This window comes from Ornithinibacillus scapharcae TW25, assembly GCF_000190475.1.
Lineage (GTDB): Bacteria > Bacillota > Bacilli > Bacillales > Amphibacillaceae > Ornithinibacillus > Ornithinibacillus scapharcae.
In genome coordinates, this window is record NZ_AEWH01000063.1 from 1 (window position 1) to 57,671 (window position 57,671).

Annotated in this window: 55 protein-coding genes and 2 pseudogenes (1 of these 57 running past the window's edge); 9 read left to right on the forward strand and 48 right to left on the reverse strand. The window is 36.7% G+C overall.

Features of this window, described 5'->3' with window-relative positions:
• Positions 1-621 precede the first annotated feature (621 nt).
• From G5W_RS0117475 to G5W_RS0117490, 4 genes are all read right to left on the reverse strand, one after another.
• On the reverse strand, positions 622-975 hold the full coding sequence (locus G5W_RS0117475; RefSeq protein ID WP_010098667.1) for a DUF1360 domain-containing protein: 354 nt from the start codon (positions 973-975) through the stop codon (positions 622-624).
• 235 nt (positions 976-1,210) lie between these two features.
• A complete protein-coding gene (locus G5W_RS0117480; protein WP_010098668.1) occupies positions 1,211-1,846 on the reverse strand; it encodes a DUF3889 domain-containing protein in 636 nt (211 codons plus the stop codon).
• A 449-nt stretch (positions 1,847-2,295) separates the two neighbouring features.
• A complete protein-coding gene (locus G5W_RS0117485) occupies positions 2,296-2,568 on the reverse strand; it encodes a GNAT family N-acetyltransferase (RefSeq protein WP_010098669.1) in 273 nt (90 codons plus the stop codon).
• 48 nt (positions 2,569-2,616) lie between these two features.
• On the reverse strand, positions 2,617-3,795 hold the full coding sequence (locus G5W_RS0117490; RefSeq protein ID WP_010098670.1) for a DHH family phosphoesterase: 1,179 nt from the start codon (positions 3,793-3,795) through the stop codon (positions 2,617-2,619).
• 124 nt (positions 3,796-3,919) lie between these two features.
• Between G5W_RS0117490 and G5W_RS21550 the strand changes: the two genes are divergently transcribed.
• Complete coding sequence (locus tag G5W_RS21550) at positions 3,920-4,351, forward strand: YndM family protein (RefSeq protein WP_010098673.1); 432 nt, start codon at positions 3,920-3,922, stop codon at positions 4,349-4,351.
• A gap of 119 nt (positions 4,352-4,470) precedes the next feature.
• Positions 4,471-4,572 carry a YjcZ family sporulation protein gene (locus tag G5W_RS23440; RefSeq protein WP_010098675.1) on the forward strand — a complete coding sequence of 34 codons (102 nt, stop codon included), beginning with the start codon at positions 4,471-4,473 and terminating at the stop codon, positions 4,570-4,572.
• A 107-nt stretch (positions 4,573-4,679) separates the two neighbouring features.
• Here the strand turns inward: G5W_RS23440 and G5W_RS0117510 are convergent, their stop codons facing one another.
• Positions 4,680-7,415 (reverse strand): UPF0182 family membrane protein, encoded by a 2,736-nt coding sequence (locus G5W_RS0117510; protein WP_010098676.1) that lies wholly within the window; start codon positions 7,413-7,415, stop codon positions 4,680-4,682.
• A gap of 157 nt (positions 7,416-7,572) precedes the next feature.
• On the opposite strand from G5W_RS0117510, the gene G5W_RS0117515 reads away from it, so the two are divergent.
• Together G5W_RS0117515 and moaC are read left to right on the forward strand one after the other, a co-directional pair.
• Complete coding sequence (locus tag G5W_RS0117515) at positions 7,573-8,163, forward strand: DNA-3-methyladenine glycosylase (RefSeq protein ID WP_029191180.1); 591 nt, start codon at positions 7,573-7,575, stop codon at positions 8,161-8,163.
• A 73-nt stretch (positions 8,164-8,236) separates the two neighbouring features.
• A complete protein-coding gene (gene moaC / locus G5W_RS0117520; protein WP_010098678.1) occupies positions 8,237-8,731 on the forward strand; it encodes a cyclic pyranopterin monophosphate synthase MoaC in 495 nt (164 codons plus the stop codon).
• Positions 8,732-8,794: 63 nt separating this feature from the next.
• Here moaC and G5W_RS0117525 read toward each other — a convergent pair whose 3' ends face one another.
• From G5W_RS0117525 to G5W_RS0117605, 17 genes are all read right to left on the reverse strand, one after another.
• Positions 8,795-9,307 (reverse strand): MogA/MoaB family molybdenum cofactor biosynthesis protein, encoded by a 513-nt coding sequence (locus G5W_RS0117525; RefSeq protein ID WP_010098679.1) that lies wholly within the window; start codon positions 9,305-9,307, stop codon positions 8,795-8,797.
• 11 nt (positions 9,308-9,318) lie between these two features.
• Positions 9,319-9,918, reverse strand: a complete 600-nt coding sequence (mobA, locus tag G5W_RS0117530) for a molybdenum cofactor guanylyltransferase (RefSeq protein ID WP_010098680.1) — start codon at positions 9,916-9,918, stop codon at positions 9,319-9,321.
• Positions 9,918-10,421, reverse strand: coding sequence for a molybdopterin-guanine dinucleotide biosynthesis protein B (gene mobB, locus G5W_RS0117535; protein WP_010098682.1), 504 nt, complete (start codon positions 10,419-10,421; stop codon positions 9,918-9,920). The genes mobA and mobB overlap by 1 nt, the downstream gene beginning before the upstream one ends.
• A 2-nt stretch (positions 10,422-10,423) precedes the next feature.
• Positions 10,424-10,657: a molybdopterin converting factor subunit 1 gene (gene moaD, locus G5W_RS0117540; protein ID WP_010098683.1), complete on the reverse strand. Its 234-nt coding sequence runs from the start codon at positions 10,655-10,657 to the stop codon at positions 10,424-10,426.
• Between the two features lie 2 nt (positions 10,658-10,659).
• Complete coding sequence (locus G5W_RS0117545; protein WP_010098684.1) at positions 10,660-11,133, reverse strand: molybdenum cofactor biosynthesis protein MoaE; 474 nt, start codon at positions 11,131-11,133, stop codon at positions 10,660-10,662.
• Complete coding sequence (locus tag G5W_RS0117550; protein ID WP_010098685.1) at positions 11,126-12,439, reverse strand: molybdopterin molybdotransferase MoeA; 1,314 nt, start codon at positions 12,437-12,439, stop codon at positions 11,126-11,128. The genes G5W_RS0117545 and G5W_RS0117550 overlap by 8 nt, the downstream gene beginning before the upstream one ends.
• A gap of 11 nt (positions 12,440-12,450) precedes the next feature.
• Positions 12,451-13,461, reverse strand: coding sequence for a MoeB/ThiF family adenylyltransferase (locus G5W_RS0117555; RefSeq protein WP_010098687.1), 1,011 nt, complete (start codon positions 13,459-13,461; stop codon positions 12,451-12,453).
• Positions 13,462-13,490: 29 nt separating this feature from the next.
• Positions 13,491-14,504: a GTP 3',8-cyclase MoaA gene (moaA, locus tag G5W_RS0117560; RefSeq protein WP_010098688.1), complete on the reverse strand. Its 1,014-nt coding sequence runs from the start codon at positions 14,502-14,504 to the stop codon at positions 13,491-13,493.
• Positions 14,505-14,592: 88 nt separating this feature from the next.
• Complete coding sequence (fdhD, locus tag G5W_RS0117565) at positions 14,593-15,405, reverse strand: formate dehydrogenase accessory sulfurtransferase FdhD (RefSeq protein WP_010098689.1); 813 nt, start codon at positions 15,403-15,405, stop codon at positions 14,593-14,595.
• A 13-nt stretch (positions 15,406-15,418) separates the two neighbouring features.
• Positions 15,419-17,770, reverse strand: a complete 2,352-nt coding sequence (locus G5W_RS0117570; protein WP_010098690.1) for an FdhF/YdeP family oxidoreductase — start codon at positions 17,768-17,770, stop codon at positions 15,419-15,421.
• An 81-nt stretch (positions 17,771-17,851) separates the two neighbouring features.
• Positions 17,852-19,144, reverse strand: coding sequence for an L-lactate MFS transporter (locus G5W_RS0117575; RefSeq protein ID WP_010098691.1), 1,293 nt, complete (start codon positions 19,142-19,144; stop codon positions 17,852-17,854).
• Between the two features lie 417 nt (positions 19,145-19,561).
• Positions 19,562-20,095, reverse strand: a complete 534-nt coding sequence (locus G5W_RS22515; protein WP_337445692.1) for a helix-turn-helix domain-containing protein — start codon at positions 20,093-20,095, stop codon at positions 19,562-19,564.
• Between the two features lie 89 nt (positions 20,096-20,184).
• Positions 20,185-20,700 carry a hypothetical protein gene (locus tag G5W_RS0117585; RefSeq protein WP_010098693.1) on the reverse strand — a complete coding sequence of 172 codons (516 nt, stop codon included), beginning with the start codon at positions 20,698-20,700 and terminating at the stop codon, positions 20,185-20,187.
• Between the two features lie 132 nt (positions 20,701-20,832).
• Positions 20,833-21,738 (reverse strand): hydroxymethylglutaryl-CoA lyase, encoded by a 906-nt coding sequence (locus G5W_RS0117590; RefSeq protein WP_010098694.1) that lies wholly within the window; start codon positions 21,736-21,738, stop codon positions 20,833-20,835.
• A gap of 232 nt (positions 21,739-21,970) precedes the next feature.
• Positions 21,971-22,390: an arsenate reductase (thioredoxin) gene (gene arsC, locus G5W_RS0117595; protein WP_010098696.1), complete on the reverse strand. Its 420-nt coding sequence runs from the start codon at positions 22,388-22,390 to the stop codon at positions 21,971-21,973.
• Positions 22,391-22,402: 12 nt separating this feature from the next.
• The gene (locus G5W_RS0117600; protein WP_033445757.1) at positions 22,403-23,695 is read right to left on the reverse strand and encodes an arsenic transporter; all 1,293 of its coding nucleotides are present in this window, start codon (positions 23,693-23,695) and stop codon (positions 22,403-22,405) included.
• A 24-nt stretch (positions 23,696-23,719) separates the two neighbouring features.
• Positions 23,720-24,064 (reverse strand): ArsR/SmtB family transcription factor, encoded by a 345-nt coding sequence (locus G5W_RS0117605; RefSeq protein ID WP_010098698.1) that lies wholly within the window; start codon positions 24,062-24,064, stop codon positions 23,720-23,722.
• A gap of 138 nt (positions 24,065-24,202) precedes the next feature.
• On the opposite strand from G5W_RS0117605, the gene G5W_RS0117610 reads away from it, so the two are divergent.
• The gene (locus G5W_RS0117610; protein WP_010098699.1) at positions 24,203-25,789 is read left to right on the forward strand and encodes a peptide chain release factor 3; all 1,587 of its coding nucleotides are present in this window, start codon (positions 24,203-24,205) and stop codon (positions 25,787-25,789) included.
• A 310-nt stretch (positions 25,790-26,099) separates the two neighbouring features.
• The gene (locus G5W_RS0117615) at positions 26,100-27,572 is read left to right on the forward strand and encodes an aldehyde dehydrogenase family protein (RefSeq protein ID WP_010098700.1); all 1,473 of its coding nucleotides are present in this window, start codon (positions 26,100-26,102) and stop codon (positions 27,570-27,572) included.
• Positions 27,573-27,643: 71 nt separating this feature from the next.
• Here the strand turns inward: G5W_RS0117615 and G5W_RS0117620 are convergent, their stop codons facing one another.
• Positions 27,644-29,377: a C40 family peptidase gene (locus G5W_RS0117620; RefSeq protein WP_010098702.1), complete on the reverse strand. Its 1,734-nt coding sequence runs from the start codon at positions 29,375-29,377 to the stop codon at positions 27,644-27,646.
• Between the two features lie 160 nt (positions 29,378-29,537).
• Between G5W_RS0117620 and G5W_RS23995 the strand changes: the two genes are divergently transcribed.
• On the forward strand, positions 29,538-29,708 hold the full coding sequence (locus G5W_RS23995) for a hypothetical protein (protein WP_010098705.1): 171 nt from the start codon (positions 29,538-29,540) through the stop codon (positions 29,706-29,708).
• 102 nt (positions 29,709-29,810) lie between these two features.
• Here the strand turns inward: G5W_RS23995 and G5W_RS0117630 are convergent, their stop codons facing one another.
• The 3 genes from G5W_RS0117630 to G5W_RS0117640 form a co-directional block, all read right to left on the reverse strand.
• A complete protein-coding gene (locus tag G5W_RS0117630; RefSeq protein ID WP_010098707.1) occupies positions 29,811-31,058 on the reverse strand; it encodes an EAL and HDOD domain-containing protein in 1,248 nt (415 codons plus the stop codon).
• A 152-nt stretch (positions 31,059-31,210) separates the two neighbouring features.
• A complete protein-coding gene (locus tag G5W_RS0117635) occupies positions 31,211-31,627 on the reverse strand; it encodes a hypothetical protein (protein ID WP_138919086.1) in 417 nt (138 codons plus the stop codon).
• 63 nt (positions 31,628-31,690) lie between these two features.
• On the reverse strand, positions 31,691-32,551 hold the full coding sequence (locus G5W_RS0117640) for a DUF421 domain-containing protein (RefSeq protein WP_010098712.1): 861 nt from the start codon (positions 32,549-32,551) through the stop codon (positions 31,691-31,693).
• 109 nt (positions 32,552-32,660) lie between these two features.
• Between G5W_RS0117640 and G5W_RS0117645 the strand changes: the two genes are divergently transcribed.
• Positions 32,661-33,002, forward strand: a complete 342-nt coding sequence (locus G5W_RS0117645) for a DUF4363 family protein (RefSeq protein ID WP_010098713.1) — start codon at positions 32,661-32,663, stop codon at positions 33,000-33,002.
• Between the two features lie 70 nt (positions 33,003-33,072).
• On the opposite strand, the gene G5W_RS0117650 is transcribed toward G5W_RS0117645, so the two are convergent.
• From G5W_RS0117650 to G5W_RS0117670, 5 genes and pseudogenes are all read right to left on the reverse strand, one after another.
• Positions 33,073-34,125 (reverse strand): FUSC family protein, encoded by a 1,053-nt coding sequence (locus tag G5W_RS0117650; RefSeq protein ID WP_010098715.1) that lies wholly within the window; start codon positions 34,123-34,125, stop codon positions 33,073-33,075.
• 208 nt (positions 34,126-34,333) lie between these two features.
• Entirely contained in the window at positions 34,334-38,701 is a 4,368-nt protein-coding gene (locus G5W_RS0117655) for a S8 family serine peptidase (RefSeq protein WP_050801695.1), read from the reverse strand.
• Positions 38,702-39,263: 562 nt separating this feature from the next.
• Positions 39,264-40,161: pseudogene (gene cyoE, locus G5W_RS22520) on the reverse strand (heme o synthase).
• A 239-nt stretch (positions 40,162-40,400) separates the two neighbouring features.
• Positions 40,401-41,018: an NUDIX hydrolase gene (locus G5W_RS0117665; protein WP_010098719.1), complete on the reverse strand. Its 618-nt coding sequence runs from the start codon at positions 41,016-41,018 to the stop codon at positions 40,401-40,403.
• A 38-nt stretch (positions 41,019-41,056) separates the two neighbouring features.
• A complete protein-coding gene (locus G5W_RS0117670; RefSeq protein WP_010098720.1) occupies positions 41,057-41,938 on the reverse strand; it encodes an aminoglycoside 6-adenylyltransferase in 882 nt (293 codons plus the stop codon).
• Positions 41,939-42,106: 168 nt separating this feature from the next.
• Between G5W_RS0117670 and G5W_RS0117675 the strand changes: the two genes are divergently transcribed.
• On the forward strand, positions 42,107-42,637 hold the full coding sequence (locus G5W_RS0117675) for a cysteine hydrolase family protein (protein ID WP_010098721.1): 531 nt from the start codon (positions 42,107-42,109) through the stop codon (positions 42,635-42,637).
• A gap of 48 nt (positions 42,638-42,685) precedes the next feature.
• On the opposite strand, the gene cspD is transcribed toward G5W_RS0117675, so the two are convergent.
• The 17 genes and pseudogenes from cspD to G5W_RS0117770 form a co-directional block, all read right to left on the reverse strand.
• Positions 42,686-42,886, reverse strand: a complete 201-nt coding sequence (gene cspD, locus G5W_RS0117680; RefSeq protein ID WP_010098722.1) for a cold-shock protein CspD — start codon at positions 42,884-42,886, stop codon at positions 42,686-42,688.
• Between the two features lie 190 nt (positions 42,887-43,076).
• Positions 43,077-44,135 (reverse strand): hypothetical protein, encoded by a 1,059-nt coding sequence (locus tag G5W_RS0117685; RefSeq protein ID WP_010098723.1) that lies wholly within the window; start codon positions 44,133-44,135, stop codon positions 43,077-43,079.
• Positions 44,136-44,254: 119 nt separating this feature from the next.
• Positions 44,255-45,226: an alpha/beta fold hydrolase gene (locus G5W_RS0117690; RefSeq protein ID WP_010098724.1), complete on the reverse strand. Its 972-nt coding sequence runs from the start codon at positions 45,224-45,226 to the stop codon at positions 44,255-44,257.
• Positions 45,227-45,254: 28 nt separating this feature from the next.
• Positions 45,255-45,986 carry an ABC transporter permease gene (locus G5W_RS0117695; RefSeq protein WP_010098726.1) on the reverse strand — a complete coding sequence of 244 codons (732 nt, stop codon included), beginning with the start codon at positions 45,984-45,986 and terminating at the stop codon, positions 45,255-45,257.
• Entirely contained in the window at positions 45,987-46,697 is a 711-nt protein-coding gene (locus G5W_RS0117700; RefSeq protein WP_010098728.1) for an ABC transporter permease, read from the reverse strand. It abuts the gene before it with no gap.
• Positions 46,694-47,605, reverse strand: coding sequence for an ABC transporter ATP-binding protein (locus G5W_RS0117705; RefSeq protein WP_010098730.1), 912 nt, complete (start codon positions 47,603-47,605; stop codon positions 46,694-46,696). The genes G5W_RS0117700 and G5W_RS0117705 overlap by 4 nt, the downstream gene beginning before the upstream one ends.
• Positions 47,606-47,727: 122 nt before the next feature.
• A complete protein-coding gene (locus G5W_RS0117710) occupies positions 47,728-49,062 on the reverse strand; it encodes a HAMP domain-containing sensor histidine kinase (RefSeq protein WP_237706234.1) in 1,335 nt (444 codons plus the stop codon).
• A gap of 8 nt (positions 49,063-49,070) precedes the next feature.
• On the reverse strand, positions 49,071-49,739 hold the full coding sequence (locus G5W_RS0117715) for a response regulator transcription factor (protein ID WP_010098734.1): 669 nt from the start codon (positions 49,737-49,739) through the stop codon (positions 49,071-49,073).
• Between the two features lie 344 nt (positions 49,740-50,083).
• Positions 50,084-50,539 carry a DinB family protein gene (locus G5W_RS0117725; protein WP_010098738.1) on the reverse strand — a complete coding sequence of 152 codons (456 nt, stop codon included), beginning with the start codon at positions 50,537-50,539 and terminating at the stop codon, positions 50,084-50,086.
• A 97-nt stretch (positions 50,540-50,636) separates the two neighbouring features.
• The gene (locus G5W_RS23445; protein ID WP_010098741.1) at positions 50,637-51,173 is read right to left on the reverse strand and encodes a 3D domain-containing protein; all 537 of its coding nucleotides are present in this window, start codon (positions 51,171-51,173) and stop codon (positions 50,637-50,639) included.
• 14 nt (positions 51,174-51,187) lie between these two features.
• Complete coding sequence (locus G5W_RS22525; protein WP_138919087.1) at positions 51,188-51,739, reverse strand: coiled-coil domain-containing protein; 552 nt, start codon at positions 51,737-51,739, stop codon at positions 51,188-51,190.
• 206 nt (positions 51,740-51,945) lie between these two features.
• On the reverse strand, positions 51,946-54,138 hold the full coding sequence (locus G5W_RS0117740) for an S-layer homology domain-containing protein (RefSeq protein WP_010098744.1): 2,193 nt from the start codon (positions 54,136-54,138) through the stop codon (positions 51,946-51,948).
• Positions 54,139-54,319: 181 nt separating this feature from the next.
• Positions 54,320-55,125, reverse strand: a pseudogene (locus G5W_RS0117750) (DUF6612 family protein).
• 220 nt (positions 55,126-55,345) lie between these two features.
• The gene (locus G5W_RS0117755; RefSeq protein WP_010098749.1) at positions 55,346-55,621 is read right to left on the reverse strand and encodes a hypothetical protein; all 276 of its coding nucleotides are present in this window, start codon (positions 55,619-55,621) and stop codon (positions 55,346-55,348) included.
• A 154-nt stretch (positions 55,622-55,775) separates the two neighbouring features.
• Complete coding sequence (locus tag G5W_RS0117760; RefSeq protein WP_010098750.1) at positions 55,776-56,498, reverse strand: DsbA family oxidoreductase; 723 nt, start codon at positions 56,496-56,498, stop codon at positions 55,776-55,778.
• 58 nt (positions 56,499-56,556) lie between these two features.
• On the reverse strand, positions 56,557-57,117 hold the full coding sequence (locus G5W_RS0117765) for a GNAT family N-acetyltransferase (protein WP_010098751.1): 561 nt from the start codon (positions 57,115-57,117) through the stop codon (positions 56,557-56,559).
• Positions 57,118-57,170: 53 nt separating this feature from the next.
• Positions 57,171-57,671, reverse strand: partial view of a GTP-binding protein gene (locus G5W_RS0117770; protein ID WP_010098752.1) — the 3' portion only. The gene runs 1,455 nt beyond the window's last position; only the last 501 of its 1,956 coding nucleotides appear in the window; the start codon falls outside the window, past its right edge; the stop codon is at positions 57,171-57,173.

Sequence of the window (57,671 nt, forward strand, 5' to 3'; positions counted from 1 at the left end):
GCAAATACTTTCGCTTTCGTTTCAAGCGACAACTTCTATATCATATCACAACTATCTGGATTATGTCAACTAACTTTTTTCTTTAATTCGTAACTTGTTGAAATAACAAGTAGCAGCGACATAAATAAATTTACCATATTAATCAGATTATGTCAACAAGAGTTTTTTAACCCATCCATAAATCTGAGTAGTCTATTTTAAGACAGCAAAATATATATTACGCTCGTTTGATTCATAAGTCAACGATATTTTACTTATTTCTTCTTTCCATTCTTTCAAAGGTCGGTATCGCAAGAATAATATATTCCGCAGATATGAGAAGTGTTACTGTCTTTCTTCGCTCACTTAAATAGAAATAATAATTAAATGAAATATAAAAAACATAGGCTTGTCCATAAGTCACTTTTCCATAAATATATAGGAACAGTGAGGGATAGTATCCCTCACTGAATAAAGTTTATTTCCTTTTCAACCATAAGGTGTATTTCTAATTAATAGTCTTCTTTCTTCTTTTCCCACAACCACAACCAGAACGTTTTACCCTTTTTCTTTGTGGTTTAAGGGAGGACTCATTTCCTTCTTTCACCTGTTTATTCATTTTTCCGTCCTCCTTTAAAAAGTTTAATCAATTACTCGTTGCGTGATAGCCTCTATTATTCCTGCTGCCCCCGCAATAGCTAAAAGTGTGATAATTACCTCTCCACCTGCTGGCCAAACATATTGTAAAGCTAATAATATCGCTACACACCATATACCTGTACACCAATAACAGCTTAATAGTTCACCAATCCAATACTGCAAACCACTTCCCTTAATTTCTATATAAGTAAACATCTCTCCATTAGAATCTGTTTCTACTACCTCATGATGAAATGGTTTACGTATAAAGCTAGTAATCTTATCAAATACAACCAATCTAGTTAATCTAAAAGAAGCTAGTATCAATACGATTAATTCAAACCATCCATTAATCATCATTCGCCATCTCCAGTGGTTAAGTAATTTCAGGCATTATTAGTTCTTTTCTTCGGAAAATTGAGTATTAACCAAGTTTCGACATATTACATATAGGTATAATCACATACTTATATTCAATCTCGCTCAATAAACCTCAAACGAAAACTGTAGATAGCCTGCGATTATAGAAATAGTATATTTCTCATTTTAGAAAAACGACACGGTTAACACCCAATTCCGTTATTTCAACGGTTCAAACTTGGTTAAAATCAAATGATATAACTCTATCATTTTGTGGATTGTAAATTACATTTGCTCGAACTTTTATCTCTTCGTTTTGTATCCTCAACACATACTCAAAAGTTTCTTTTGTTTGTGTTGGTGACATTTCCACTTTACTAACCGTGTTATATTCTGTAACACTAGCATTTGGATATGCAGTTTGGACTAATTCGAGTAAATATTTCCCCCACTTTTCTTCCTCCAGTTGTGGTGATGGAGTAATCTCAACTCGAATAACGCCTTGATTTAAATTAGCCCCCAAAGCTTCAAAAGCTTTCTGGTGCAAGTTAATCCGATTTGGTGGAAAGCCCCTAACTTCATCCACTACCGTTGCTATAATTTCACGTGCATTTTCAGGGTTATGAACTTTAATTGCATCCCCACATTTATACGGAGAGTTTTCCCCAACAGCAACTGTCATATATTGATTGGTTGACCATGGAGTACCACACTGTGTAATTGGTCCACCCATTGTCCAAGTCGCTTCACCCTGTACCACATTCTGCCGTATACTCTGATCCACTCGTTGCGATTCTGTGATGAAAGCAGGGTATACTGGATATGGATAGTACCTAAATTGATTATAATACGGATAATAATAATACAACTCGATTCCCCCTGTAATAGGCTGACGTTATGTTTTGTAATAAACACCCATTATCATCGTATGAACTACAATGGTTGACCTGTTCCTTTTTTAGCGAGGAATTACGGTCATCACGTAAATTCGTATCATATCAAAGTGAATGAATTGTTATAAATATGGGAATCCTAACAGAGTAATATCTTTATTAAAGGGGCGAGTTTATCATCGGTGAACAAACATTATTTGTAAAAGAAGCTACATCCGAACCGAATATTCTAAAAGCAGAAGAAATCCTAACTAAACTGGATGGCGTAGAAAGGGTATTAATAGATACCAATGATGGTGAAATAAAGATTGAATTTGACGAAAAGCTAGTTTCTAAGGAACGAATTGTTATGACACTTATTGAAAATAATTTCACCATAATACAATAATAGCAGTGTAGCAATCGTTGGCTACACTGCTTCTTATTATGCTAATATTTCTTGTAAATTATTTTTTTCAATGTACATCTTTGCAAAGGAACATTCAGGTATAATCTTGATTCCATTCTGATTGGCAAACTGGACTAATTCTTCAACAAGCTTACCAGCCACTCCTTGACCCCTAAGTTCTTCTGATACAAAAGTATGTTCAACTATCAGATTTCCATTCGCATCCTTTTGATAGGTAATCTCTGCCGATGGATTATCTTCCTTGTCTCCAATATAAAACTTACCATTCCCATTTTGTATGTTACGCATCTTATTACCTCCCATTTTTTCAACACATTTTAACGTATGAAGAGTAAATTATCGTCTTGACTTTATTATTTCGATTAAATAGTTCACATATTCATCATCTTTCGATAACCAAACAGCATGATTTCTTTTCAGATACTTTTCTGCTTCTTGGAACGTTAAAAAACTGTTATCAGTCTTATCATGGTCTTTTTCAAATTTCCATTTCCCTTCGTCTTCGAATACCATATAGCGGGAATCATGGGGATCTAGAAATAATACTCCAACAGAATTCCCCTTCAAATTATAACGATTTCTTCTAGCATCCTCCCGAATAGGGTCCAAATGAAATACTTCTTCTACAAAATGTTTATATGCAGTGTCTGTAATTGTACATCCGGAAGCCTTAGCATGCCCTCCCCCACCATATTCACTTGCAATTTGAGATACATCGACATCATCGTGAATTGTGCGAAACCCCATTCTCCTACTACCCATATTTACGATTGCTATGTAATCTAAATGCCAACAGTCCTTCCCTAGTTCATTTCCCAGCTCTGAATGATAAGACTCGGCAAAAACAATCCCCACATAGTATTTACCTATCTTATTCTGAATCAGTTCTCTTCGTTTCCTTCGTATATAGCGGTCTATTTTATCATCTTCCATGTCCAATATTCTTTTTTCAAAGTCATCAAAATAGAAGTGTTCGTTCTCCTTTAACCGCTCTAACATCTTCTCCTCGAACTCATCAATCGAGATGAGAAAGAATAAGGCGTTCAATCGTTGAGCTGCAAGGTTTCCGCTTTTTTCCCATTCCCAAGTATCATAAAGTCTCACTAGTTCTACAAATTCATCTATTGCTGGTTTTGCGACTAGCATTTCATTTCGCACTAAATATTCATAGTATAAAGAAGTAGCTGACTGTAATTTACCCGCTTCATCTTCAACTTCTATATGTCCCCAATCATATTGATTAATATGTAGGGCAGTTTTATGATGATCGATTAATTTTACTTTCCCTCCATTTTGATAGAATTCGTCAAGTTTCTTTTCATTTTCTTCATTAACAGATAAGTCCGTTACAAATAAAAAAGTATCCGTTTCTTTCTTCTCCAGGAACCATGAAACCTCTCTATCTATTCCCCCTACTGAGTTGTACCGTACATTGACTTGTTTTCCAAATGCAAGTTTGGCTAGTATTCCACAACCTACACCATCTAAATCATTATGAGACAATAGTTTATACACAATATTTCACCTCTTAAGGTAGTATGCTTTTTTCTCATGAAAATATTGAGGCGAATACTAAGAGAATGAAAAAAATTGGAATGGGGAAATTAAAATGTATCGCTGATAGAAAGGATTGGTATAGATGAAGCATGTCATCCCTTTATTAATCAAATTTGTTCTTATTACAGCTGTTTTATGGGTTGTACTTGGTATATTCTATAATGTATCAATAGGGGATATCTTTTTGACTAGTATAATCCTAAGTGTAGTCTCCTATTTAGCCGATGTATTTGTACTTCCAAATGTCAGTAATTTTTGGGCTACTATCGGGGACTTTGGTTTAACGTTCTTAGGTGTCTGGTTATTGGGGCAACTATTTATTGGAGAAAATACTAATTTAGCAGATGCTTCCTTAATATCTGCATTTTTCATTGCCCTTGGAGAAATACTCTATCACCGGTATATGAAGAGAAAATTTGCTGAGAATGAATTTATTACTTTACCAAAAGATTATTCCATAACTAGAATGCAAACAGAATTTAGTTCCGAACTAGATGAAAAAGATAAGTATTAGAATTCCAACCACCTAATCATGGTAAAAGTCTAATTATTATTTTCCTAATATATCCGTCCACGATTATTTCTTGTTACCTCCATAATATAACAATGAATAAGAATAAAGGAGGGAACAGTATGGGATATAACGGAGGCGGATATAACGGTAGTAATAGCTTCGCATTAATTGTAGTTCTCTTCATCCTACTAATAATTGTAGGAGCTGCTTATGTGTACTAAGGTGACTCTAGGGAAAAGCCATTCACATAAGTAGAAATGGTAAATTTATCACACTTTCCATCTCGTAAGAAAAGAAAGTGCCAGGCACAATCTCCTGGCACTTTCTTTTATTGAATTTCTGCTAAAATAGCCTCTATCCCAGTCATAAGCTCTGCCGCTTCCTGCCAATCTCCACGTGAAAGTGCCGCTTGGTAAGAATCAAACAGTTCCGATAGTTCTACTAGAGTATCCTCTGCGTTTACAATAGGATCCTTTTCTTGAGCATTTTCATTTTCTTTATCTTCGTCATTGGAATCTTGTTTTTGTGTATTGTTTGGATCAACAAGTTCTAGAATCCTTGTCAGTGCTTTTTCAAAATTCTCTTCCATTACAATATAGTCACTGTATGCTACGACGACTTGTTTTACTTCTGGTAGTGAAGTTTCATTCGATGACTCGATATAAATAGGCTCTACGTATAGCATCGTGTCTTCGATAGGTATTGCGAGAAGATTACCTCTAATAACTTCCGAACCACCTTGTGACCATAGATTTAATTGTTGTGAAATCACACTGTCCTGATTAATTCGATTTTCTATTTGCTGAGGACCATATACATTCTTTTGCTTCGGAAAACGATAAACAAAGATTTCACCATAATGTTCTCCATCATTTCTTACACCCATCCATGCAATCATGTTTTGCCTATTTCTAGGTGTAAATGGCTGCATTAAGATAAATTCTTCTTCCTTATTATCATCAAGCTTCATGGTAACAAAATATGGTTCCATTGTTACATCTTTATTGTAATATTTTTCCGTCGGGAATTGCCATACATCTTCACGATTATAAAACACTTCTAGATTAGACATATGGTAGGTTCCATATATAGAGGCCTGAATTGTGAATAACTTTTCTGGATAACGAAAATGTGACTGAACATCTTCCGGAATATCTTCTGTAAATAATTCGGGGAAGATATTTTGATAAGTTTGTAGTAATGGGTCATTAGGATCTACTACATAGAAATCAACCTTACCAGAATAAGCATCAACAACCACTTTTACTGAATTACGAATATAGTTTTCATCATTTTCATATGGTTCTGCATATGGATAAGATTCTTCCGTAAGATAGGCATCCATCATCCAAGCCAAGCTCCCATCTTTTCGAACAAAAATATATGGGTCTTCATCATAGGTGAAAAATGGAGCAATACGATTCACGCGGTCCATAATATTTCGTGTATGAAGTAACAAGCTATCCTGATTAATTTGATCCGATATTAACATTCGGAAGTTACCGGTATCCATAGCAAATAACAAGCGATTCAATCCTGTCATTGGTATTCCAGTTTCAGCTTCATAACGTGATGTAGCGTTATCCCCACCTTGCGGATAATCAAACTCTTCCTTTTGACTCTTAACAATTACTTCATCATAGGATTCTTCACCGAAATAAATTTGAGGTTTTTTAATTTCCATTACTCCTTGAGGTGGTAAATTATTAAGCATATATTTCGGTTGCCCCTGCGGTGTCACTTCATTAACATGACTCATAACAACACCATAACCATGAGTATATCGTAAATTAAGATTTTCCCATGTTTTTGCTTGCTCAGATAAATCTTCTGTTCTTAATTCCCTTGCACTAATAAACACTTGCTCATAATTACCATCAACCATGTATCGATCAATATCAACATCATTAAATGTATAATAAGGGCGAATGGTCTGTGTCTGGTCATAAACATCCTGTAATGGTCTTACATCATTAATGCGCACATTCTCAATAGTCTTAACATTACGTTCTACCATCGCTTGATCAAGCGTATCATTCACTGGATGTTCCTCTTCCTCAATTTCAGATAGCTGATAGGCAGCGCGAGTGTATTCTAAGTTGTTAGCTAAGTATGGTTCTTCCTTAGAAAATTCATTTGGTGATACAACGAAACTCTGAACCACTACACTTGCAAGTTGTCCAACTACAACAAGTAACAGATAAGCAATAATTGGAATCACCATGGAAAGTATTTTGCCTCGATTCATGGCAATAATCATCCATACAACACCAATAATAGCTACAGCAGCTAACACATAGGATTTAGGAATATTAATCAATTGATCGGTATAACTTAAACCATAAACTGCACTCTCTTGAAAAATATTAACCTTATTTGTCAATAATGTTTCATAAGGTTGTAAATAATGTAACCCCGCTAGTAATAAACCTACAAATCCCAAGGTAACCCCTAAATGGATTTGAGCCTTTTTACTCTTTCGATACATACCGAATACTGAATAAGAACCAGCTTCAATTAGGAAATAAAATATCGCCAACCCTAACAATAGATTCAGGGCAATTTTCAAAACAGGTAATGTATACATATAAAAAGCGATATCCATATCAAAATATGGATCTGTAATTCCAAAGGATGCTTGATTCAGGAATTTTAATAAAGGCTCCCAACCTACTCCCTGTACAAGAGCACTACCAAATAGTCCGATAATAGTAGATATAACAAGAATGAGAAAACTACTCTTTTTTTTGTCCATGATAATCGGTGGAAGTTGCTCTTGTTTCAGATGACTAACATAAGCACTTCGGATCCAGAAAAATGTTATGATTGACAAAGTTAGAAAAACGACAAAACCAATACTTCCCAGTAGCACCTTGCTGCCTAGAATAGTAGTAAAAACACTCTCAAAGCCTATACTATCCATCCAGATAAAATCGGTTATTAATCCAATTGACAAGAAACCACCTATAAGTAATATAACGGCAATTAATAAAATAATGGCCTTAACCCTAGAAATTTTCGGACGTTTCTTAGACGTCTTATTTTCAAACACAGTAAAATCCAAAGCTGATCCTCCTATAAATCAATTTTCATCTCATCTAATGATATCAGATTAGCAGACTATTCCACTATTAATACGATACTATTAGTAAATGGGTTTCATTATTTTAAAAACTGTAATGAATGTATTCTATATAACTAAAGAAAGAAAGGGATCAAAAATGCCTATCGAATTCACCCCTCTTCCTCAACATTTCTATACACAACCAACGTTAGCATTAGCGAAAAATCTACTTGGCTGTATCCTGGTAAACCATACAAATGAAGGAACAACTTCCGGATATATTGTGGAAACCGAAGCTTACTTAGGTGTAAACGATCGTGCGGCACATAGCTTTGGTAACCGACGAACAAAACGAACAGAAATTATGTTTCACGAACCAGGACTAGCCTATATTTATCAAATGCATACTCATCGTTTAGTGAATGTCGTCTCAGGTCCGATTGGAACACCAGAAGCGGTATTAATTCGAGCTGTAGAGCCTTATACGGGAATAAACATCATGTTAAATAGTAGACCTGTTAGCAGATTAAATCATTTAACGAATGGCCCGGGTAAACTAACGAAAGCACTTGGAATTACGATGGAAGACTATGGGAAAGCATTCCATCAATCTTCCTTACTAATTGCAAAAGGAAAGAAACCTACTTCTATTTCACAAGGAAAAAGAATAGGAATAGACAACGCAGGAGAGGCAAAGGAATATCCATACCGGTTCTGGGTTTCCAATAACCCATTTGTCTCTCGTTGAGGCAAGATATACTTGTATAATTCCGATTCCTCCCATAAGATATAGTAAGATCAAGCTTTAAGGGGGATCATGAATGCTTACTCATTTTAACGAAGATGGTCGTGCGAAAATGGTAGATATCTCTGAAAAACAAGCAACCGCAAGAATTGCGACAGCAAGATCTAGTATTTTCATGAATGATCATGTTTACCAAGCAATCCGTAGCCAAAAAATTAAAAAAGGCGATGTTCTTGCCGTTGCTCAAGTTGCAGGAATTATGGCAGCTAAACAAACTTCATTCCTTATTCCGATGTGCCATCCAATCCCATTAAGCGGGGTGGACATTTCATTTGAATGGAAGGAAATAGAAAATAATACGGTTGAACTTATCATTCAGACCGAAGTGAAAACAGTCGGTAGTACCGGTGTAGAAATGGAAGCATTAACAGCCGCTTCGATTACAGCACTGACCATATATGATATGTGTAAAGCAGTTGATAAAGGCATGACTATCGGTTCAACTTATTTAGTAGAAAAAAGTGGCGGTAAAAGCGGAGATTATAAACGGCAATCTAATCATCAAAAATAGTTAAATTACATACATAGAAACAATAATAGTACTGAACAAGTAAAAGATATGTTCAGTACTTTTTTACACCCTATCTTTAGCAAGTTCACCAACCGCATGACCTAACTCTGGTAAAATCAATTTTTCCATTGCTAACTTAACCGCTTTAACCGAACCTGGTATGGAAAAGACGATACAATTATTGATAACGCCTGCAATAGCTCGGGACATGATACTTGCTGACCCGATGTCCAATTGATAGCTTAGCATCCGAAACAATTCCCCAAATCCTGGTAGTTCCTTCGAAAATAATGGTTGAATAGCTTCGATTGTTACATCTCGATTCGAGATTCCTGTACCACCATTCATGATAATCGCTTCGATTTCTTTATTCACTGTCATTTCCTTAACCTTCTGTTGAATGAATAGGGTCTCATCTTGAACAATTTCATATTGCATGACGTTATGTCCTGCAGTTTGGAGTAATTCTTTGATGAATGCCCCACTTTTATCCGTATCTATTGTTCTCGTATCACTTATTGTTATGACACCACACTTCACCATCTGTTTTGCATCTTGGCGGTGAGCTGATAACATACTCTCGCCTCCTAACTATCTGTTATATCCTTTACAGAATCTATTTGTAAGTCCTCTCGATAATTAATATTTTGAAAGGCTTTCTCGTTGTTCATTTCTATGTAATCTACTTTACATTTGGACAATAATTGCTTTAAGGATAATTCCTTTCGGTTTAGTTGTGCGGCTATTTTATCCATAATGGACCTATGAAAAATTGAAACTAATGGTTGTATTCTACCATTTACAATTGGAATTATTGCCTCCGTGTTATAACTAATATGTTGGAGTAGTGTTTGATAAACAGACACTTCTATATAAGGTATATCAATTGGTGAAATAAGGTACCAATCAAAAGCTAGATAATCCATTCCTGAATATATCCCTGCCAACGGTCCATACCCTGAGATTGTAGGGTTGTCTGTAATAATTTCGATAGTTGGGGCATTGACTTGAAAACGTTCTATTAATTTATCATTCGTTACAATGACAATCGAATCAGTGACCGGCTTCATCGCATTGATAATATATTCATAGAAAGGTATTCCATCTAACTTGGCAAATGCCTTCGGTGATCCAAATCTCCTGGACATGCCACCAGCTAGTATAATTCCGCCAATCCTATTATCCATCATATTATCCCCTCTTGAAAACTATTATAGATCCATTCGATGGCTTTTTTCCTATCCTCATCATGAAAAATGGCACCACTAAAACTGTTAACATTTACCTCTTTTGGTTTCATTACTCCCTTAATATTTTCTAGCTGTACTAATAATGGTGACTCCTCTTCTTTTCTCAGTAACACTATTTTTGGAAAAGGGAGACGCTTAAACCCTTCTACTATTAAAATATCCGTCCCCAGCTTCTCATAAACTAGAAAAATATCATCTACCTTCCAATGGGTCGCATGAGATAATTGCAGCATACCATCACCAATAACGCCAGCTATAGCAGAACCCGCAGCACGATGCTGTTCACTATCCGAATCCTCGATACCAATTGGTAAGCCTCCATGTCCATGATTCTTCAGTGAACCAACCACTATCCCTCTAGCGGAAAGATATGTGATCAGTTCTTTCGTAAACGTTGTCTTCCCACTATTTTTGTAGCCAACGATTTGAAACACCTTCATCCTTATCCCCCACTAACAGGAGGGATAAACGCGACTATATCTCCATCTGATACAACATCCTCCGCTAGCGCATACTCCTCATTGATAGCTGTCATAACATTTTCTAGTTGAGATAGCTGAAATGATCTCATTAGCTTCTCCTTTAACTCACCTACGGTAATATTAGATGCTTCAAATTCTATACGTTCCTTTCCGATAACCTCTTGAAGTTGAGCAAAAAATAACACGGTAATCAATCCTATTCCTCCTTTCCAACAGATAACGGTTGTCCACTTGGGTAGGATACTTTTCCAAGTTGGTCACCTATCCATGTTTCTCCACTCTCCCAGTGTTCTTTCTTCCATATAGGCACAATTTGCTTAATTCGTTCAATCGCATATTCATTCGCTTCATATGCAGCTTTTCGATGTGGAGAGGACACAGCAATAACAACAGCTATTTCAGCTATATCTAATCGACCTATCCTATGTGTGATGGCAACTTCTGTATTCTCCCATTTCATTTTAATTTCTTCTCCTATCTGGGTTAACATTTTGACAGCCATCGGTTTATACGCTTGATATTCTAAATAAATTGTTCGCTTTTGATTGGTCCATTCTCGAACAGTTCCTATGAAGGTCGTAATCGCTCCTGCTTCTCTACGGGTTACCTTCTCCACAACTCTTTCAACTTGAATCGGGTTCTCAACTATCTCATACATCTTCTTACTCATGTATCCTTTCCCTCCTTGTATGTATCCCACCTAGCACAAAGCCTTCAAAGGTTGTACCTTCTTGGTCTTCTAGAAGAATAACGGAAACCTCCATCCCAGCTTGATAACCCCTACTTCCACCAGGAAGCTGTATCAATACATTAGCATGTCCAAGTGAGGATACTACATTGGATTTATCTAAGCCAACTGGATTAGCAATTAAACAACCATCTCGGAAATCTAAATGACCTCGAACAAAACGGTCAAAAGGGTTGGGTTTTTTGAAATCCGCACCTAAAAATGCCTTTTCTTTTTTGAGAAAAGAATGATTAGCCTGTAGATATTCGCGGATAATTGGTCTTGTAAAAAGTTCAAATCCTACATAGCATGCGGATGGATTTCCCGATAAGCCGAATAATAATTTCCCATTTAATTCAGCCACTGTCGTTACACTTCCTGGTCTCATCGCTATTTTATTAAATAGAACATTTGCATTTAATTTTTTATAAATTTCAGGTAGATAATCATAATCTCCAACCGAAACACCACCAGTTGTAATCAGTATATCAACATCTTCCAAAGCCTTCGAAATTTGGCTAAAACACGTATTAAAATCATCACTAAATTGCCCAAAATACATAGGTGTTCCACCTGCCCGTTGTATTTGCGCATATACCATATAGGCATTACTATTACGGATTTTACCAGGTTCAAGTGGCTGATCTACATCCAGTAATTCACTACCAGTTGCAATAATACCTACCCTTGGTTTTATACTGACCGGAACCTCCTTATAGCCAAATGTAGCCAGCAATGCAACGATTCCTGGGTTAATGTATGTACCTCTAGTTGCTAAAACAGTACCTTTTTTAGTATCTTCTCCGGTAAACGATATGTTTTCGCCGACTTTAGTAGCTCGCTTTAAACGAAAATACGGTTTTCCGTCTTGTAAAAATTCATCTACTAATTCAAGCATAACAACCGCATCACAATCAGCCGGCACCTGTGCTCCAGTCATAATTCTCACAGCCTGTTGTTCATTGACTTGGCCATTAAAAACACTTCCAGCACCAATCTCTCCTATCACTTCAAAGGTTACTGGATTATTTCTAGATGCACCTTCTGTATCTACTGAACGGACAGCAAATCCATCATAGGGAGAACGGTTAAAAAAAGGTACATCGTGATCTGCAAGTAAGTCGTGACCAAGAAAATGCCCATAAGAATCTTCTATCGGGACTACGCGCACACCACCGATTTTCTTATAAGCCATCACGCGTTCTATCGCTTCAGTTACCTTAATAGGCTTTCTTCTCTCTACTACCATTATCGTACCTCCTATCCAACCAACTGATAGTATATATTTCTAGCTAGTTCTAGTGAATCTGTTCCGTGGACAAGAACTCTCCCATCCTTAAAAATAACAATGCGATATGTAGCGTATTCAAGTGAAAGCAAGAAAGGATTTTTATTTACTTTTCCAATCCGACTTAAACGTTGTTCCAACTCGTCCAACTGAACCTTACGTTTCGCCCTTATTTGTACGGTATTTCTCCCACATAGAACTTCCATTTTCGTTTGAGTTTCATATTGTAAATATGGGTAACTAGGATTCACACCACAAGTTGGGCATCGTTCTTTTTTAGAACGTGTCATATCAACGGTATGATAAAGATTGTTCCACAAATCAAATGTTACAAGCTTGGACCTTAATGCAGTAAAATCCTCCACTAATATCTTGATGGCCTCTGACTGCTGATGCGCGACAACCATTTGTACAGCAGGAGCGATAATACCAACTGAGTCACAGGTTGCTCCGGAAACTGGTGTAGCATCCAAAATACATTGCAAACAAGGAGTTTTACCAGGTAAAACTGTAAAACTCATCCCCGTACTCCCTACACAGGACCCGAATATCCATGGTACATTCTCTTGATGGACTAAATCATTCATCATGTAGCGAATATCAAAGTTATCTGTTGCATCAATAACGAGGTCGACATCTCGTAATATTGGCAGCAAATTTGTATAGTTTCCATCCATCACAAATACTTGTATGTCAACATTAGAATTTATTTGTGACAAATGCTCCTTAGCAGCTATTGCCTTCGGTAGTTGCTGAAAACAATCCTGTTCGGTGAATAGCTGTTGCCTATGCAAGTTACTTGGTTCAACATAATCACGATCCACAATCGTTAGTTTTCCAACTCCAGCACGTACAAGACTTTCGGCATTAGCAGTTCCTAACGCACCACAACCTATGATAAGAACGTGTTTTTGTTGGATTTTTTCCTGCCCCTTTTTTCCTACTTGTCTAAATAATTCTTGTCGTGAATAACGATTATCCATTTTCTTTCCTCACTAATCATTCTTATAATTTACCCGCCAATATATGACATTTCGATTCTGTCTTTATTTCGTACTGTTTCTTCCGTCCGTTCATCCGAGTAGCGATCCGTTCTTTTGTTCCAAATTGAAATAATTGCTCTCTCTATCTCCTCATCCGATATATCGGAACGGAGTAATTCCCTAAAATCAAATCCCTTTGTGGCAAATAAACAAGTATACATCATACCATCTGCCGCAATTCTCGCCCTAGTACATGTAGAACAGAATGATTCAGTAACAGACGTAATAAAGCCTACTTCCGTGCTTGTTCCAGCATAACGGTAACGTTTCGCTACTTCACCTATGTAAGCTGATTCGACAGGTTTTAATTCGAAATGTTGAGATAATTGATGGTAGATTTCCTTCTTAGAAACAACCTTACTAAAGTCCCAGCCGTTTGTCTTTCCAACATCCATAAATTCTATATACCGAAGCGTTATTCCTCTATTCTTGAAATACCGAGCCATTGGAACAATTTCTTGCTCATTCATTCCTTTTTTTACCACCATATTTACTTTCACTTCAAGTCCTACTTCAACTGCCTTGTCTATCCCTTGTAAAACGCGTTCCGTGCTAATACCACTCTCGTTAATCGATTGAAATAAATTATTATCTAAAGCGTCTAGACTTACATTTATTCTCTTTAAGCCTGCCGCTTTTAAACTTTCAGCCATCTTCTCAAGTAATGTTGCATTAGTCGTTAATCCAATATCCCCTAATCCTTCTATCGCTGAAAGCTTTTGAATTAAACCTGGTAAATCTCTCCGTAATAAAGGCTCTCCACCTGTTAAACGAATCTTTTTCACCCCTAGATTCACAAAGGCTCTGGCGATTCTTTCAATCTCTTCAAATGAGAGCAAATGGCTCTTCGGCAAAAATGGATAATCCTTACCAAAGATCTCCTTAGGCATACAATATGTACAGCGGAAATTGCAACGATCTGTTACGGAGATTCTTAAATCCTGTAAGGGCCGACCAAATTTATCAGTAATATTCATGCTCATATGTAGGCCTCCTCCTATATGTCTTAACTATTAATCTATGGATAGGAGCTATATTCTATTACAAAAATACAGCTCCATTGCCTAACCATTATTTTTGGCAAGTATCCATATTCACTTCTTGAATTCTGTAAGGATGTGTATAGACATTCATTTTATTTCCTCTTGCAAAACCAATTACAGTAATCCCTAGATCTGTTGCAAGATTTAATGCTAAGTCGGTAGGTGCTGACTTAGATAAAATTAATCCGACACCAATTTTGGATACTTTCAGTAATACTTCAGAAGAAATCCTTCCACTAAAAACTATCAGCTTATCAGCGAGTGCAATCTTCCGTTGGAGTACTGTTCCATAAACTTTATCTAGTGCATTATGTCTGCCGATATCGGTGCGAACTTCAAGTAAACCATCAGGAGTTGCTAGCCCTGCGTTATGCACACCGCCTGTTCTTCTAAATTGCTCAGAACGCAACTGTAATTCTTTCATTAAATTATAGCATTGTTCTACGGAAATAGTTAACCGGCTAGTAATCGTCTTAGCAGTTTTCACATCGCTTTTAAAATAAAATTGTCTACTCTTCCCACAACATGACCCGATGAAGCGCTTGGAATGATCCTGCTCGGAGAAATTAATCTCTCGATTCAATTCTATATAAGCAAAACCAAGATTCACATCCAATACCATATTTTTTATTTCATTATAGAAGCGAATGATTCCCTCTGAGGCAAGAAATCCAATAATCAATTCTTCTAGATTAGTAGGTGAACAGACTAACGTTGCAAATTCCTCACCATTTAATAGAATGGTAAGAGGAAATTCTTCTACAACTTCTTCCTCCATCGTCAATCGTTCATTCCCATGAAAGCGAACGATTTCCCATCCATCCTGTGTTATATCACTCATTTTCATCCACCTTTTAATGTGGTTCAAGTTCTAATTCTTCTACACGTTTCTCCACATATTTCGTATCTTTTTGCGCATAATAGGTTTCGGCTTTTTCTACAATTACTGCCGTATTGTACTCTGGAATGCCAGCAAATTCTTCATATACCCCTTTCGGAATGAGCGAATTTCCTTCTGGCCAATGGACTTGAATATTTCCAGATTTAACCGGTTCAAATTTTGCCCGCCCTGTAAATGAGCCATATTGATTAAAGACAACAATAGCATCGCCTTCTTTTATACCAAGCTCATCACCATCATCTCGATTGATTAGTACATCATAACGATCTGCTGCATTAAAAGGGTCCTTATCATTGTATATCATAGAGTTAAATTGTTTACCACGTCTAGTCGTCACATAGAAATGTCCTTCTGGCTTACGTAACTCAGGGAGCTCTACTGTGATGAGATTACCCTTTCCATCAGGTGTAGGACATACCCCATCTTCACATAGCCATGCACCACCCCATTGAAATAAATCTCCTTTTTGCTTTAGATACTGTATACCATCATAATTAGGAGCTGCTTTAGCAATCTCTTCTCTTATTTCGAATGCATCCTTGAATTCTATTATATGTTTATTCTCAGGCTTCACTCTTTTCGCCAGATCAATATAAATCTCCCATTCGGATCTAGCTTCCTCAATTCTCGGGCCTTTAATTTCTGGCGAAAAATAAACCATTCTCTCCGTTGAAGTAGATGTGCCACCACCTGGTTGCTCATATCTAGTCATTGCTGGTAATATAATCACAGCCTCTTTCGCGTCTAATAGTGTGGAAGTGTTTAAGATAATATCCTGATGAACGCGTATATCAATATTTTCTAAACTATCTTTGACAAAATCCGGATCTGGCATTGTTTCTAGGAAATTCCCTCCAGACATATAATAGAGTTTCAGTTTTCGCTCATGTTCTTCTGGTAGCAGTGCATTTTCCAATGAAACTCCAACAATATCTCCTTGCCAATCTGGAATATCAAATCCCCATATAGCTTCAATCCGTGCTCGATTTTTCTCGTCTAAACCACCGCCAGGTAAAGAAAATGGATCTGCCCCCATTTCAGATGACCCTTGAACACCGGAATGTCCCCGAATTGGCATTAATCCACAGTGCTCTCTTCCAAGGAAACCTCGTAATAATGCTAAATTGGCTACTTGTGATATATTATCAGTTCCAAAACGATGCTGTGTTAGTCCCATTGACCATACAAATACAGCGGACTTAGACTTCGCTAATAGTATGGCTAACTCTCGCATCCGTTCTTTCGTAATGCCAGATGATTTTTCTAACTGTTCCCATGTAAATGACAGTACCTTATTACGTAATTCATCCATACCATTAACATGGTTACTTATAAATTCATGGTCTAAGGCAGAACCATATTCTTGTTTCTCCATTTCAAACCAATGTTTCATAATTCCATGCATAAAAGCAATATCTCCACCGATATTAACCTGGTAGAAATCATCGGCGATTTTCGTACCGAATAAAGCTGACTCTGCAATGGATGGAACCCAATAATTCTCCATTGCCGGTTCATAGTACGGATTAATGATGATAATTTTGGTTCCTTTACGCTTTGCAGCATACATATACTTTGTGGAAACTGGCTGATTATTTGCTGCCACAGAACCCCAAAATACTAATACATCCGTCCCAATCCAATCTTTATAATTACAGGTGGAAGCACCTACACCTATTGAACGGCTTAGCGCCGTTTTCGATGGCGAATGACATATTCTTGATGCATTATCTACGTTGTTCACCCCAAGAAAACGAGACACCTTTGCTAAAGTATAGTACGACTCATTCGTAATCCCTCTTGAAGTCGTATAAAAAGCCGCTTGCTTTGGATTAATCTGCTTCATTTTTTCTGCAATTTGGCTCATTGCCTCGTCCCAGGTAATCCGAATAAAATTCTTGTCTCCCGGTTTTCTCATTAATGGGTATGGAATCCTCCCTAATTTTCTGAGCTCAGTACTGGACATTTTCCTAAGCTCCTCTATGTCTGCGTGTAGAACGCTCTCCTTAATTGGACCCATTGTATTTAAACGTAAAACATTAAGTCTTGTCGTACAAACATGTGGACCTTGTAATGTTTGATCTCTAAGACCTGAGACCCCCAATGCACAACCATCACAAACGCCCTGAGTTAGAATTCTAGTTGCATATGGTAAATTATCTTTATTTTCCCATACAACCTTCATCGTATCTCTAATATGATGCGGTTTAACTTTACCTAGACCAAATGGCACCTTACTAACCCATAACTTTGGATCTGGTTTTTTGGTGAGCTTTATTGGGCCAGTATGTTTTGTGTTCCCCACAAACTCTCCTCCTTCAATAGTTCTTCTATATACTTATAGGGTCGGACTAACCTGATGGTAGTCGACCCTTTATCAATAAAATTACTGTTCTTCCATTGTGGCAGCTGTCGCATGTTTAACTGCTTGCTTCTGTTGTGCACCACGAAGACGTTTCATATCCGCACGTATCCATAATGAAAGACCTAGTGCAACTGCAAACATGATGGAGAATATTGTCATTGTTAGCGTATAACTACCCGTATTGTCATAGATAAGTGAAAGTAAAATTGGCCCAACCACTCCAGCCATTGCCCATGCTGTTAGGATATAACCATGGATTGCACCTAACTGCTTGGTTCCAAATAAATCTCCAATATAAGCCGGAACAGAGGCAAATCCTCCTCCATAACATGTTAAAATTGCAAATAATAGAATTTGAAATAGAATTGGGTTAGAAGCAAATGGTAGAATCGTAAATGCTATGACTTGGATGACAAAAAATGCTGTATACACATTAGGTCGACCAATATAGTCACTTAACGATGCCCAACCAATTCTTCCTCCACCATTAAATAATCCCAATACGCCAACCATGGCAGCTGCTGCAATTGCTGTCATTCCAGTAATTTCTTGTGCCATAGGTGAGGCAACAGCAAGTATTGCAATACCACATGTGACATTAATGAATAACATCAGCCATAGCATCCAAAACCGTCTAGTTTTTATCGCTTCATTAGCTGTAAGTTGTGATAAATCCTCCTTAATTTTAATTTTTGTTTTTCCAGCTTCTTGTTTCTCAACAAAGCCTTTTGGAGCCCATCCTTCAGGGGGTGGAGCTAGATATTGTGCTGACACCGTCATCACGATAAAGTAAATAGTACCTAGAATAAAGAATGTATTAGAAATTCCTACTAAACCAATTAACGTCTCAATGGCAGGACCGCTTAAGATGGCAGCAAATCCAAATCCCATTATCGCCAATCCAGTTGCTAAACCACGTCTATCCGGAAACCATTTTACTAGGGTGGAAACTGGGGATATGTATCCAATTCCCAATCCAATACCACCAATAATGCCATAGAACAGATATAATAACGGCAGTGATTCTAACATGGTTGCGAATCCTGATCCAGCTACCCCAACACCAAAGAAAATAGCTGCTAACATACTAGATTTCTTTGGCCCATTCTTTTCAACAAAGCGTCCCATAAAAGCAGCAGAAAAACCTAAAATAAAGATTGCAATACTAAAAGCAGTTGAAACTTGTGTCTGTGTCCATCCGTAATCATCAATCATTGGATTTGTGAATACACTCCATGCGTATGCTGAGCCAATTGACAGGTGTACACCTAGTGCTGAAGCTGCGATAAGCCATCTGTTTTTTACCTTCTCCATAAGTTACCTCCTTTAAAAATTTATATGTAAGTTAACTAGTCGATTTCAACTAGAGAACATACGTAAAAGGTGAAAAATTGAAAGCTGAACAGAGATGATAAAAAATTTACTAGTCTTTACATGTAATAGAAGAATTACGAAGTCGAGGGATTATGATGCGTGAATCATTAAGAATATTTTATTCTTTATTTTCATTAAATTCTGTTAAATATCGTAACATGAAAACGATTACATTTTCAACTAAAAAAATATAACTTTTTCATAATAGGTAATTGAAACTAGTTTAGGTCACACCTTTTTCTCAAGGTTATCAATAGTAAGCTACATTTAGATTAATAGTCTTTTACTATTGTATAACAAAAAAACCTGACACGAATCAATGTGCAAGGTTTTATAAAGGATTATCAATAAAAAATGTTAATACTTTCGCTTCATTCTCATCCACTGGTACAAATAAATGTGGCTTGGAACCTTGGAAGCATGCACTATCGCCTTTTTCCATAAAGTATTTTTTCCATCATATAAAAGATAGATGGAGCCATCTAAAACGAAAATAAATTCGTCTTGAGAATGGGTATAGGTCTCTTCACGTGAATTAATATTTTTTGGTGTAACATGGACAATAGTAGGTTCAAAGCCAGATAATGATGAACGATTGGCTAGTAACTCATAAGAATATCCCATATTCTCGTCCCCAAATCTTGCTCTCCGACTTGCCTTAGGTAACAATACTAAATCCTCTTCTTTTCGTTCATCTAAAATCCAAGAGAGAGAAACTTCCAGTACTTCACTGATTTTGGATAATGTTGCTATAGCAGAAGCAGTTTGTCCGTTTTCAATTTTAGATAGCATACTTTTGGAAATGCCAACAGAATCTGCAACTTGTTGCTGGGTTAATTTTTTTCGTAATCGCAGTTCTTTAATTTTCTTTCCGATTGTTTCAAGATTAATGACAGTTCGCTCCCCTCATGATGCAGGATATTTCTTCTATCATAGATTAAGAATTTATGGAACGTCAAGATAAAGGTAGAACTAACGAATTAGCTAGCTTCTCTCTGCTTATTATTTTTAGGTAATTTTGGTTTCGTTACAAAAATATAAATAGAAAGCAGTATACAAATTAATAAAGTAAAATGAAATATTGTATGTAGCGTATTCGGTACAATTCCATTCATAACAGGAAGAAACGCATGAGTGTTTCCAAACATTAACGTGTACCGCTCAATCTTCTCTTCAGCACCTATTCCGAATAAATATGGTAACCACCAACTCATTAATGCTCCACCTAAAATAAAGGCTGGATGAATTACTAACCACATTTTAATCAAGAAGGGATAATTTTTCCCCATGAACAGCATTATTAAAAAGATAAATAGGCATACCTGCAAGACCCCAATCAATGTAACCACCATTAGTTCACTAGTTTTTCTATCTTGTTGAATTGCTTCAACATCGTTGAGTATACCTAGTGGGACCCAATCTTGAACAATCATAAAAATTAAAATTAAGCCATAACCGAGCAGTAGAATTTTTTCTGAAAGGCGAATATTTCGCATTGCCAATTCCCCCCAATTATTCACTCTTCTATTTCTAATCTATACTATCATACGGAAGACTTGAATTTTATGATTTTTTTGTAAATTTTAAAAAGGGAATGCGATTAGAAATCACACTCCCTTTTATTCAACTTATGCTGTACCTTCAATATATGCTAACGAACGACTAGGAAGCTTCTTTCCTAGTTTACTTTGGATAAATATAGAGGCATCTTGAATCTTCTTTTCTTGGATTCCTGTCCCGATTCCTAATCCATGAAGCAAATAAAGTACATCATTGGTAGCAACATTTCCTGCTGCACCTGGGGCATACGGACATCCACCAAGGCCTCCAATAGCAGTGTCAAATCTTGTAATCCCGAACTGCATAGATGTCAAAATGTTAGCAACCCCCATGCCTCTCGTGTCATGAAAATGCATAATGATTTTCTCTTGCGGATACCGCTGTAATATTTCTTCTAGTAGCATTTCCACCTGAGAAGGAACTGCCGAACCGATTGTATCCCCTAGTGAAATATCATCCACGCCTGCTTCCACTAAGTGATCACACACACGGATAACTTGCTCTGTCGAAATCTTGCCTTCATAAGGACAATCAAAGACAGTAGAAATGTACCCTGTTACTTTTTTGCCTTCCTGTTTTGCTTCTCTTATTACTTGAGTCAAAATGGGATATGTGCCTTCGATTGATTTGTTAATATTTTTTTGATTATGTGTCTCACTTGCAGACATAAAGACAGACGCACCATCGATACCAGCTTCTAAAGCATTCTCTAGCCCTCTCATATTAGGAACAAGAGCAGAATAAAGTACATTAGGATTTCGATTTATCCTTTTTCCAACTTCCATTGCATCCGCTAATGCTGGTATCCATTTTGGATTAACAAAGGAAGAATATTCGATTTCACGTACACCTGAGTTGGAGAGCATATCAATCCATGCAACCTTATCATCAGTTGAAATAAACTCTTTTTCATTTTGTAAACCGTCACGCGGTCCAACTTCTTTTAACTGAACAAAACTAGGCCATTTCCTCACCATTACTCCCTCCTATTACTAGAGTGAATCAAATAAATAATGAAGGCGCTTTCATATATCATATTAGATTTAAACCGTATATAAATATTCTTGATAATACAGCTTATTCAATTTTGTGTCATTCTGTTCAACTTTGTTGAATTAAGTTTATCGGAGTATGAAACGAATGTCAACAATTACTTATACATAAAAAGGGTAGACTCCTTTAACAAGTCTACCCTTTACTATTTACTTATTGCCCCGTTTCAGCAAATTTTTTGATTCGTTCGCCAATCTCATCACGAACTCTTTGGAACACTTTCCATTTTTGCTCATCTGTCCCCTCTGCTTTTGCAGGGTCGTCAAATCCCCAATGCTCTCTTTTAACTTGTGGAGGCGTAACAGGACATTTATCCTTTGCATCTCCACATAATGTAACAGCCAAGGTAGCGTTATTGAGAATGGTTGGGTCGATAATATCTGAAGTTTGTTCCGATATATCGATGCCTACTTCTTTCATAGCCTTTACAGCATTAGGATTAAGTCCATGTGCCTCAATGCCAGCACTTTTAACCTCCCAATCCTCGCCTAAATGTTTTTTTGCCCAACCTTCAGCCATCTGGCTTCTACAGGAATTGCCAGTACATAAGAAATATATTGTTTTCTTGGCCATATCGATTCTCCTTTACAATAAAATCAATGTGATATAAAGCCCGATAAGTGTAATAACTAGAATCGGAATAGTTAGCAATATACCGGTTTTAAAATATGTTCCCCATGAGATTTTAACTCCTTTTTGTGAAAGAACATGTAGCCATAATAATGTTGCTAAGGAACCTATCGGAGTAATTTTAGGACCTAAATCGGAACCTATAACATTTGCATAGATAAGTGCCTCTCGAATTAATCCAGAAGTATTGGTATCTGCGATTGCGATTGCATCGATCATAACTGTTGGCATGTTATTCATAATCGATGATAGTATCGCAGCGATAAAACCCATGCTTACCGTTGCTACAAATAGCCCTTGATCTGCTGCCAATTGGATGATATGGGTAAGAAAATCTGTTAGGCCTGCATTTCGTAATCCAAATACAACAACATACATTCCAATCGAGAAAAATACGATATTCCAAGGAGCACCTTTCATAACCGCTATTGTATTTACTACCTCGCTCTCTCTCGCAATCATGATAAAGAATATAGCGATGACACCTGCGACAATCGAAACTGGTATTTGAATAAACTCACTAATAAAGTATCCAATTAACAGTATCCCCAATATGCACCATGATAATTGAAACATTTTTTTATCACGAATTGCATCTTTCGGTTCGTTCAAATGAGTCAAATTATATTTTCTTGGGATGCTTTTCCGAAAATAAAATAACAAAACTCCAATAGTGGCGATTAACGAGAATACGTTAGGTAAAATCATGCGGGAAGCATATTCCACAAACCCAATATCAAAGAAATCTGCCGAAACGATATTTACCAGATTACTTACGACTAAAGGTAGTGACGTGGTATCCGCAATAAATCCACTTGCCATGATAAATGGAAAGACCATTTTTTCCTTAAAGTCTAAATTACGTACCATAGCGAGTACGATTGGGGTTAGAATCAAGGCAGCACCATCGTTTGCAAAAAACGCCGCAACAACAGCCCCTAATATACTTACATAGATAAACATTTTGATGCCATTACCTTTTGCAGCGCGAGCCATATGTAAAGAAGCCCATTCAAAAAATCCTATTTCATCTAAAATTAATGATATTAGTATAATGGCTATGAATGCTAAGGTTGCATTCCATACAATACCGGTAACCTCCACCACATCTTCCAATGTAACTACACCAACCAGTAATGCAAGAGTCGCTCCCCCTACTGCAGACCACCCAATTGATAGCCCCTTAGGCTGCCATATGACAAGTATAATAGTGGCTAGAAAAATTGATAAAGCTAGAATGACCATCATTACTGACAAAAATACTCCCTCCATTTAACAGCAAAGAATTCGTTTACCGCTTCTCTCTAATTCTTTTATTTTGTACGATTGATTTGGTAATTGTTCTAAGAGTGGACGGATTAATGTATAATGGACGCTATTTTTGTTCATCGAATAAAAAATCCATTGCCCTTTTCGTTCCTCTTGAATAAGTCCAACATCCTTTAGTTTCCGCAAATGCTGACTAATAGATGGTTGACTCATAGTAAAAACTTCCACAAATTCACAGACACAGCAATCATGGACATCAAGAATTTTCAACATCGTAAGTCTGGTCTTGTCACCAAGCAGTTTCAAAACTACTGCTGCCTGATTCATCATTACATCAGTATCCTTCATCAAATCCCCCCCGTAATCAAAGTATATATAACTATATAATAATATACTTATATATACAATTATGCAAACTCGCTTGGAATATAGTATTATAAAAAAGGTGATAAACCCTTGTAAGTTCTAATTGGAAAGGAATTATTTATGAGCATAAAAGAAGAAGTAGCAAAAAGAAAAACTTTTGCAATCATATCTCACCCAGATGCTGGGAAAACAACGTTAACCGAGAAGTTATTATTATACGGGAATTTGATACGTTCTGCAGGTACGGTAAAAGGAAAAAAATCTGGTAAGTTCGCGACATCCGATTGGATGGAAATTGAAAAGCAACGTGGAATATCCGTAACATCCAGTGTGATGAATTTTCCTTATAAAGAGTTTCAAGTCAATATTCTTGATACCCCAGGACACGAGGATTTTAGTGAGGACACCTATAGAACACTTACTGCTGTTGATAGTGTGGTCATGATTATTGATTCGGTAAAAGGGATTGAGGCGCAAACTATAAAACTTTTTAAAGTTTGCCGTATGCGGGGAATTCCAATTTTTACCTTTATCAATAAACTAGACCGTGAAGGTCGTGAACCTTTAGAGCTTTTAGAAGAAATTGAGGAAGTTCTGGAGATCGAAACATATCCCATGAACTGGCCTGCTGGAATGGGCAAACGTTTCCTAGGTATCTTTGATCGTGTTCAAGAACAATTTATTAAATTTAATGGAAATGAAGCAGAGAGCCATATCCCATATTCTGAGTTAGAAAAAGATGTATACCAAGATATGGTGAACAAGGCTGAGTTTATTGTAGCAAAAGAAGAATTGGAACTCTTGGACGAAGCTGGAGATACTTTTTCAATGGATGCCGTGTTAAGCGGTGAGCAAACCCCTGTCTTCTTTGGTAGTGCCCTTGCACCCTTTGGTGTGAACGACTTTTTTGATACGTTTATCAAACTATCCCCTGCTCCACAGCCGAGAAGGTCAACGGAGGGTACCGTTTCACCTGATGATCCTGATTTCTCTGGTTTCATCTTTAAAATACAAGCTAATATGAACCCTGCACACCGTGATCGTATAGCGTTTGTTCGTATTTGCTCTGGTAAATTTGAAAGAGGTATGAGCGTCAAATTATCACGAACAGGAAAAGTTTTTAAACTCTCTCAATCTCAGCAAATTGTTGCATCATCACGTGATACCATTGACGAGGCTTATGCAGGAGATATCATTGGAATTTATGATCCAAATGCTTATCAAATCGGGGACACTCTGCTGGAAGGAAAAGCATCCTTTGAATTTGATGAGTTACCAAAATTCCCACCTGAAGTATTTAAAAAAGTTATGGCTAAAAACGTGATGAAATCGAAGCAATTCAAAAAAGGAATTGAGCAACTTGTCCAAGAAGGTGCTATTCAGTTATTCAAAGACAAACGTACTGAATCGTATATTTTAGGTGCGGTTGGTGAATTACAGTATGAGGTTTTTAAATATCGTATGGAAAATGAATACAACGTGGAAGTACTCTTTGAACCTATTGGAGAACGAATCCCTCGCTGGTTGAAAACAGATCAGGTGAAAGAATCACTATTTGATGATCGAAATTTACTAGTACGTGACCGTGATGACAATTATCTGGTGTTATTCCGCAATGAATTTTCGCTGAATTGGTTTAGAGATAATCATAAAGATATAGAGCTAATTGATTTATTTGAAGTTAATTCCTATGGACAAATCAAATAGAAAAATGGAGCAAGGTTACAAAGTTAGCCTTTGCTCCATTTTTTATTATTATAATAAGAGTAGATAGGCTGATATATCTGGTGAAACGCTGATATATCATAAAATTCGCTGATATTTCTGGAGTATCACTGATATATTAATGCATTCGCTGATATAACCAAATAACAGCTATTCTATCGTAAATTCTCCCATCATCCTCAACTTTAACTCTTTTTCCAGCTCTGCTACCTCTTGTTCCCTAGTTTTGCTTATGTTTTTAAATAATGGGTACGCTAATTAGGAGTATAAGTCTAGTTAGGAGTGATAATAGATGAGTAATTATTCCAAGTTAACCAAGAACTATATTTCGGGCGAGTGGAGAGATGGTACAGGAAATACAGAGCTTAAGGTAGATAATCCTTATAATGGAGAGATATTAGGACAATTCAAGACGGCTAGTATTGACGATATTAATGAGGCATATGAATCAGCGAAGAAGGCTCAAATAGAATGGGCAAAGGTTAATCCATTTGAGCGCTCTTCCATCATGGAAAAAGCGGTACAGTTATTTCAATCTAGAAGAGAAGAATTAGTTGAATTGCTAATAAAAGAAAGTGGATCTTCCTATATCAAAGCCAATGTGGAAATCGATTTTGTTATTGCAATTACCCGTGAAGCTGCATCTTTTCCCTTACGGATGGGTGGTGAGATAATTCCATCATTAGTCGCTGGAAAGGAAAACCGGCTGTATCGCAAACCTGTTGGAGTAGTTGGGATTATCGGACCATTTAATTTCCCGATGTATCTGTCACATCGTTCGGTCGCACCTGCACTTGCGACTGGTAATGGTGTGGTATTAAAGCCAGATAGTCAAACACCTGTTACAGGTGGTACAATCCTTGCTAATATTATGGAGGAAGCCGGCATACCTAAAGGATTATTTAATGTTGTCGTACCGAATCGTAAAGAAGTCGGGGATATCATGATGGAACACCCTGTCCCAAGGGTGATTTCGTTTACTGGTTCAACTGAGGTTGGACGTCATATAGGTGAAATCTGTGGTAGACTAATAAAGAAGCCTATTCTAGAGTTAGGCGGTAATAACGCCCTAATTGTATTAGAAGATGCGGATATTGACCGTGCCGTTAATTCCGCCTTGTTTGGCAAGTTTATGCACAACGGACAAATTTGCATGTCCCTTAACCGGATTGTTGTTCATGAGAAATTATATGACGAGTTTGTTGAAAAGTTTGTTAACCTTACTAAGAAAGTAAAGGTTGGAAATCCCGAAGAGAAAGACACCCTAATCGGACCATTAATCAATAAGAGGTCAGTCGAACGCATTCTAGGAGACATTGAAACCGCAAAATCACAGGGTGCCAAGGTTGTCTTAGAAGGAAAAGCTGATGGAAATGTACTATACCCATATATACTAACTGGTACGAATGAAGTAGCGACTGCACAAAATGAAATGTTTGGACCGGTAGCTACTGTTATTAAATGTAAAGATGAAGAAGATGCAATTCAGATAGCAAATGATAGCCCTTATGGACTGAGTGGCGCTGTACACTCGGGGTCAGTTGAACGAGGGGTCGAAGTGGCGAAACAAATCGTTACTGGCATGATTCATGTCAATGACCAAAGTGTTAATGATGAACCATTAATTGCTTTTGGTGGCGAAAAAGATTCTGGTATTGGACGTTTTGGGGGTATCCGTTCCTTACATGAGTTTACGACCGAGCAATGGATATCTGTCCAAACAGAAGAGCGAGAAAGTCCATACCACGCAAATTATCTAAAGTAATGACAAGTCCTTTATAGGAAGTTTGGAATAGGCATTTGCTAATCGTATAGCAAATGCCCATCTTCCATTCTCTAATAAATCCTCTTTGCACCTACATAATATTTTACCCAATAAGGATTATCTAAAGAATAAATCGCAATACCCTTTGAATTGGTAGCTGAAACCCATTGATTATCGCCTATATAGAACCCAACATGTGTAATGGATCCACTTGCACTAGTAGAGTAAAATACTAAATCTCCTGGTTGCAAATCAGATTGTGAAACGGCTTGTCCTTGTTTGTATAAACCTGCAGATGTATTGCGAGACATATCGACCCCGTGTTTATTAAACATAAAATAAACAAATCCGGAGCAATCAAACCCTGACGGTGTTGTTCCCCCCCATAAATAAGGTACTCCCAAATAATTTTTAGTGTCCTTAATTAATGCTTGCTTAACAACAGCATGTTCTATTGCAGTAGTTGTCTTAGAATCTATTTTCCCTGTCACAGTTAGACCATAGTCAGCTTGAAAATTTTTAATGGCCGTGGTGGTTGGGCTATCATAAGTTCCTGTTATAGTTGGAACAGCATAATACCCTAATTTTTGCAGACTAGCTTGAACTTCCTGTAGACCAACTTCTCCTGTTGTAATTCCCGTGCCACCTGTTTCTATACTGTTTGTACCAGGGATTTTTATTACTTGACCGATAAAGAGACTGTTGCTCGCTAGTTGATTAACAGACTTTATAGAATCTACAGTGACATGATGCCGATTAGCAATGCTGTATAAAGTATCTCCTTTAACAACTGTGTAATTGGCAGTTACGGGGGCTTTTGCCGGGGTGAGAGGTGGTACTAGCACACCCGCTTCTTGTTTAGGAATAACGAGAAGTTGACCAACTCGTAAATTATCAGAATCTAAGTTATTGGAACTCCTTATTGCATCTACACTTACACCATATTTCTGAGAAATCCCCCAAAGACTATCACCAGCAACCACCTGGTACTGAATATTCTCAGTAGAAGGGACCTTAGTATCAACCTGGACTGTTTCTGAAGCAGGAATACTAAGTTTCTGCCCTACACTTAGCGTATCGGAAGATAGATTATTACTAGTTTTAAGAGCATGAACACTTGTACCAAATCGATTAGCAATAGACCATAGACTATCGCCTGCTGAGACGGTATAAGTAGACTGGTTAACTTCTGTTTTATCCGTAACCACTTGTTCACCAAAACTTTTTGGTATAATTAAAACTTGCCCTATATTCACAACAAAAGTACGTAGATCATTTGCACTTGTAATTGCATCAACTGTAGTTCCATATTTCTGTGCTAACGAGTATAAACTGTCCCCTTTCTCAACGGAATGAAACGTTTTTGGGATAATCAATCGTTGATTTGTTGTTATCGCATCCGTTATTAAGTGATTGGCTTGTTTAATGTCATTAACAGTTGTTTGATTACTTCTAGCAATACTCCAAAGCGTGTCACCTGGGGAGACATAATAGTAAATGGAACTCTCCTGAGAAACCTGTGACGATGTAGGTGCAGTTGCTGCTTCAACACTTGATATATTACCACCTAAGAGTGGAATGGATGTAATAGCTAGACCACCTATCACTACCTTCACAACTGTAACGCGTACCTTAGGATACTTTTCTCGAATAAACCCCCTAACAGAAGTGACAAAATCCTTAGTTTCTCCTGTATCATTACCTAATTCACTTGCAAATTCTGTCATATCATCTTCTAAAAAAATTAAGATTTCGTATTCACCATTTTCATTTTGTTTTAACTCATGCTGAAAATACTTATTCATATATTCCACCACCTCTAAGAATAGTAATTATAGTTTCCATAGATAAGTAAAAACTATACTTCAGCGTACTATTTAATGAATCCTCAACCCGTGTACGAAGGATTAAATAAATTGATTAAGCATAAAAACTTTGGAAATACTACAAGTTGGAGGTGTTAACGTGGATAAACAGTTACGTGAGTACCGTACAGGACAAGGAGTACCAATAACGGGAAACTATATTTGCCAATCTGGTGCCAAAGCGAAATTTTCAAAAGATGATACCTTTCCACAATGTCCTAAGAGTAGCGAGGATACGTATTGGAAACATGATAATACAGACATAAATTAAGCCCCACCCCTATCGAGGTGTATTGTCCCTTTTTGCGACAAAATGTCTGACAACATAAAAGAAAAACTTTGATTAAAAGACAAAGTTTTTCTTTCTACACGACTATATATCCTGTACTGTTACACCCTCAACTACTTCTTTTGCCCAGCGTAATGCTTGCTTATACAGCTCATTAAATGTATCCACTCGTAATCCATAATGACTTAGAACTTCCTCCATTACTTCCCATTCTCCACTTTCCACTGCACAGATTAACTTATAAACTGGCAAAAGGGATGTTTCTCTACTTTGCAGTGTGTCCTTGATCTCTTGATCAAGTGGCAATTTGCTTATAATATGTTCTTTAGGCTGTCTGTATATCGTTTCCACTAACGATAAAAGACCTGTCAGGAAATAACTCGAGCATTCACTTTGCTTTCCAATATTAATAGCGACGAGTTCACTTGCTTTTGCTCTTGTTAAGCTGAGTTTTATTACTTCATCCGCCAGATGATCTGTTCTTTCTAAATGTTCTCGTAAAGATAGTACATATATCCATTTCTTAAGTTCTACTAGACCTAAAAGTACAATTGCTTGTTTAATAGATTTAATTTTATTGACAAGTCCTATTGCTGGCGAGTTTAATAATCGGAGCAGTTTTATCGATAATGAAATATCGGATTCAATAATTCTGCTAATACTCTCAATATCTGGTTCACCTTTAGATAACTCCGTAATAATGACATACAAGTTATGGTTTAGTACAGGAATATCATTGGTGGAGAGAATTGTAGGCTTGCTGAAAAAATATCCTTGAAAATAGGCGAATCCGTCTTCTAAGCATTGTTCATACTCTTCCCTTGTCTCTACTTTTTCAGCTAGGAACTCGATATTTCTTCCCTCTAACGCTTTCATAATTCTTAATTGTTCTTCACGATTGCTTAATCGGACATCTATCTTTACAATATCGGCTAGGTCGATTAATCTGTTGTAGTTTTCATTTTCATTTCTAAGCTCAAAATCATCTAGGGCAATTTTATACCCTTCTGATTTCAGCTTCAAACAGTTTTCTATAACCTTCTTCGTTGGTCTAACTGTTTCTAACACTTCAATTACTGTCAACTCTGGGTGTAAAAAAGTAGGAAATGTCCCTTCTAATAACTTCTCAGAAAAGTTAATAAAACAAGGTTTCCCTTCTGAAAGAACATCAATACCGATTTGCAAAAAACTATTAATTACTTCAGAGGTGGCATAATCATGATTTAAGTTACTAATATGATTTTGCTGTTTATTTTGCCTGTACAATAACTCGTACGCAAAAACCTCTAATTTTCTAGTCAGAATTGGTTGTCTGGCAACAAATACCTCCACAATTCCACCCCATTTTTCCTGATATAGTAAAATAATACCATATAATAGACACTAAAAGGCAAAAATCGGGATAATTTTCTATTTCTTTCGACAAAAACCGAATTTCTGGGGAGACATAGATAATGACCCAGATTAGCACTCCTATCGAAATTCTATTTCACCTGAACATCTCGAAATTTAAATTGAGTAGGCTCTTCTTCTTCTGTAAGAACAAAAACATCCACTTGTGCAGTTTTTTCACTAGTCTTAGCGCTTAACTTATATTTCTTCCATTCAGACGTTAACAGTATCATTGGTGTTGTGTGCTCCGTTATAAATCTCCCATTAGCATCTGTCTCTACTAGTTTCAGAAATACTGTTTTATTCTTTCCTTCTAGACTTACTTCAAATGTTATGTTTTCTTTCGATTTCATTTTATCAGGTGTGTATACAAATCCCTCACCCTGTTTTTTCCCTTCTGTATCTACCATAAAGGTAGCTTGTTCCACTTCTTCAATAGAAGCCCCAATACCAAGATACCTTGTTTTTATTTCTTCTATTCCATAGATGGTGGAATTCCAAGTCAACATAATAGATAGCAAAATAGTAATCAGAACTGTTTTTTCATAAGTTTTCCTCCTAAAACTTATATCCTACTTCAAGTATGGTTTAATATTTTCAATAATGCTTTGTAAGTTTTCGGCCTGCTGTGTATACATATTCTTTGCCACTGGATTTTCTGTTTGAAGAGCAAAGCTTTCAAAATCAGCCTGTATCTTTTTAAGCGTTGATGCGACAAGGGGTTTTTGTTGAACAACTGCTTGTTTTAATTCATCTGTATACAGGTCTACATATACATTACCTTTAGAATCTATTTGAGCTAAAAAAACATCTTCCATGTTTTTGGCTCCTTGTTTCTCAACTTCCGCTACTAACCATTCTTCTGAATACCCTAGTCTTTCCAAGCTTCTATACATGATATGACCATCCGAGATAATGATAGTTGGTCCATGATCCCGCTCTATTGGTATGCCTAGAGTTTTAGGTGTTACCGGTTGCAGCTCTGTTTTCTTAAGTACACTTAACTGCCCATTGGTTTCAAATACAGCCATCTCAACTTCATCAATATGAAAGATATCTTTCTCTCTCAATAGCAACATCAACTCTTCAATTGCTAGCTGATTCTTCTTTAAGTTTTTTTCCATTATCTTTCCATTTTCAATGATAACATCTGATTTTCCGTCCGTAATGGTTAGAAAGGTTTTTGATTTTAAGCCGATATAGCCTAGAATAATAGGAATCAGCCCCCACACAAGTAATGCAGTTAGACCATCTGAAATCTTAATATTATGATCTACTGCCATACTTGCTGCGATAGATCCAATCGTAATTCCAACACAATAATCAAAGAAAGTTAATTGTGAAACTTGTTTCTTCCCCATTATTCGTGCCATAACGAGAAGTAGTACAAATGCAATGACAGATCGAATCATAATCAATAGAAATTCGGGCATTTCGATCCTCCTTGTAGCAACAACGTGATTATAACTTTTATTCTATTTGATAATAGCTTTTTATAGTATTGGACAATCTAGAAATAACATACAGAATTGGAGGATGAATATGTACCGAAAATACTTGCTCTTATTTGGTATGTTATTCCTATTGGCAAGCTGTGAAGACGAACCTATAGCTGGTGATGAATTTTTTAAACAGATTAACGAATTGCAAGGTTATATTACTGATGAAGATTGGGAGTCGTCAATAGCTCTATTAAATGAGCTTAATACGTATGTGAGTGACAATTTTTGGAAGCTCCAATTACTTGGAGATGAAGAAGAATATGAAGGAATACAAGAATCTATCAACAAGTTGTCAGTCCTAATTCGAAAAGAGGAGTTGACCCAAGCACTCTTAGAAATTGCAACAATAAAAACGTATTTAAAGGCAATCTATTCGCTATAAGTCTTACAACCAAAAAAGAGGATACTTCAATATGGTAAACGACCATTAATTTTGAAGTATCCCAATACATTTAACAGGAGATTTTCTCTTTATTCTCTTGAAAACGCACGAAGCGTTCTAATTTATTTAATTCAGAATACAACTCGATAATACTGTTTGCAATAGGAAATACAATTGCCCATTTTGTAAACTCAGCACCTTGAATTTCATCAATGAGGTTTTTAATGGTTTCCTGCATAGCAGCCTTTGTTTCTTTTTGCAGATCTTTATCTAAGATTATTTTATCCTCGTATAACAGGAATATATTTTCACTATAAGCATTAATTTCTTGAACCAACTTATTGATATAATGTGATTTATTATTAGGCATAAGTTCAACTTCATTAAAGTTTTTTTCTAATTCACGAATTAGAATATGCTTCTTACTGAGTACCTGTATCATGTGTTTATAAATAATGATATTACGGAAAAAACTAATCCGTTTCCTAATAAACAAGCGATTTCTCTCATCAGAAATAATCTCATAGTAATTCTTAGCGTCATTTATTAGTTTCTCGGCGTCTTTGTCCTCTGCTCTCATTTGTGGAACACTCATCGTCTTGTTTGAGATTACTCTCAACATGAAATTAGTTTGGTCCTCAGCTTTCTTAATCATCCCGAAAAGTATCTTTTTATGATCAGGTGGCATAACAAGCGCATTAATAATAAATGCAGCGAAAACTCCAATTGCAACTAATGAAAGTCTCTCAATGATGTATAGATAGTTAATTCCATCGTCTCCTCCAAGCATCATCGTAATAATCGTTAATACCGTTAAACTAACAGTTTTATTGAGACCGAGGCGAATATTAATAGCAATTGAAATAATAACGACGGCTCCAACAGACAAAGGATGGTTTCCAATTAGGAAAAACCCACCTAATGCAAAAATAATACCTACCGTATTTGAAATTACTACCTCTTTTATATATGCGTAGGAACGCATGATGGAAGGCTGCATTGCCAAAACTGCAGCAATAGCTGCAACAATCTCTAAATCTAAGTTGAGAATGTCCGTTACAATTAATGTTAAAGCAACTGCAAGACCCGTCTTTACCATACGCGGGCCGATATTAAATTCCATGATTTGCACCTCGAGTAAATTATGATATTAGTATACTAGAATGATAAGGATAGACCTATTATAGAGACTACCTCATTAAATTTCAATTACTTTCATCATATCTTATTAGACAAGATCAACTAATTTATAAACTGATTTCACGTATCTAACAAAAAAAGCGCTTAGGCTTTCAAGCCTAAGCACCTTTTTTTCAAAGCGTTAATGGATTTTAGTTCTTGCCAATGGCTTTTCCATTTCCACCTTTATTTCCTTTACCGTTATTTCCTTTATCGTTACCCTTACCATTATTTCCTTTTCCACTATCTCCTTGGCTACCATCTGAAATATATAATTTCCCAGCAGCTTTAGATCTAGTTTCATTTCCAAAGTCATCTACTGCAATTACTTCAATCACGGCTCCATTAGCTTTTAATCCAGAAGGAACTGTCCAGTAACCTACATAGTGACCATCTGAAGTCTCATGTAATGGTAATTCTGTCGGGTTTGATTGTGGTAGGTTCGTTAATGGCATATGAACAACAAATGATGCGTCTAAGCCTGACTCACTATCAAATGTTATTTTGATTGTATCTCCAGGTTTTAGATTTTTATCCTCGGCTGGTGTAACATTTTCGATTACTGGTGCATTGAAATCAGCGAAAACAGTTAGTGATTGATTTACAGCATTTCCAGCTTCATCAGTTGCAATGACTTCAATCGTATTCTCACCTTCATCAAGTAAGATACGCTTAGAGAAAGTACCGTTATTCACAGTAGCTTTCTGTCCATTTACAGTTACAGAAGCTAGATTTTCATCATTAACAGTTCCTTCTACTGTTAATGTTTCACGATTCGTTTTATCACCATCCTGCACATTCGTAATGCTCAATTCTGGAGCAGTAGTATCTAATGTAACTGTTACAGCTTCAGATTCATTTGCCTCTTCCCCATCAACATACGTTACCGCTGTTAATGTATTTTCACCTTCTTGTAACTCTACATCAAGTTGGAAAGTACCATCATCTGTCACTTCTACAGAGCCAATCTCATCTCCATTGTTTAAGACAGTGACAGAAGTTGTCGGAGAAGCTGTTCCTTCAACTGTGACTGTAGCTTCATTTGTAACTGTTCCATCTGTTGGCGAGGTTATTACTGTGTTACCTACTCCATAAGCAACACGAGCTCGAATCATATAGTTTCCTTCAGCCGCTGGTGATGGTGACCATGCACCGTCCACAACTTGATAGCTTCTTCCAGCATTTTCACCGTTTTCATCAGTAGCTAACCCTGGTACATTCGGATTTGCTCCTGTTTGTACGTATACCATGAAGAAATCACCATTAACTTGGATATTATGCTCGCTCAAATCAACAACTGTCCATTGATTTAAGTCACGAATTGCTTCTGCTTCAATTGGTCCAGCTAGTTTTTCTGCTGGAAGTCCATCTTCACCAGCACTCCAAACCTCAACAGCAAAGTTTGTCGCACCTGGGCTTGGCCAATCTGTACCATGGAACTGGAATACCCCTTCTGTTACGATTGCTTGCTCTTTACCTTCTGGTAAGGACATCTTTACTGCCCAGCCGTTACCAGCATCGTAGAACGCTCTAGCATTTTCGGCAGTACCATCATCATACCCAATTTCTCCACCTGGTACTGTAAAGAATGGTTCTAAGGCAATGTCTATCGCCTTATCTTCATCAAAAGTCACTTCGATTTCTTGTCCAATGAAATCTCTTGCGATTACTTTTAATGTGTATGTTCCTTCATATGCAGTAATAGAGAAGTTTCCATTTGCATCTGTAGAAACTGGCTCTACGTTTGCATCCTCTACTAGAAGTAGAGAAGCGCCTTCAATCGGTTCACCCGATTTTTGATTCGTTAACGTACCAGTTAATGTTGACTTAGGAAGCTCTTCTAGCATAAAGTTAGCTGTTGCAACACCATCTTGCTCAACCGTCACAGATTGTTCTTGTGCACGGAAACCATATGTTTCAGCAACCATTGTAAATGTTCCTGCTGGATGCATCATAGAGAAAGATCCATCCTGTGGATTTGTCGAAACAGATCTTCCACTTTCAAGGACAGAAACTGTAGCGCTTAATGGAAGTCCGTTTAATTTATTACCGCTAGGATTTAACGATACACCATTATCCTTCTCAGGAGTTGCTTTAACATCATCAGCTTTCTCTTTTTCAGCAGCTTCTTTTTCAGCAGCTTCCTTCTCTGCTAATTCTTTTTCTTCTTTTTCTTTATCCGGAATGATTCCTCCAATGATGCCTAACTGATTACGTATTTTTTCTGGTAGATTTAATGATGTGTTCGATAATGCAACATCATCAATATACCAACCTGGTCTAGTAATACTTCCATCGGAATATGCATAGAATCCTAGATATACTGTTTGACCAGCATATTCTGTAAGATCAACTTCTGCATCTTCCCAACCAGAAGATTCCCCTTGGAACATTTGTAGCTCTGTCCAATTTTCTAAATCAGTGGACACAACAACTTTCCCATAATCCCACGCTCTACCAGTAGAGGATTGTTCAAAGTTGTGCCAACTCTTAAATTGTAAGAAGGACTCACCTTCAGAAGCTACTTGAACTGGAGGCATTACTAATGTTTCGTCCATACGACTGCTATAATCTCCTGCTAGATTTGTCGCATAAACGTTTTCACCTGAAGTAGCACTATTTGGTCCAGATGTTGGTACACCCCATGCCCAGTTACTATTTGTTCCTGTAATATTCCATCCTACAGGATTTGTTTCAAAGTCTTCTGTATAGCCATTTGTGATTCCTGGTTTAATTTCAACATTATATAAGTCGCTTACGACCTGGTTATTACCAAAGTCTTTTACAATCCAATTATATGTGAAAGTTCCTTCTTGAAGTTGATCACCTGGGATTATTACAGAATAGGTTCCAGATTGGAAGTTTCCTGATTTACGAGTAGCATCTACACGTTTACTACCATACTGTAATTGTACAGAAGTTACACTCACATCATCAGAAACAGATACTTCTAATTCTAAGTCTAATCCAGCGTAAGCTTCTGAAGGACCATTATGTTCAACAACTGGAGCTTCGTTATCATCTCCATCCTTCATAACCTGACCTTCAATAGAACCCAGCCCATCTGCAATTGTAGAAACAGCAGCAAATGCATCTACCAAGCCATGGCCATAGCCATTGTTTGGACTTTCTGGGTATTCGCTGTCTGTTCTTGGAGTAGCAGTATCCATAAGAAGTTGTTCAATTTCATCTACAGTTAAACTAGAGTTCGCAGACTTCAGCAACGCTATAACACCTGCAACTGCTGGTGTAGCCATTGAGGTACCACTAGCTAAACCATATCCACCACCCGGTAATGAAGAGCGAATGCTTACACCTGGTGCTGCAACTTCTGGCTTAATTTCACCATATGGAGACGGTCCTCTAAGCGAGAAACTTGCTACCATATCATTAGAATCAGTTGCACCAACTGCAAATGATTCTGGATAGTTAGAAGGTGATGCTACTGAACCTGGACCACCAGGATTAAATAATGTCGTGTTCCCTGCAGCAAAAGCTGGGAAGATGTTTGCAGCACGCCATGCGATTACAACATCACGATACCACTCATCGATACCTGATCCGCCACCCCATGAGTTATTCACGACATCCGGTGCTTTGGAAGCATCTCCACCGGGTGCCATAATCCACTCAGCTGCTTCTAATAAATCAGAATCATAAGCGCCATCAGCAGTGAATGCTTGTACAGCGATCCATTTTGCTCCTGGAGCAATCCCTATTTGGTTTGATCCATTTGGTTCACCACCAACCATTGTCCCCATTGTATGGGAACCATGACCATCATGATCATATGGCTCAGTTTGTCCATTTACTGGGTCAAAGAAGCTATACGTATGGTCTACCTCACCAGTTGCTGCATCATAGCCACGATACTTTTCTTTTAGTGCTGGATGATCCCACTCAACACCAGTATCAATATTTGCTACGACAACACCTGAACCGTCAATACCAAGTCCCCAAACATCAGGAGCGTTTAAACGATCCACATTCCATTCGATGCTTTGTGTACCGGCCTTCGGTGATTCCTGCACCGCTACTCCTTTGAATAATTGACGTTTTTCGTTTGGAAGAATCTTTTCTACTTCAGGGAATGTAGCAATTTTTTCTGCTACTTCTTTTGTAGCTGTAACAGCCATACCATTCACGATAAAATATTCCTTAATGTCACTTGCATTTCCTTTGGCAGACTCTGCTTCAAGAAAGCTTGCAACATTTTGCTGTGATTGGATAGCAGTTGCTTTCAGCTCAGAAATTATAGCTGAACGCTGTACTAGCTCTTTATTAAAAGCTGACAAGCTAGCTCCCTGTGTTTTAGCGATCGAATCCTTAGCAATTTTCATTGGGTCAGCCTTATCTTTAAACTTAATTAAAAATGTGACCTTTTCATCTTTTTCAAATTGTTTCTGTAAGTCTTTCCCCATTTTGGCTTGTACAATTTCTTTAGAATCTACTAAAGAAGTATGTGGAGCCGCATTAACTTGCGCACCCGAAACAGCCGGAGTAAACAATGAGAAGATCATTAGAATCGACGCAATAATACTAAATCTTCTTGCCTGTTTTCTTCTTTTCAAGAATATTCCTCCCCCAAATTGATAATTGGTATTAAAAAAACCATACTAGCCCCCCTTCTACCAAAGTAAGAACAGTGTCTGGTTGTCTAATCAATCTCTAGTTGTTGTAATCACTATAAACGATTAGGTTTGTCATATTCTGTCGTATCGCGCTGTTATTTTCTGAATATTTAAAAATGAGTATTAATTACTAAGGGAATAGATGGAAAATTTAAGTAAATAGTTTGATACCAAATTTATTTAACTCTAATTATCCCTTGTCCTATCAACATTCATCTTTTTCATGAAAATTTTCCAATAATCTTCTTTCCTAGTTAGGAAAGAAAAATAATGATAAAGTCATACAGTTTTATGGATTATTATTCATTCACTAGGGTTTTCTTTCAATTATCCTAATTTTTTTGGCACAATATATTACTTAAGTAACAAAAATATTTCCGATGATTGCTACTATTTACTCATTAAAAAAAGGAGAAGTTCGTTAGAACTTCTCCTCATCACCAAACTTATTCTACAAATCAAAAATTATTCCCATCAATGAATAGATAATGATAGTCGCAAACATCATCGTCATATAAATTAATGAATAAATAAACAACATTTTTGCCCACTTTTTGGAATCCTCTTGTTTATATGCAATCACACTAATAATTAACCACATTCCTCCAAGTAAAAGCCCTACTAACATAAGTCCAATACTAAGGGAACCTAGAAGAAAACTCGCAAGAATCATAATAACTAGATACACATTTGTTTGTATATACGTCCTTTTTACCCCTTTAACAACCGGTAACATTGGTACATTGGCTGCTTTATAATCATCATGACGTCTTATCGCAATTGCATAAAAAATGTGGCATTTGCCATAAAACTGCAATAACAAATAATCCTAATAGTGCCGGATGTGTGATATCTGGATAGATGGCTGCCCATCCAATTAAAGGTGGCATTGCTCCTGACAAACTACCAACCTCAGTATTATATACGGTTCTTCTTTTCGTCCACATCGTGTAGGGGACAACGTATAAGAATAATCCCATAAATCCTAAAAAGGCAGATAACCAAGTGGTAAATGCTAATGCTCCTATCCCAAGGATCGCAAAGATTACCGCCAACCATAAAGTAACTTTAAAGCTTATTTCACCGGTTACTGTCGGTCTAACCTTTGTTCTTTCCATAATCGCATCGATATCGCGATCATATAAATTATTAAAAGCCCCTGCAGATCCAATAATTAAAGCCGTACCTATAATTGCAAGTATCATTTCAGGTATTTTATCAAAAAGACTATAATCGTACGTATACATTGCCAATGTTAATCCTGCTAGCATTGGAATAAGATTTGATTTTATAATACCTGTTTTTAAAGTTTTATCTAGAGTGATTTTTGTTTCCTTAAAGCTAGTCATCGTAAGTTCTATATTCCCTTCTATCAATCCTTAGGACTATTCTCCTTATGCACTTCTATCATTGTAACATTTCTTTTCATTTTTTTCTCAGATTAAATAGTACTTTTTGTTGAACAGTGTATAACCAGTGTATTTTTACATTCAACCTAACACCTCTAACACTATGGACAGAACAAAAGGACTTAATTCTCCTAATGGTCAATGAGGACATTAGCTAGAATTAAGCCCAACTTTCTTTTTTAATCTAAGATAACATCTTTTATTGGATTTCGTTTGTAATCAAACAACATTTTTATTTGTGATAGGGTATTTCGTGCCACTGATAGATCTGGTATATTTTCTTTGGAAAAGAAAGCAACTTGATTCGTCTCTAGACCTGTTTCCGGTGTACCACCAATAAGTTCACATTCTATGAAAATTTTATACACATGGTATGCAGAAGGAGGGTGTGGGTGGAGTTTTTTGTCAAGAATTGCTATTAATCTACTAGCTTTAACATCATATCCTGATTCTTCCTTCACTTCCTTTTCAGCAACTTCCCGTGGCGATAAACCAACATCTGCCCAACCACCTGGTAATGACCATTTGTTGTCCATGTTTTCTTTAACCATCAACAGCTTTCCCTCATGGAAAACTACCGCACGAATGTCGACCTTTGGTGTAGCATAACCAGTTTCATTAGCAAATAAGTCTTTAATTTCTTGTGGATTTGTCCCAGTGTAAGTTGTCATTATCTCGATACTTAACTTTCTAATCTCTTCGAATCGCTCTATGTCATAGATGTCACTTGAATACGTCAATCCCGCTTGTGCAATCGCCTGAAGTTCCTTAGCCCATTTAAGCCAGTTTGGTTCCAACAATATCACCTCTCAAATTACCATAATTGTCTTGCTGATTAAAAAATTTCCTTAGCGTTTTTTGGAAGCGTATGTACTTTTCTAAGGTATCTCATCATATTTTGATCATCCTCTAAAATATACTGATACGATAGCGTTTTCGCAACCTCCAATGCTAAGACTCGGAATAATTTACAGGCTACAAATAAACTATCCCAAATGTGTTCATAATCACCATCAGCATATGTGCGCACATACATGTCCCAATATTCCTTCGGGAGGTACATTTCAAAGTACTTGCCCATTTTACCTGGGGAAATTTGAAAATTGTATTGAATTCCAATCCACCAGGATATGATTTGCTTAAGTCTAGGTCTAATCACTTCCTCAAGCATCTGCTGCGCATACGGTAACTCTTGTCTCCATATTCCTTTAGCAACATTTTGCGTGCACCACCAGAAATCGTTACAAGCACTAAAATATTCTGCCTTTGATGGTCTTAACACCCAATAATCCCTATCAGAGGCTACAGGAATGGATGGCAAGAAATCTTCCTTATCCAATAATGGCTTGGTGAGGCTATCCTGCTTATAATTTTCAAGCATGAATTCTTTTGTTTGCAAATGTAAATCAATACGATTTCCATCCTGAAATAGCATTAAATAACCATAGTTTTGGCTGAGATTAACATTTCTACCTAACGCTTTATCATTTTTCTCTGGCTCCTGTAACATCAGTATCTCACCAAAAACGGATATCCACTGTTCATTCTCTGTAAACGATTCAACATTCGATACAACATACACAATATCGTAATCCTGAAAAATATCCGTTGGTGCATTAGCATTCGTTCTAGAGCCATTCATATAGACGGCACGTATTCGATCATCCTCGTTAGCAACAGAAAGAATTAACTCCATCATCTCTTTTTCAGATCTCATCCGGTTCTCATACCTCCCCCGTTAACTTAAAAATTCTTAATTATCATTCTAACACATGTCCCAGTACGATAATTAGAAATACATATTCAATATAATTCGACAATACTATGCAGGACTTTTCTCATTTTTCTAGAATACTATCATAACGAACAAAAAGTAGGTGTTTACATGAAAGCATTATTAGTAATTGATGTACAAAGAGGAATTGTTGAAATTAAGGATTTTTCGAGAGAGCTTTCCTTAATGGAGAAAGTAATCAAGGTCTTTAAAGTTCAAAATTATCCTGTTATCTTTATTAAGCACTATGATACGAATATAGAAAGCTCACTCCATAAGGATTCACAAGGGTCTGAATTATATGATGGACTAAGTGATTATGCTGAACACATAATCGAAAAAGAAACACCAAGTGCATTCTACAAGACAGATCTCGCGAAATTACTAGAAGAACTTGGCGTAGACCAATTGTTTATCACAGGTTTTAATACAGAATTCTGTTGTATGTTTACTGCAATAGCTGCTTACGATCGTGGATATAAGGTAACATTTATTGAAGATGCAACAGGTACTGCGAATGATGGGACAGCCTATGAGATGCAGGATTTAGATATTCGTGACTTTGTTGGTACTGTATTACATTGGTCAGAGGCAATCGAAGTATTAGACTTTGAAGAATATCAGGAGCAATATACATCATGATATATAAAAAAGCCCTTCTCGTAATGAGAAGGGCTTTCTATATACTACTTACGCTTTTTGAACGTTAGCAGCTTGTGGTCCACGGTTACCTTCAGTGATTTCAAAAGTAACTTCTTGACCTTCTTCTAGAGTTTTGAAACCGTCGCCTTGAATTGCTGAGAAGTGTACGAATACATCGTCTCCACCTTCAACTTCGATAAATCCAAAACCTTTTTCTGCGTTAAACCATTTTACTGAACCTTTGTTCATTAAAAAAACCTCCATGTGCTTTTAGCACGTTATTACTAATTTCAGTTCAAGATGATAATTCAAGACGAAGATAATCACTAGAAAGTTATTACATAAATCTTGTATATAACACGAACATCAATAAGTTAATCTTAGTATAACACGTTTTTAGGAAAAACTATACCTTTTTTATAAAAAGAAATTAAACAACCTATTCTGAATCTCTTCCAATACTCAATCTCTCTTGTAAAAGACCGATAAATCTTTGGGAGTCATCAACACGGATCGCAACATATTGATAGCTTTTCTTTAGTCCCATTAGCATAAACGCATTGACTGGTTCATTCAATTTCAGTATTACTGTAGGATAGACTCTTTCCAAGTCCTTTGCAATAAACTCTATCGTATCATTGGAAATTTTCTTCTCCAGCTCATTAGTATCGATAATTATTTCTTGAACATTTGTCCATTCAATATCCATTCGTTTCATCAAACCAAGGGAAAGGTATAATTTCTCATCTGTGATAAGTACAGGATTTAATCTTAGCGCTTGAATATCTGCTATAAATAAGATTACCGCATAAAGGTTGAACACTAGTAAGACTATCGATAATACAGGAGAAATGTCATGTAGCCACCAGTGTACACCAATTGATTCGATTATAATGGCATGTATTAACATAATCTGGAATGCAATCATGCTTGTATTTTCGTGTAATGTAAACGTGTTGCCCTGGTTAGAGGGCTTCTTCTTCCAACTTGCAAACGCATAGTAAAAGACAAGCATTTCCGAACATATAACTTGAATAATAGGTATGTTTTTGACATGATTCTCCACTGCATGAGGAAATGAATATAATAAGGGTATTGAACTTTGTTTAACAGTTCGAACAATTTTTGGCAGATATATAACGAATGACATAATAAGGAGTACCTCCAGTATTAGGAGCATTCCTTCCACCGCAAATCCTACCCATGTTATGGCTTCAAACGGGGCAAGATATTTCATAGGAATTAACAATCTTGTGAGGATTAATCCAAATGCAATTGCTGAAATTATATACTTCCAATTCCACTTTCTAGCCCATGCTATAAATAGGATTGGTGCAACAATTGATAGGTCAATAATAGAGCCAATGACAACACCTTGTGATTCTTTTGGAATAAGGTGATGACCAAAAGCGGTATGATATAACACTGCATTTGAACCCAGGACAAGCACCATTAAAAATAACAATCCATGACGGATAAAACTTCGATTATATACCATGTTCCTTTCCCCTCCCAAGCAATATATTGTTTTATACCTTGCTAACAATGATTATATCAAACAATCCCACTAATTAGATTGCACCTAACAGTGGGATGTTGACAATATTGTGAATATTATTATTCCGAATAGGAATGAATAAATAGTTTGACCTGATCACTTATTTCTTTTGACTGGGTCCAATGTAAGTAGTGATGGCCATCCAACGAGACAATATCACTGCTTGGTGAGTCCGTTAATTGCGTTTCCAGGAACGTACTATTTGTCTTACCAGTTTCGCTTATCCTTTGGTCATTCTTCGTGAAAAATAAAACTGGCATAGAATTCGGAAACGATAGCCCTTTTGTCTTTTCGATATTCTTACTGATTTCATTCGTTTCATCTATGATGTTTCTATTATAACCCTTCCATGCCGTGATAGCTGTGGTCATTTTCAAATTTTCTTGTGAATATGTCCTGTCTGTCGTTATTGGTAATACACTTTCTAAACTAAAAATGGTAGCCAGTCTTGAGAGACCTATTGGCGTAATAAGCTTCAAATAATTGGGACTTTTAGGAGTAGATTCCTCAAAGTATTCTATAGCATCGGGTAAAGTGGCGTCAATACCAATCACCGCCTCCACTTCATTGGGATATTGATAAGCATAATACATACTATAAATACCTGAGATAGAGTGAGGCATTAATATATAGGGACCATCTATACTAGCTTCTTGCAGTGCCAGCCTAATTTCTCCAACAATATTCTCAACAGACCGAGTTCTATCCGTTAATTCACTCCAACCATACCCAAAGGTCTCGACCACCACTACCTGATGATGTTTAGCTAACTCATCGATTAATGGCTGAAAATCTAACACTGGAGCTGGTGTTCCTAACCCGGCCAGTAACACAATGGTATGCTCCCCCTCTCCTTCTGTGTATACATGCATTTTTTCCCCTCCAATATCTACCATTTCACCTAAAGGTAGATATTTTTTCTTCTCATAAACCGTTATCGCATGATGGAAGAGAATCCATACTAACATAACTAACAATGTGGCAATCAAAATGTTTCGAATAATAACGAATAACTTCTTTTTTTCTATCATATTTACTCCTAATCTAGTGCTTTATATATTAAATAGGCTTCCGCTTAAAATAAATATAGCCTCCAATGAAGAATACCAAAAAGCTTCCTCCCACAACCGTTAATAGCTGTTCCCACGGAATGAAAAATACATCTGTAGTATCTCCGCCTACATACATCATAGAGAATGGTTGTGCCCAAGGATAATAAGGTCCGAACTTTGCTGAGTTAATCGCTAATATAGCCGGTAACGTAAAGATTACATTCACTGAAAAAGAAGCCGCAAAACTCTTAAACATCGTGGACATCCATAGCTGCAAGGCAGCAAGTGGAAATGTTGCGATCCATCCTCCTACTATACTTTTCCAAACTATCGCCATCGGGAAAGTGTCTGTAAGTCCCCTAACAAGTCCAACACTTGTAAAAGATAGAAAATATAGTAACTGAATAACCAAAATTAAGAACACTAGCAAGAAATACTTCGTCACAAATACCTGTTCCCGTGAAACTGGTAAAGAAAGCAACTGTTTCCATCCACCTGCTTGATGCTCATATCTACAAATAGTAGCTGCTAGAATACCAGTAACTAATGGTAGAAATAGTAATGCATAGGTTAAATTCATCACTAGTAACAGACCTGTCCACTGATTAGCTTCATCTGGAAACATATCGGTATTTGCGAATAGTCCGATTAATATTCCGACAATAGGTCCAGTAAACAAGATAGGTAATATGTTTGTTTTTCTTAACTTAAACCATTCAGCCTGAAATAAAGTGAACATTTACTTTACGTCCCTCCTTATAAAATCAATCATTCCAACGAAATAAATGCCAATTCCTACCGCCAATCCCCAATAAACGTTCAATAGCGGTTCATTCCATTGGTTATCTAATGATGGCCACTTCCATATAAGCCAATCTGGTATGAAATAAGCCATATAAGCAAGAATTACCCCTATCACACCAACAGTAATGGGTAATCCTTGGTTCTGAATAACAGTGGATATCCATAGTTGCAAGCCTAGTACAGGTAAAGCTGCAAATAATGGATAAAAACTGTAACGAATAATATCTACATAAGGGATATCATTCTGGAAATCTAAATAAATACCAAACAGTAAACTAAATATCGCCAACAAACTACTAGCAATTATTAGTAAAAATAAAAGTGTCGTGTATTTAGATAAGTAAACACTCCAACGTGTAATCGGAAGTGCTAACATCTGTTTCCAAGTATTTGTTTCATTTTCGATACTAGCCATAAAAGAAGTTAGAATTACGATTCCTAAAATTAAGGCAAATGGTGTAATAGCACTAACGTTTAATACATAGTAATCCCAGTTATAGGTTCCTTGATGTAAAAACCACTCTTTCCGAACACCATAATTAACCATCTGTAAGGAAACTACTCCAAAGGGTCCTAAAAACACCAAAAACCAAATACCCTTTCGTTTTAATTTCATAAATTCTACTTGTAAGAGTTTCCCTATCATATCCCACTCGCCTCCGAAGTCATTTGTAAGAAAGTATCCTCCAGTGAGCGCTTTTCTTCCTCGACACGATAAATGGAATAACCATTCTCCACTAGTAAACGAACGACCTCAGCAATATCGTCGTCAGACATATTCGATAGCGAAATTATCTCTTTTTCATAATCTGCCTTCACCCCTCTAGATATTAATAAGTGCCATGCTCGCTCGCTGTTATTAACTTTCAGCAAAATCTTCCTCATAGAATACAATCTCATTGATTCTATAGAATCTTGAAATATTAAATTCCCTTTTGATATTACCCCTACAGAGGTTGCGATTTGGTCTATCTCAGATAATAAATGACTGGATATCAGTATTGTTATTCCGTATTCGGCTGCAAGTTGCTTTAAAAGGTTTCTTATCTCAATAATCCCTGATGGATCTAAACCATTTGTTGGCTCATCCAAAATTAATAATTGCGGATTATTTAATAACGATGCAGCAATCCCCAATCGTTGTTTCATTCCTAACGAGAATCCTTTTACTTTCTTCTTAGCCACATCCGATAAACCTACTATTGTCAATACATCATTGATTCGCTCCATGGGAGCTCCATATATTTTACGAATCGTTTCTAAATTCTCATATGCTGTTAAATGTGGATAATAGGATGGATTTTCCACTAAGGAGCCTATTTGTTTTAAAATCTCTATCCGTTCCTTCGCTAAGTCCTTTCCAAAAACCTTCACTGTACCCGAAGTTGGATGCATTAATCCTAATAGCATTCGGATTGTCGTCGTTTTACCGGCACCATTAGGTCCCAAAAAGCCATAGATTTCACCCTTAGGTATTTTTATATCTAGTCCATTTACCGCTAATTCTTTTCCGAATCGCTTTGTTAACCTATTTGTCTCTACAATGTATTCCATTTCTCTCACCTCTACTATTTAGAATAGGTTAACAAGGTTAAATGAGAGGTATAGGTTAGTTTAAAATTTGTTTAAAAAAAGAGATGAAGAAAAAATTCTCCATCTCTTTTAACCTTATTTCCCTATTTCATTTTCTTAATCGTTATAGTAGTACCGGTTTCATTCGAATCCATATCCCATTCTAATCCCATACCCTTAACCATCATATTCACGATTGTTAATCCAATCCCTGCACCTTTTTCACTTGTGTCATGGTGAATACCTGGACCTTTATCTATGATTAAAATCGCATCATATTTTTCAGTCGTTTTTGTCTTAATCGCTATATAACTTCCAATTCCAGCATGACGTATTACATTCTGAAAAAGATTATCTAAGATTCTCTCCATCCACATCGGGTCGATATTCCACTCCCCTAACTGTACCAATTCGATTTCTATTTCATAGTTCTCTTTTTCAAAAACTGGATACCATGCAGCAACAGATTCCCTTAAAAAACGTGTAATATCCATTGGTCTCGGATCATACTTATATTTGCTTGCCATTAATAACGTGTAGGACATTAGGTTCTCAATTAGTCGGTCAATATTTTCAATTGATGTCTCTATAGCCTCTATCGCTTTGTGCCCCTCTGGTGTTAAGTTCTCTTTTGATATGGTATAAGATTGAGCCCTTACCTTTGTCAAAGGAGTTCTTAAATCATGTGAGAGATTGGCAATTAATTCACGTCGTATCTGTTCCTCTTCTTGTTCTCGTTTTCTACTATCACGAAGTTCATGTACCATTCGATTAAATGATTTTTCCAGTTGACCAATCTCATCTTCCTTTTTAGTTGTAACTTCAATCGGTAATCCATCCTCATCCCTTATTTTCATGGCATCTTCCAATTTCACTAGTCGTTTTTGGATTTTCCTAAAAAACATAAAGGACATCATGATAAAGAACGCGATTAGTAAAAAAACTCCTATTAGAATGAGGTAACCATATCGTTCGGATGCCTTTAATATAGGTGGGTCAAATTCCGAACGTGGTAATTCAAACACGACAAAACCATTCTTTTCCTTATATGGAGGAAATGCAATCACCGTAAAAGGATCACTATCATAACGGTTTTTATTAAAGGTTAGTGTATCAACTGAACCCCACTTCTGGGGTAACTCCTGTAAGGTATCTTCCTCCAAAACAAGTTCCCCATCTCCATTCACCCAGAACATACCTGCCCGCGGATAGTCCTCTTTCCACTCCTGAAATAGCCTTTGCATGGTATCTTGGTTTACCGTTTGTAAACCTTCAACATCCTCATGCCATTTCTTTTCAATCAGTTGGGTATCACCTACTTCCTTATCTATAATATTGAATCCAAATATCGCCAAAGAGCCCACCAATAAGTAAGCCAGTTGGACCAATAAGATGGCAATGAAAATTAAGAGCATATATTTCGCGAGTAAAGACTTCATAAAACGACTCATGCCTTCACCCGATAACCGATACCACGAATCGTCTGAATGATAGTTGGACTTGCCGGGTTCTTTTCAATCTTTTCACGTAAATATCGAATATGTACCATCAATGTTTTATCCCCTTCGATATAACGTTCCCCCCAAACTCCTTCATACAATTGTTCCTTCGTTAATATCTGATTGATATGTTTAATAAAAAATTGAAATAGATGATACTGTTTACCAGTTAAAGGGATTTCCATCTCCGATTCCCTGTCGATCACGATACCATCTTTTAGATAGATTAATAAGTGCTGTAATTCTAGTACCTCATCTTGTTTTTGGAATCGTCGTAATAGTACTTCCAAACGTGCCGCCAACTCATCCGGATGAAATGGTTTTGTGACATAATCATCCGCAAAGTCTAGTCCCTCAATTTTATCTTCAACGGATGTCCTCGCGGATAACATAATAATTGGTAATTCTTGATAATCCTTTTTAATTCTTCTACCTAGTGAGAAGCCATCTAACCCTGGCAGCATGACGTCTAGGATAACGATATCTGTTTCAGACAAATGGGCGTCCATTCCTTCTCCTGAAGTCAACCATTTTACGTCATGACCTCTTGATGTTAAATCCTTTAATACCCATTCCCCAATGTCTCTTTCATCTTCAAGATATAATACTCTAGCCAAATTCATCCCCCTATATCATTCTTCTTATTTATTTAAATTGAAACTAATGATAACAATCATTACAAGAAGAATTATAAACCATAATAGGAAATTTCTAAAAATGGATGGACGTTTTGGTTTCTCATTCATCATGATCCAACTCCTTATCATTATCTGATACGTATTTATTTCGACATAAAATCTAAATTTCCTTTTTGAATACATCCTTTCGCTCCCCATTTTGCAATTGGTTAGATAGTTCCTATAGGATCCATTACCAGTATTGTTAGGATAAAAATGACTACCTTAACGTTCTAAACAAAAAAACGCATACCATGGTATGCGATTTTGTAATGAATTCTAATTTATTGAGCTTCAAGCACTTGTTTCATTGTTTTAATTTTACCTAGTAACTCTGCCTCACGATGTGCAAGCATGATTAATAGATCTCCATGTGTTTCAACATGACCATAAGGAACTTTAAACTTAACATCTGATTTCCAAAATAGTTCGTCAAAGTTATTGATTCTATTTTGTTGGTCTTCGAGGTTTCCACTTAGTTCCTCTAGGGAAGGTGGTTGGGTTGTCCAATCTTCCACTTTTATATCAGAGCTAAATAGTTCACTGTATTCTGTAGGTAATTTATGAGATTTTTTACTAACAAATAATAATTTCTCGGGAACAAAAAGTGCATTGCCTATATTCCAACGAATAGTATTTTCAAAGAAGTTGGACTTCTGGTCCAATACCTCTTCATCTAGTTCATTTATAAAAGTAAGTAGTGATGTTCTAGTAAGATTAAATTGTTTTAAAATTGACATAAAAATTCCTCCTTATAAGCTTCTATAAGTATAATGGATTCATGATCCAAATAAAAGATAAGTGCCCTAACGCTTATTGTTAAGGCACTTCTCTAATTTATTGGATAGTCACATTTACCTTACGGACTCCCCATTGTAATGCTTTTGCTCTCGTAGGTACGAAGACATCGATTTTTTTGCCTTTAATGGCACTTCCGATGTCACCTGCTATCGCATAACCGTACCCTTCAACATAAACCACAGATCCTAAAGGAATGACAGACGGATCAACTGCGATCACCTTGGAATCTGGTTTATCCTTTAAGTTAATTCCAGTCGCTGTTACACCTGAACATCCTTTACAACTAGCAGTATATGCTGTTGATGTAACTGTAATGGTCTTCCCTTCAACATGCTTTAAGCTAGTTGGTACAGAATTTGCTTTTTGTTCAAGTGCTTTAGACTTGGCAGCTTCAGCAGCTAAGGTTTGTTTTACCTCGGATTCTAATGAGGCAAGGCTGCTATCTTTCGCTTTTAATTTTTTGATCGTGGTAAACAAATTATTCTGCTTTGTTTCCAATGTAGCTCTGCTAGATTCGATTTGCTTTTTTTGATCTTCTATAGCAGCAAGAGTATCTACTTGTTTTTGCTTCATGGCATTTAACTTTTCTAGATTTTCAAATGATGACTCTTTTTTTCTTCCACAGATGAAAGATCCTTCTCTATTTGCTCAATTAATTCAGCATCTGAATTCGTTATCGTATTAACCATTGTTACGCGGCTAATAAAATCGCCAAAACTTTGTGCACCAAATAATACATCTAAGTAATTAATGGATCCACCTGACTTTTGATAAGAAGATATTCTACCATCAAGTATCTCGTAGCGTTTCTCGATATCAGCTTCTAATTCTATAATTTCTTGTTGAAGTTTGCTTATTTTATCAATTGTTTCTTGTATATCTTTTTCTGTCTTATCAATTAATTCTCTATTCTTTGCTATCTCTTGATTAACTTGGTTAATCTCCTCATTCAATTCTTCTATTTCGGACATTATCGTAGCTATTTGTGCTTCTGCTCCTGTGAGCGACTTTTCAATTTGCTTCCGTTGGTCTGTTATATCTTGCAAATCGTCTTTTGCAGCGGCAAACACTTGCATACTACTAAATGCACTTCCAAATATAATTGAAATAGCTAAGGTAATTACAGTTAACTTTCTCAACTTTTTCCCCTGCTTTCTAATTTGATTACTTGGAAAGTATAACACCACTACATTTCGTCCTCTTTAGAGAGCTGTTACAATTGGTTTAGAGTATTATTACAGATATATTTCAGATTTTGGGACTAGCTTTCAAGTCGGTCTTAGTTGTCTAAATAATACAAACAAGCAGAGCACTAATTATGTACTCTGCTATATTTTGATACCATCTACTGCGTTGCTGAATCAGCTGATCTCGTGACGGTATAGCTGAAGGTATTCGTTTCATCAGTTGGATCCATGCTTCCAAAACTGTTTCCAGCTTCATCTTTCAGTACTAGATAGAAGGTCGCATTACCACCATTATTTATAATTGTATTCGTTACTGTTTCACCAAAATCAATTGTCCAGGTTTGGGTATCAGTACTGTAAGTTACAGAGACCCCCTGCGCTTCAAATTGAGTACGTAAATCATCTGTTCCATAAGGATTAGCCTCATCTGCATAAACACTAAATTCTGGTAAGCCGGCTATATTGTGATCCACTTCTAATTCGCGTAGATTGTCATCTTGAGCGTCAATAGTTAGTATGAGGTTTTGTCCCGCTTCAAGTGCTACATCCGTTCCATCAGTTGGGGTAACAGTTGTTAATACAGGAGCGGTTGTATCTGCAGGGGCAGTGCTTCCTTCTCCTCCTGTATCTGTACCAGGATCTACGCCTGTATCCGTACCAGTTTCTCCTCCTGTATCCATGCCAGACTCTTCACCTGGTACATCATAATCGGCATTCGTTTCATTGTTAATATTTTCAATTTTATTCTTCACTGTGTCATAGTTCTTAATCACATCTGCAGCTGTTTTTCCTGTAGGTATTTCAACGTTTGATATTGTACCATCTATTCCTATCGTTAGGTCATTATTATTAGTAACCTTTAAGTTATCGATGGTCGCTTGTCCATTAATCGTTAATGGTGCTGTCGAATTTATTTCAAGATTGGTAACTGTACCATTGATTTCAATATTCGATACCCCGGCACCGATAATAAGCTGTGGAATCACGGAATTAGAATCAATTGCAAAATTTGTCTTATTCATTACTACATTATTTAATGCTGAATCTTTAATGGTAATTTTACCTGTAGTCTGGACTGTACCAGTTGCTGCAGCTGCCACTGCATCTGTAGAGGTTCCATTAAATATAGTATTACCTGTAACTTCTATTCCTTCTAGAGACAGACTATTTTCTACACTTCCCTCAACAGTTAAATCACCATTTACAGTTACATTCTTTATCGTTAGGTAGTCACCTTTTACAATTAATGGTCCGTCAATTGTGACATTATTTCCATCTAGTACTAGATGACCAGCAATTGGACTCTCTGCAGTCGCAGTGTCCGTTCCAGAACTATTTAGTTCAAGATAGCGTATTTTATAGACAACATCATCTTTATCAGTTGACACATAAACTACCGCATCCTCTAATACTCCACTATTTGCTGCATTAAAAATTCCTTTCACATTATCTGCTAATTGAAAATCCTTCCCGTTAATGGTCACAGTAGTATCAGTAACTGCCTCTATTTCGGCTTTACCGTCTGGATTACCGAATAAATTTACATTTATTGCACGGTGAATTAAGGTAGCAGTTTCTGCTCTCGTTGTTGGCGTGTCAGGAGCAAATTTATTGCCACCAACACCTTGTGTAATACCTAAATTATATAATGTTGCTACATGACCTTTATACCAGGCATCGTCCTTCACATCAGTAAATGGTAAATTAGCATTTGGATCTGGGGTTAAATTATCAAATGAAGCAACAATCATTTTCGCTAGTTCAGCTCTCGTAATTGGTTCGTTTGGGTTAAATTTGTTTTGATATCCCTCAACAACTTCTTTATCCTGTAAAGCCGCCACAGCACCGTAATACCAGCCACCTGTGACATCCTCGAATACAGGATCGCCTGTTGTCTGACTGACATCAAGGTCTAAAGCACGAGCTAACATCATAGCTACTTCAGCCTTTGTTATATCTTGATTCGGCGCAAACTTTCCACCACCTACACCTTCTACGATACCTTTTTCAGATAGTATTTCTGCCGCTTCAGAGTAATAAGCGCCCTTCGTAACATCACTATATTTTGCTGTTGACTCTGCCTCCTGAGCCCCTGCAAGACTAGCACCTGCACCAAAAGCCAGAGAGGTAACAAGCATCGTTCCCGCCATTACCTTTACAGTAGCCTTCTTTAAGTTAGGAAATTTTGAATGGATATAATTACGTGCACTTGTTTCAATATCAGAATTAGGTTGACCTTGATTGTCTCCATTTAATTCCCGGGAAAATTCAACATGATTTATATCTAAATAGAGGACAATTACTAAATCACTACCATTTTGTTCAAATCGATGATTTATAAATTGATACATGATTACTCACTTCACTCCCATCTTCGTAGTAAAAAAAGAGATTCAGTAATTAACTTTTACTTTGGCAAAATATTTATTCACGGAGTGAATTCCCATTGCGAGTATCATAAGTATTACGTATCCCACTCTTAACATGTAAAAAGGATTGACCAATAATGGCCAATCCTTTTTCACAAATACATTATCCTGCATTAACAGCGTTATCTTTCACTTCTTGAGGTACTTCAATGGAATCAACCGTATTGACTCCCTTATACTCTGACTTTACTTGTTGTACTACATCTAATGTTTCTCCCTCAACTTTCATAGACATTTCCATATCCAAGTTATACTTTTTAAATTGTATGTCTCGTTATCAACAGCCATTTCAATTGTTAACTTTTTAATTTCCATATCTTCCATCACTTGTTGAATATCGCCTAATTGTGAGCTTACATCTTCCGGTAAATATTCTTCAAGCATCTTTTCAGAGAGCTTTTTAAATCCTTCTCCATCTGCTGTTAGCTTGAATACATATTCATTGTCTACTTCTTCAAACTTAAAGTCTTCTACATATTCTTCCATCATTTTTAGTTGTTCCGAAACATCTGGTTGATTAGCTGTTAGCGTATCGATTGGAAATAAAGAGCTATCAGCCTTTATCCATTGCTGACTTAACGATTCAAAGACATACATCTCTTCATTAACTAAGTAAATCTCTGTATCCATTTCAAATGGGGCTGCTTCCTCCATACCTTCGCCTTCCATTGTCATCGCCATCGTACCTTTTTGATGCATCGCAACTGGATCCAAAATTACAGATCCATCCATATCACTTTCGATCTTTAATTTACCTTCACTACCCATCGTGATTTCTTGATTAAGTACTGTACTTACTTCTGCACTCTCCATCTTGTCAGCTGCTTCTAGCGCTTTCGTATATACTTCTTCTGCAGATTCACTACATGCAACCAATCCAACTGAAAGCATAACTAAAGCAATTGTCATCAACCATTTCTTCAAAATTGTTCATCCCCTTAATTTGATATTTATCTACAGTTTTATATACGACACATAACGAAGAAAGTTTCAAAACTAATCGTATTATGCATATCTTTCTCATAAATAAGACAAAAGTCATACAATACGGAACACGAATATCATGTCATAACAGGAATATTGACCTAAAAACAAGGAAAGGAAGCTCCCTCCGAGTTCCTTTCCTTGTTTATAATGCGTCGTTAATATTCTGATGTGCCTCTTGTGCTTGTTGCCTTACATCATGTAATTCTTCAAAAGCTTGTTGGAATTGAGGGTTTTCTAGCGCCTCTCTCCCTGCCTGGTATTGAACATTTCTTAACTCATTTTCCACCTGGTCTAGCATAGATTGGGCCTCTTCTACCAACTGTAAATTCTGTCCTTGTGCTTGAATTATGCTTTGCTGTGCATCCTTCAACATCTTACTAGCTTGTTGTAATTTTTCATGTAAATTAACATGTGCCAAAAGACAAACCTCCATCTATCTATATAATGAAACTAATGAAACACCATCCATAGTTTCCAACCAAAGGTGATAAATTATGCTTAGAAAAAGGAAAACATTTTCATGTTTTTTAAACTCTTCTATACTATAAATAAAAAATCCATCATGGGTCCTTTTACTTCGTATCAGGAATAATACAGCCATCGTCCGTACAAACCGTGCCAGAATTTGCACCGAGCTGTTCAAGTTTCGGTCTTGGTGCTACTTCCTCCCAAACCTGTTGTAAGGCGGATACAAATAATTCTGTGGGTTGCGCACCGGAAATCGCATATTTCTCATTTATCACAAAGAAAGGAACTCCTGAAGCACCATACTGGTGTGCTCGCATCTCTTCATCACGTACGTCATTGGCATATAAATCAGAATTACTTAATACTTCTTTTGTTTTTTCACTATCCACACCTACAGTCGTAGCAATCGATAATAAAATATCATGGTCACTTAGTAATTGACCTTCAACAAAATAAGCATGAAGCAGCTTTTCCGTTAGCTGTTTGCCTTTCCCAACGGATTCAGCATATTTGGTCAGTCTATGGGCATCAAATGTGTTCGTTGGCTTCATATTTTCAAAATCAAATACTAGACCTACTGTTTGCGCCTGACTTCCAATTCCATCATTAGCTTTTCTGGCTTCTTCCAAACTAATTCCATATTTATTCGCTATCGCTTCATGGATAGTTATACCTTGATAAACTTTTGCATTAGGATCTAACTCAAAACTCTTATATTCTACCGCAACTTGATCACGATATGCGAATTGCTCTAATGCTGCTTCCAATCTACGTTTTCCAATATAACAAAATGGACAAACGAAATCAGACCATACCTCAATCTTCATGTTGACATTCCTCCGAATCTTACTTTGAAATAATCATAATCACCAACGAGTAAAGCCTCTACTTTGTTATAAAGTCACCTTTCAATAGAGAATACATGTATAAATCATCAAATTTACCGTTACCGTACTCATAATGTCTTAATAATCCTTCTCGTTCAAACCCTTGCTTTTCAACTAATTTTATGGAAGCGACATTAGGGGGTTCTATTAATGCCTGTACTCTTTCCACATTCATCTGTTCAAAACCATATGATAATACCGTTCCCAGTACTTCGCTAGCTATTCCCTGTCCCCAATATTCTTTTGCTAGCTCATATCCAATATCAATTCTTGCATGTTGACGTTCCCAGTTGAGAAAACCACAACTGCCAATAATTTTGTCTTCATCTTTTAATGAAATTCCCCATCTTATTCCTGTGTTTTCTCGAAAGATTCTCTTATACCAGGATATTTCATTTAATACTTCTTCTTCCGTGGTAAAGGCTTCAAGACCATAATATTGCATGACCAATGGGTCAGATAAATACGTTAGCATATTAGTGACATCTGTATTCTCAATTTCCCTTAAACATAAACGTTCCGTTGTTAAAACCGGAAATACCTTATCTCTATTTTCCATAATCGTTTCCCCAAATCTATTCATGTATTTTGACAGGGACTATCGGCTAATCCCTAAGATAATAAGTGCATCATTTTTTCTGCCTCATCCCACTTCACACTATAGCCTGCTCCCTTTGCACAGAATACAGAAGAGGATGTGTATTCAGGGTCAGCATCTTTGTTATAGCCAATTCTACTGATCACTTCATCCTCATTATGGCAGCAATCATATCCTCCAAATACTAAGGTTATACTTCCTTTTCCTTTTGTATAGGAGGCTAAAACCGTACTATACTCCATAAACGTTGCAACAGGTGCTTTTCCAATGATAACTGCTTTATCACCTTCTGTCACAGGAGGCTCAAATTTCCCATAAGCTGATTGGACATCGGTTAGCACTCGCCCCATCTGTTCGATGTCTACTATAATTTTAAAGTGATAATATGGCTCTAAAATAATATTACTTGCTTTCTCAAGTCCTTGACGAAGTGCTCTAAATGTAGCCTCACGAAAATCTCCTCCGTGAGTGTGTTGATGATGTGCCTTACCTGTCAGTAGTGTGATTTTCACATC

Excerpts from the sequence above, each read along its gene's own strand:
- G5W_RS0117475 (WP_010098667.1), bottom strand. The coding sequence starts at position 975 with ATGATTAATGGATGGTTTGAATTAATCGTATTGATACTAGCTTCTTTT.
- G5W_RS0117485 (WP_010098669.1), bottom strand. The coding sequence starts at position 2,568 with ATGCGTAACATACAAAATGGGAATGGTAAGTTTTATATTGGAGACAAG.
- G5W_RS21550 (WP_010098673.1), top strand. The coding sequence starts at position 3,920 with ATGAAGCATGTCATCCCTTTATTAATCAAATTTGTTCTTATTACAGCT.
- G5W_RS23440 (WP_010098675.1), top strand. The coding sequence starts at position 4,471 with ATGGGATATAACGGAGGCGGATATAACGGTAGTAATAGCTTCGCATTA.
- G5W_RS0117515 (WP_029191180.1), top strand. The coding sequence starts at position 7,573 with ATGCCTATCGAATTCACCCCTCTTCCTCAACATTTCTATACACAACCA.
- moaC (WP_010098678.1), top strand. The coding sequence starts at position 8,237 with ATGCTTACTCATTTTAACGAAGATGGTCGTGCGAAAATGGTAGATATC.
- G5W_RS0117525 (WP_010098679.1), bottom strand. The coding sequence starts at position 9,307 with ATGTTATCAGCTCACCGCCAAGATGCAAAACAGATGGTGAAGTGTGGT.
- mobA (WP_010098680.1), bottom strand. The coding sequence starts at position 9,918 with ATGGATAATAGGATTGGCGGAATTATACTAGCTGGTGGCATGTCCAGG.
- mobB (WP_010098682.1), bottom strand. The coding sequence starts at position 10,421 with ATGAAGGTGTTTCAAATCGTTGGCTACAAAAATAGTGGGAAGACAACG.
- G5W_RS0117545 (WP_010098684.1), bottom strand. The coding sequence starts at position 11,133 with ATGAGTAAGAAGATGTATGAGATAGTTGAGAACCCGATTCAAGTTGAA.
- G5W_RS0117550 (WP_010098685.1), bottom strand. The coding sequence starts at position 12,439 with ATGGTAGTAGAGAGAAGAAAGCCTATTAAGGTAACTGAAGCGATAGAA.
- G5W_RS0117555 (WP_010098687.1), bottom strand. The coding sequence starts at position 13,461 with ATGGATAATCGTTATTCACGACAAGAATTATTTAGACAAGTAGGAAAA.
- moaA (WP_010098688.1), bottom strand. The coding sequence starts at position 14,504 with ATGAGCATGAATATTACTGATAAATTTGGTCGGCCCTTACAGGATTTA.
- fdhD (WP_010098689.1), bottom strand. The coding sequence starts at position 15,405 with ATGAGTGATATAACACAGGATGGATGGGAAATCGTTCGCTTTCATGGG.
- G5W_RS0117575 (WP_010098691.1), bottom strand. The coding sequence starts at position 19,144 with ATGGAGAAGGTAAAAAACAGATGGCTTATCGCAGCTTCAGCACTAGGT.
- G5W_RS0117585 (WP_010098693.1), bottom strand. The coding sequence starts at position 20,700 with ATGCGAAATATTCGCCTTTCAGAAAAAATTCTACTGCTCGGTTATGGC.
- arsC (WP_010098696.1), bottom strand. The coding sequence starts at position 22,390 with ATGGCCAAGAAAACAATATATTTCTTATGTACTGGCAATTCCTGTAGA.
- G5W_RS0117600 (WP_033445757.1), bottom strand. The coding sequence starts at position 23,695 with ATGATGGTCATTCTAGCTTTATCAATTTTTCTAGCCACTATTATACTT.
- G5W_RS0117605 (WP_010098698.1), bottom strand. The coding sequence starts at position 24,064 with ATGAAGGATACTGATGTAATGATGAATCAGGCAGCAGTAGTTTTGAAA.
- G5W_RS0117610 (WP_010098699.1), top strand. The coding sequence starts at position 24,203 with ATGAGCATAAAAGAAGAAGTAGCAAAAAGAAAAACTTTTGCAATCATA.
- G5W_RS0117615 (WP_010098700.1), top strand. The coding sequence starts at position 26,100 with ATGAGTAATTATTCCAAGTTAACCAAGAACTATATTTCGGGCGAGTGG.
- G5W_RS0117620 (WP_010098702.1), bottom strand. The coding sequence starts at position 29,377 with ATGAATAAGTATTTTCAGCATGAGTTAAAACAAAATGAAAATGGTGAA.
- G5W_RS0117635 (WP_138919086.1), bottom strand. The coding sequence starts at position 31,627 with ATGTTGACTTGGAATTCCACCATCTATGGAATAGAAGAAATAAAAACA.
- G5W_RS0117640 (WP_010098712.1), bottom strand. The coding sequence starts at position 32,551 with ATGCCCGAATTTCTATTGATTATGATTCGATCTGTCATTGCATTTGTA.
- G5W_RS0117645 (WP_010098713.1), top strand. The coding sequence starts at position 32,661 with ATGTACCGAAAATACTTGCTCTTATTTGGTATGTTATTCCTATTGGCA.
- G5W_RS0117650 (WP_010098715.1), bottom strand. The coding sequence starts at position 34,125 with ATGGAATTTAATATCGGCCCGCGTATGGTAAAGACGGGTCTTGCAGTT.
- G5W_RS0117655 (WP_050801695.1), bottom strand. The coding sequence starts at position 38,701 with ATGATCTTCTCATTGTTTACTCCGGCTGTTTCGGGTGCGCAAGTTAAT.
- G5W_RS0117670 (WP_010098720.1), bottom strand. The coding sequence starts at position 41,938 with ATGAGATCTGAAAAAGAGATGATGGAGTTAATTCTTTCTGTTGCTAAC.
- G5W_RS0117675 (WP_010098721.1), top strand. The coding sequence starts at position 42,107 with ATGAAAGCATTATTAGTAATTGATGTACAAAGAGGAATTGTTGAAATT.
- cspD (WP_010098722.1), bottom strand. The coding sequence starts at position 42,886 with ATGAACAAAGGTTCAGTAAAATGGTTTAACGCAGAAAAAGGTTTTGGA.
- G5W_RS0117685 (WP_010098723.1), bottom strand. The coding sequence starts at position 44,135 with ATGGTATATAATCGAAGTTTTATCCGTCATGGATTGTTATTTTTAATG.
- G5W_RS0117690 (WP_010098724.1), bottom strand. The coding sequence starts at position 45,226 with ATGATAGAAAAAAAGAAGTTATTCGTTATTATTCGAAACATTTTGATT.
- G5W_RS0117695 (WP_010098726.1), bottom strand. The coding sequence starts at position 45,986 with ATGTTCACTTTATTTCAGGCTGAATGGTTTAAGTTAAGAAAAACAAAC.
- G5W_RS0117700 (WP_010098728.1), bottom strand. The coding sequence starts at position 46,697 with ATGATAGGGAAACTCTTACAAGTAGAATTTATGAAATTAAAACGAAAG.
- G5W_RS0117705 (WP_010098730.1), bottom strand. The coding sequence starts at position 47,605 with ATGGAATACATTGTAGAGACAAATAGGTTAACAAAGCGATTCGGAAAA.
- G5W_RS0117710 (WP_237706234.1), bottom strand. The coding sequence starts at position 49,062 with ATGAAGTCTTTACTCGCGAAATATATGCTCTTAATTTTCATTGCCATC.
- G5W_RS0117725 (WP_010098738.1), bottom strand. The coding sequence starts at position 50,539 with ATGTCAATTTTAAAACAATTTAATCTTACTAGAACATCACTACTTACT.
- G5W_RS23445 (WP_010098741.1), bottom strand. The coding sequence starts at position 51,173 with ATGAAGCAAAAACAAGTAGATACTCTTGCTGCTATAGAAGATCAAAAA.
- G5W_RS0117740 (WP_010098744.1), bottom strand. The coding sequence starts at position 54,138 with ATGTATCAATTTATAAATCATCGATTTGAACAAAATGGTAGTGATTTA.
- G5W_RS0117760 (WP_010098750.1), bottom strand. The coding sequence starts at position 56,498 with ATGAAGATTGAGGTATGGTCTGATTTCGTTTGTCCATTTTGTTATATT.
- G5W_RS0117765 (WP_010098751.1), bottom strand. The coding sequence starts at position 57,117 with ATGGAAAATAGAGATAAGGTATTTCCGGTTTTAACAACGGAACGTTTA.